Source organism: Paenilisteria riparia FSL S10-1204 (assembly GCF_000525995.1).
In the GTDB taxonomy this organism is placed as follows: Bacteria; Bacillota; Bacilli; order Lactobacillales; family Listeriaceae; genus Listeria_A; species Listeria_A riparia.
The window spans coordinates 115,343-173,013 of record NZ_AODL01000004.1 but is presented as its reverse complement, the minus strand read 5'-3'; the positions used below and the strand labels follow the sequence as shown (position 1 = coordinate 173,013).

Genomic DNA, 57,671 nt, shown 5'->3' with positions numbered 1-57,671 from the left:
CTTGCGATTTCTGGGGATGTATACGTACAACGCGGTACGTGATTGTAGTTGATTGCTGGTTGTGGGTTTCCACTAATGTGCTCTGCTGCGATAACGCCTTCTTCCATCGCAACATGCGCCAGTTGCAAGCCACCGATACAATCGCCTACAGCGTACATATGACTTTCTTTTGTTTGGAAGTTATCAGTTACTTGAATAACGCCTTTGTCTACAATGATGTCTGTATTTTCGAGACCGATATTTTCAACGTTTGCGCTTCTGCCGACGGATACGAGCATTTTTGAAGCTTTGAATGTTTGTTCTTCGCCTTTTACAAGGGCTTTTATTTCAACGCCGTCTTCCGTTTTTTTGTATGTGTCTGCTTGTACTTCAGCGCTTGTAACGATTTTGATTTTTTTTCTTTTTGTAAAGGCGGTTTAGTTCTTTGGAGATGTCTTTGTCTTCGGTTGGTAGGATACGATCGCTGTATTCGACAACAGTTACTTGTACGCCGAAATCATGCAACATGGATGCCCATTCCATACCGATAACACCGCCCCCGACGATAATGATAGATTCGGGCAAACTTTCTAATTGTAACGCGCCATCAGAAGAAAGAACGAACTCTTCGTCAAAAGCTAAACCGTTTAATGCTCTTGGTTTGGAGCCAGTCGCGATGATAAGATTTTTTTGGGATTAGCATTTCATTTTCTGTGCCGTCGTTAAATTCTACGGAAATCGTTCCTGCCGTTGGTGAGAAAATGGATGGGCCTAGAATCGTTCCACGGCCTTCATATAAATCAATTTTTCCTTTTTTGAATAGCTGTTGGATGCCGCTTTCTAATTGGTCAACAATACCTTGTTTGCGCTCTTGAGCTTTTATAAAACTAAACGTTGGTTCAGGAGCTTCGATGCCAAATTCGGCTGCTTTACGAACAGTTTGTAAAACTTCAGCGGAGCGAAGTAGCGCTTTACTTGGAATACAACCGCGGTGCAAACATGTGCCGCCGACTCTATCTTTTTCAACAACGGCTACTGTCAGCCCTTTTTGTGCGGCGCGAATGGCTGCGACATAACCGCCTGTTCCGCCACCTAATACTACAACGTCATACTCTTTTGCCATTTCTATTCCTCCCCAATATAAATTTGTGCCTCTTCTTGTTTTTGTAAAATTCGTTGAGCACCGTCGTTCAAAGCGGCCATTTCGTCTTCGCCTGGCTCGGTCATAATTGGTGCTATCCAATGAACGTACTGCGTGATTTCTTGAATAAATGCATCACTTCGGGCTAAACCACCAGTCAGGACAATCGCGTCAATCTGACCTTTTAACACGGCAGCATTGGCTCCGATTTCTTTTGCAACTTGGTATGCCATTGCTTCAAAAAGTGCTTTTGCTTCGGTATCCCCGTCTTTTATTTGGCGTTCGATGTCGCGCAGGTCATTAGTTCCTTTGTAAGAAACAAGACCGCCGCGCCCTACTAGTTCTGTATGTAATTGCTCTTTTGTTACGCCTTCGGAAAAAGCCCATGCTAGAAAACCAGCCATCGGTAAGGAACCGGAACGCTCAGGACTCATTGGACCGTCGCCATCAAGCGCATTGTTTACATCAATCACACGACCGCGACTATGCGAGCCAACAGAAATACCGCCGCCAAGATGGGCAACAATTAAATGCAGTTCTTCGTAGGCTCTTCCTAGTTTAGCTGCAACGTTTCGGGCCACTGCTTTCTGATTCAAGGCATGAAAAATGCTTTGGCGCTCGATATGGGCATTTCCAGAATATCTAGCGATTGGCGCCAGTTCATCAACGACAACGGGGTCAACGATAAAGGCTGGAATAGCGTAGTCATCCGCGATTTTTCGAGCTAGTAAACCGCCTAGATTCGACGCATGCTGCCCTGAAATACCAACTTCTAAGTCGCGTTGCATCGCATCATTGACTTCATAGGTACCGCCAGCCATTGGTCGAAGTAGACCACCGCGTCCGACAACTGCTGCTAAATGAGTGGTGTCCGTGCTTGCTAATGCTTCTTTTATGAGGTTATATCGAAATGAAAACTGCGCCATAATGGTTTCAAACGCTGCGATTTCTTCTCGCGAATGTGAGATTTCTTGCTTTAAAAGAACGATTTTCCCTTCGAATAAAGCGATTTTCGTAGATGTTGATCCTGGATTGATTGCCAAAACTTGAAATGCCACGTATTTCTCCTCCATGTGAATCAGATTTGCTGTTAAAATTCCTGTCAGATTGCTATCTCCTGCCTATTGTATCATGAGAGCATCACAAACTTAAAAAGCTTTGCACCCCAAGGCTTGAAATCGTTTTATTCAAAGTTTTGTATCATTTTCCGACCATTCCAACAGTTAATATTAATGAGGCAAGTTTGTTATCAACCGAATCGCTTCTGGATGCGATGATAACAGGAACTTTCACGCCTGCAATGAATCCACCAACTCGCGCACCTGCAAAAAACACAAGCGACTTATACAAAATATTTCCTGCTTCAATGGATGGCATGATTAGTATATCGGCGTCTCCCGCTACATTGTTATCGATGTTTTTATGTTGCGCGGCAGCTTTAGAAATCGCATTATCAAACGCTAACGGCCCTTCCACTTCAGCCTCATCACTTGCAAATGCTTTGAAATACGCCGCGACTTGTGCGGCTTGAACAGAAGAATGCATTTTTGGGCTTTCTTTTTCGACGGCGCTTAAAACAGCAACTTTTGGTTTGATGATGCCAAGTTTTTGCGCAGATGCAATGGCGTTTTGTGTAATTTGGATTTGTGTGTCTTCGTCCGGTGCAATATTCATGGCAACGTCAGACACGATTAGCGGCTTGTGATACGCTGGTATTTCGAAAACAGCGACATGCGATAGCAGTTCTTTATCGCGTAATTGGTATTCTTTTTTTAAGATCGTTTTGAGGATGAGAGCTGTTGGTAAATTGCCTTTCATCAAGATATCGGCTTGCTTCTTGGCTACAGCTTCTGTCGCTTTTTCCGCAGCTTCTTGGTCGGTTTTCGTAGCGATAACTTGTACATGTGGCGACTTAATCGTAATCAGTTCGGCACGTCCAAACAACAAGAAGTCGGCAAAATCATGTGCTAATGCTTGTTCCACCACTTCTAAAATGACAGCATCATCCGCACCAGCAATAGCAATTCGCGCTCGTTTCGCTATTTTTTTCAACTGGAAAATCGATTCTTCGGTCATACATAGGCCTCCTTATTTTCCGCATTTTTGCAGAAAAAAACCTACATCTCAAAAATTAGCACTTGTTTTTATGACCTGGTAATAAAAACTTACCTCATCATTGTAAGCAAATTTTGATAGAGATGCAAGCTATTTCATTCATTTTTAGTTTAGTTTTGTTTCGCTGATTTAATTTTGGTTGCTTGAGTTAGCATCTCGGTTGCATGTTGTTTCGTTACGTCTGTGACTTCGATTCCAGCAATCATTCGGCTAATTTCCTCCACTTTTTCATCACCAGACAGGGCGGTAACAGAGGTCATTGTGCGGTTGGCAGTCGTTGTTTTGGCAATGTAGAAATGATGATCGGCCATTGCGGCCACTTGTGGTAAATGGGAAATACATAGAACTTGAGAGCCGACAGCCACTGCGTAGATTTTTTCTGCGATAGCCTGGGCGACACGACCACTTACACCAGTGTCCACTTCGTCAAAAATAATCGACGTGATACCTTGATGACGCGAAAAGATGGTTTTTAGGGCTAACATCATCCGCGATAATTCACCACCAGATGCGATGCGTGACAAGGGTTTTAGTGGTTCGCCTGGGTTTGTACTCATGTAAAATGCGACTTTATCAATACCGTTTTCTGTGAATTCACTTTCTGGTATTGCAAAGTTTACTTGGAAAATCGCTTTTTCCATATACAGCTGATTTAATTCGTTTTTGATTTGTTTTTCAAGCTGTTTTGCGGCTTTTTGACGGATGGTTGTAAGCTTTTCGGCTAGTTTTTGCAATTCTTGTTTGGCGTTGTCTAGCTCTTTTTCTAGTTGACCAAGATGTGTTTCGCGATCAGATAGTTCTAAAATTTCTTGGTCGATTTCTTCATTGTAGTGAATGATAGCTTCAACCGTTTTGCCATATTTGCGTTTTAGCTGATTCAATTCATTGAGCCGGGATTCGATTGTGTCTAATTCGCCTGGTTGAAACTCCAATTTATCGAGTTCTTGGCGGATTTGCATAGCGCTTTCTTCTAATAAATAAAAACTAGAGGCCACAGATTCGCTCAATGTTTTAAATTCTGGCAGAATATCGCTAGCCGCACCGACGTAACGCATAGCCTCAGAAACAAACTCCAAGCCGCGCTCTTCCCCTTGTAATGCAGTATAGGCATTTTGTAAATTCTCATTGATTTTCTCAAAATTGGCTAACACATGTTTCTGCTCCATCAAGGATTCTTCTTCACCTAAACGTAAATCAGCATTCGTAATTTCATCTTGTTGAAAACGCAACATGTCTAAACGTTGTGCTAATTCTTGTTCGTTTTTTGTCCAGTTATGCCATTTCGCTTTCATTTCTTTGTACTCGGCGTATTTTGCTTTGTACTGTGATAATGTTGGCGCAATTTCTTTCCATGCAAAACGATCGAGCAACTGCAAATGGAATTCATCATTCATCAGTTCTTGATGTTCATGCTGGCTATGGATATCAATCAAACGAGAACCAATCTCACGAAGCACGCCCGTTGTTGCCAGTTTGCCGTTGATACGACATGTATTTTTGCCACTTTGGAAAAGCGTTCGTTCCAGGACAACCATGTGGTCACTTGCATCGATACCATTATTTTCTAACGCTTCCAAACAACCCTTATTCTGCGCATTAATCGTAAATAACCCTTGAATTTCTAATTTTTCTTCGCCATGCCTAATAAAATCAACAGAACCTCGGCCACCGACAAGAAGACCGAGCGCATCAATAATAATCGATTTTCCAGCGCCGGTCTCCCCCGTTAATACCGTCATACCTTCTTGAAAAGATAGATTTAAAGATTCGATGATAGCAAAATTTCTAATCGTTAATTCTTGTAACAAATCTATTCACCTCAAAACCTAGAGCATCTCAATAAAGCGCTCTGATAATACTTTCGCATCTTCTTCGCTACGACAAATAATTAAACACGTGTCGTCTCCGCACAAAGATCCAACTTTCTCATCCCAATTCAAATTATCGATGAGTGCACCTATCGCATTCGCATTTCCTGGCATTACTTTCAAAAGAACCATGAATTGCACCGTTTCCACACTGATGAAAGCATCTACGAGAGAGCGCTTTAACTTCTGATGTGGATTGAAGCGATTATCTGCTGGCAAGCTGTATTTATAGGTACCTGTTTGCGTTGGGACTTTGACTAAATGCAGTTCTTTAATATCACGTGAAATCGTGGCTTGAGTGACTTTGACATCTCTTTTTAGCAATAATTCAACAAGATCTTCTTGCGTTTCAATCTCATTTGATGTGACCAGTTCTCTAATAATAATATGACGATGACCTTTATTCATTATTTCTCACCTCACGAACTTTTTCTCTCTTACATCTTAGCCCAAAACGAGCATAAAGTCACGGATTTAACTTGAAAAAGTTTCACGGAAAGACTTATGCATGTGAAAATGACATATTAAGGCTTAGAAAAATGGCAAACTAGCTGAAAATACAAAAATACCGAGCCATCTAAATCAGACGACTCGGTATGCATAATTATTCTAATTTCGTATGAGCTTCCTGCACAAGTTCCGCCAATCGGGCTTCTGTGAGATGATTTTCGCTCTTATTATCCCATTTCAAATGAGCGATAAATTCGATGTTACCTTCTCCACCTGTAATCGGTGAAAAATCAATAGCTAGCACCGAATAGCCTTCTGCCAAAGCAAATGCCGTAATCTTTTCGATGACTTCTAAATGAACTTTAGCATCGCGAATAATGCCTTTTTTGCCAACTTGCTCTTTTCCAGCTTCGAATTGTGGTTTAATTAAGGTCATCACTTCTCCATCATGCACCAACACCGTTTTTAAAACAGGTAGAATCAGCTTTAAAGAAATAAACGATACATCAATGGTCGCAAAATCAGCCAAACCTTGATCGAAATCAGCTGGTGTCACATAGCGGAAATTCGTGCGTTCCATGACAGTCACACGAGGATCACTGCGTAATTTCCATGCCAGTTGGTTATAACCGACATCAAGGGCATACGAATGTTTCGCGCCATTTTGTAATGCGCAATCGGTGAACCCGCCAGTTGACGAGCCAATATCGAGCAATAATTTGTCTTTTACATCCAAATCGAATACTTGTAGTGCTTTTTCTAGTTTAAGGCCACCACGACTTACGTAAGGCATGACTTTTCCTTTCACTTGGAATTCTGATTCAACTGGGAACTTTTCACCAGGTTTATCGACGCGTTCTTCTTTCAAATAAACTAAACCTGCCATAACAGCGCGCTTTGCTTTTTCGCGTGTTTCGAATAAACCTTGTTCTACTAATAATACGTCTACACGTTCTTTTTTTATCGCCATTTTTACGCCCTTATCTGTTTTTCTGGTAATATTTTTTGGATAGTATTTAGAATACCTAGTGCTGAAATGCCGTGTTCCGCTAAAATCATGTCGACAGAACCATGGCTAATAAACTCATCTGGAAGACCGATGCGGCGAATAACCGCTTGATCGTAATCATTCTCTTCGGCAAATTCGAGTACCGCTGTACCAAATCCACCGGCTAGCAAGGATTCTTCCACCGTAATAATCGGAACGTTGCGTTTCATCAAATCGTGCAACATGGCTTCGTCTAATGGTTTGATAAAGCGAGCATTGATGACACCTGCTTGGATACCTTGTCGTTTCAGTTCCATTGCAGCTTCTATAGCCATCGGAATCGTCGTTCCAAATGTCAGAATCGCCACATCAACTGGCGTACTCAATGTTTCCCAAGAGCCAATTGGTATAGCTTTCATTTCATCGTCAATCTTGACACCAAGCCCGTTGCCACGCGGATAACGAATCGCAATCGGCCCATCATCGTAATCATGTCCTGTTTTCACTAAATGACGCGCCTCATTCTCATCTTTTGGCATCATAATCGTCATATTCGGAATCCCACGCAAAAAGCCAATATCAAAAATTCCTTGATGCGTTTCACCGTCTGCGCCAACAAGTCCAGCGCGATCAATCCCAATAAATACATTCAATTCTTGTCTACAAATATCATGTACAACTTGATCATACGCCCGTTGTAAAAAGGTCGAATAAATCGCCAAAAATGGTTTCATATCAAGCGCTGCTAGCCCAGCCGCCATCGTAGTCGCATGCTGTTCCGCAATACCAACATCAAAAAAGCGATCTGGAAACGCCGCTGCGAATTTCTCTAATTTAGAACCTACTGGCATCGCTGGGGTAATCGCCACAACGCGTTCATCCTTTTGTGCTAGCTCTAAAACGGCATCGCTAATCACTGCGCTCCACGCTGGAGGACCGCCAACTGGTTTGATGAAGTCGCCAGTTTCGATTTTGTATGGTCCTGTGCCATGCCAAGTACCAGTACGATCAGACTCGGCAGGTTGATAGCCCTTACCTTTTGTCGTGACAACGTGCATTAATACTGGGCCTTTCACTTTTTTTTGCAAATTCCATATTTGTAATTAAATCGTGATAATCATGGCCATTCACTGGGCCAAGATACGTGTAACCCATTTCTTCAAAGAATGTGCCCTGTACGAGTAAGTACTTGATGCTATCTTTAATTCGTTCCGCCGCGCCTGCAATTTTGTCACCAGCCGTCGGAATGCGTTTCATTGCTGCTTCAATATCTTTTTTTGCACGCTTAAATTTTCCTGATGTGCGTAATTTGCCGAGAACGTTATGCATCGCACCAACATTCGGAGCAATCGACATATTATTATCATTTAAAACTACAATTACATTTTTCTTCATATCGCCAATGTGGTTTAGCGCTTCTAATGCCATACCACCTGTTAGTGCGCCATCTCCAATAATCGGCAATACATGATATTTCTCGCGACGAATATCTCTTGCAATCGCCATCCCCGCTGCTGCTGATAACGAAGTAGAACTATGTCCTGTCTCCCAAACATCGTGCACTGATTCCTTCCGTTTTGGAAAACCGTCTAAGCCATCATGTTGCCGTAATGTATCAAATCTATTTGCTCTACCAGTTAAAATCTTGTGCACATAAGACTGATGCCCAACATCCCACAAAAACTTATCCTCCGGGCTATTAAAGCAATGGTGAAGTGCTACCGTAAGCTCAACAACACCAAGGTTTGGTCCGATGTGTCCACCTGTTTTGGACGTCGATTGAATTAGGAATTCGCGAATATCCGCACTGAGCGCTTCCATTTGCGCCACGTTCAAGTCTTTAACGAACGCAGGATCCTTAATTTCCAATAAATCCAAACAAAACAACTCACTTTCTAGGATTTCTCCATCAATATCGTGTGCAGTAGCTCACTTAACCGCTACTGTAATGTATTCATTGTTTCCATTATAAACTAGATGCGGGGAATTTACTATATAAAACTGTTCGTGCGCGTTTCCACAAAAAGAAATCCCGACTTTCAAAAAAGCCAGGATTTCCAACCTATTAAAATTCGCGAACAGCGATGAGTTCCGTTAGCCCCAGCAAATACGTTGCATCAATATCTAGGTTTGCCAAGGCTTGCTCTGCTTTTTCTGTATGCTCTGTGAGTGCTTTTTTAGCGCCTTCTAATGTGAGCAAGGCTGGGTATGTACTCTTGTGTAGGTCGATGTCCGAACCAGTCTTCTTGCCCATTTTTTCTGAGTCACCGATAACATCCAGAATATCATCACAAATCTGAAAAGCGATTCCGATATGATGGGAAAATTCCCGTAAAATGTCTTGTTCTTGTTCGGAAGCACCCGCAATTATTGCCCCACTAAGTACTGAAGCAGTTAACAATGCGCCCGTTTTCCGACGATGAATCGATTCTAGTTCTTCCAATGTCAGCTTCTGATTCTCGCCTAAAATATCAGCTTGCTGCCCGCCAACCATGCCATCCGCGCCAGCACTTGTTGCGAAAAGTTGGACCAATTCGACTTTCACCGTCGCGGCTAATTGGTCATCCATCACGATTAACTCAAAAGCCTTCGTCAACAACGCATCTCCTGCCAAAATCGCCGTTGCATCCCCGTACACCTTATGATTTGTCAGTTTGCCACGTCGATAATCGTCATTATCCATCGCAGGCAAATCATCATGAATCAGGCTGTATGTATGAATCATTTCCATCGCTGCCGCAGTCTGATAACCGAGCACAGGCTCACTTCCAAACGCAACTAATGTGGCTAAAACAAGTAATGGCCGAATTCGCTTGCCTCCAGCTTCTAACGAATAAATCATCGACTGCTCGAGTTTCTGCTCTGCTTCCGTGGCTACAATCGCTTGTGCCATACAATGTTCAATTTCCTGCTTATAATGTTCCATAAACTGTTCAAATGTCATCATGATTTACCTTCTTCTGCCTGAAATGGCACTTCTTCATCGGATTCCGTCACAACTTTAGCGAGCTTATCCTCAGCAGCTGCCAATTTCTCTTGGCATAGTTTCGTCAGCTCAATACCGCGCTGATACATTTCTAGCGAGTCTTCAAGCGACACATTGCCTTCTTCCAGCGCTTGCACAATACCCTCTAGCTCTTTCATTGCTTCCTCATAGCTTACTTTTTTTGTTGCCATCTTTATTTATCCTCCTTTTCTGTGATTTTTGCGTGTAGTTTGCCTTCTGCCATCGTTATTTGTACGGTATCCCCAACGGCTACTTTCGCGCTTGACGTGAGGATATCATCTTCTTTATAAACAACGCTATATCCACGGTTTAACAAGGCGAGTGGGCTTAAATGTTCTAATGCTTCCACCTTTTGTAAAAAATCGCGACGCAAGGTGGTGAGTTGTAGTTTCATTTGACGATGCAGTTGTCTTGTCACGCTCGTTAAATGTTCTTGATGCTTCACAATTTCACGGTCTAAACCCAGATGCGTCAGCCTAAAAGCCACTCGTTCAAAAGCATGTTGCTTCAAAATGAGATGTTGCTTGAGCCCACGTTCTAAACGCTCGATAAAATAATCCGTTCGTTCCTGGTATTGCTCCATTTGGCGCTTTGGACCGTGCATGATTAGGCGTTCCTGTTGTTGTAAAACGTGTTGTTTCGACACATCAATTCGTTGCCGCGTTGCTTGAATCAAGCGAAAACGTCTTTCTGCTACGCGCTCTAATAAATCACGATAATCCGGAACCGCCAATTCAGCTGCAGCAGTAGGTGTTGCTGCTCTAACATCCGCCGCATAATCTGTCAATGTTGTATCTGTTTCATGTCCAACCGCGGAAATAACCGGAATATCTGAATCCGCGACTGCCCGCACGACCATTTCTTCGTTAAACGCCCACAAATCCTCAATCGAACCACCGCCACGACCAACTATCAACACATCAATATCATTTCGAAAATTCGCACGTTCAATGTTTCGCACTATATTTGGTGCCGCCGTGTCCCCTTGCACAATCGTCGGGAAAAGCAAAATCTCTGTAGCTGGCATCCGTCTTTGAATTGTCGTAATCATATCACGAATGGCAGCACCAGTTTTAGATGTCACAATCCCCACTTTGACAGGAAAAGAAGGAAGCGCTCGTTTGCGATTTTGCGCAAAAAGCCCCTCCTTATCTAACTGATTCTTTAATTGTTCAAGCTTGATGTATAGGCTCCCGATACCATCTGGCTCCATCCACTCCACATAAAGCTGATAACGTCCACCTTTACTAAAAACGCTCACACGGCCAGTCAACAGGACCTGCATCCCGTCTTCTGGCTTAAATGCAAGCTTGGTTGCGGACTTCTGGAACATGACACAACGCAATTCTGCGCCCTCATCTTTTAATGTGAAGTACATATGGCCACTGACTGGCTGCTTGAAATTCGAAATTTCGCCTTTCACGTAAATATTTTTTAAATACGGATCGACTTCGAATTTCTTTTCAATATATTTCGTTAGTGCCTCGACACTGAGGTATTTATCTTGTTCCATCGTCACACAACCTTGTCTTTATTTCGTTTGTAGTTGTTTATCCCAAATACGTTTCGCCGCTTTTAGTGTGTTAGCGAGCAACATCGTAATCGTCATTGGGCCAACGCCACCAGGAACCGGCGTGATGTAACCCGCTGTATCTTTGACGTCATCAAAATCAACGTCACCACATAATTTATTATTTTCATCACGATCCATACCAACATCAATAACAACTGCTCCAGGCTTAATTGCATCTTTCTTAATGAATTTCGCAAGACCCGTCGCCACCACTAAAATATCGGCTTCTCGAGCTACTGCCGGCAAGTCTTTCGTACGACTATGCGCGATTGTCACGGTTGCATTTTCTTGTAAAAGTAACTGTGCAACTGGTTTACCAACGATATTACTACGGCCAATAACGACTGCGTGCTTGCCTTCTATCGCTGTTCCTGTAGATTTAATCAATTCAATAATCCCAGCAGGCGTACATGGTACAAATGCCTCTTTACCAACGTATAAATTACCAACATTGATTGGATGAAAACCGTCCACGTCTTTTTCTGGAATAATGGTGTCAATGACTTTATCTTCCGAAATATGCTTTGGAAGTGGTAATTGTACTAAAATGCCATGGATTGTAGCGTCATTATTCAAATCTTCTACTGTCTCTAATAATTTCGCTTCAGAAACGTCTTCTGGTAGCTCGATTAGAACAGACTTCATCCCTGCTTCTTCAGTGCGCTTTTGCTTATTTCTGACATATGTACGACTTGCCTGATTGTCGCCAACAAGTACAACCGCAAGACCTGGTTGCAGATTTTGTTTTGCGAGTTCGGCTACCTCATGTGTTACGTCTTCCTGAATTTTCTTCGCCAGCTGTTTACCATCAATAATTTGTCCCATCAAAAAAGCCCCCTTGAATTTTATCTGAAACCAGCTCAAAGCGCGAGGCTCTGAGCGGATAACATGACATTTGAAGTGAAACTGTTCTTGCACTAAACAAGAATTTGGAAATTAAAAATGACACTGCGTAAAAAAATGTTACGTAATTATTCGTCTTTAGCAATGTTAGCGAGTACACCATTGATGAACTTGCTAGACTTCTCGTCGCTAAAAATTTTCGCGATTTCTAATGATTCATTTAAACTAACTCGGTCTGGAATATCTTCACAATAAAGCATTTCAAAAACGCTGACACGTAATATCGCAAGGTCTACTTTATTTAGTCGATCCATGCTCCAGTTATCTAAATTTGCTTCGATTTGCGCGTCAATGTCTACTTTATTGGCAACGACACCTTCTACTAACTTCTGCAAGTAGGCATCGCTTTCTTCCTCCATTACATTGGCTATCGCTTGGTCCAAATGCATCTCGTTTAATTCCATTTGAAACAATATTTGGAGAGCTTTTTCACGGGCTTCTCGTCTTTTCATTAAGAGCTCTACTCCTTACTTACTGCAATGAGGAATTCCCCATTCGTTATTATATTTCTAATTCGTCAAATGATAAGGTTTCTTGGCGCTCGAATTGTACACCAACGATATGGATGTTAACTTCGATGACTTCAAGTCCAGTCATATTTAGAATTGTTTCGCGAATGCTATCTTGAATGTTTTGTGCTAACAGTGGAATCGTTGCACCAAATTGAATGTAACAGTATACATCGATAATAATACCATCTTCTGTTAAATCAATTTTCACACCTTTACGATGATTCACTGCACCGCCAAGACGTTCACGCATCTCATTTGTAAAACTGCCTTGCATTCCCGCCACGTTTTCTACTTCGGTTGCGGCAAGTCCAGCAATCACGCCAATAACTTCTGGTGCAATTTCAATTTTCCCTAGTGTTTCCTCGTTCTTATTTTTCGTTTGTGCCATGACCATCTCTCCTTACGATTGATTCATTACATCATACTTTTCAAGGAATTTCGTGTTAAAGTCTCCCGATTTGAAAACTTCGTGATCTAATACGCGTAAATGGAAAGGAATCGTTGTTGGTATCCCTTCAATAGCAAATTCACCAAGCGCGCGTTTCATTTTCGTAACAGCTTCTTCACGCGTTTCACCATAACAAATCACTTTTGCGACCATGGAATCATAGTATGGTGGGATTTTGTAGTTCGGGTAAGCCGCAGAATCAATGCGCACACCATTACCACCAGGTGGTAAGTAGAACTTGATTTCACCAGGTGCTGGCATGAAGTTCTTCTCTGGGTTCTCGGCATTAATACGACACTCAATCGCCCAGCCTGTTAGCTTCACATCGTCTTGTTTGATTGCTAAGGGCTCACCAGATGCAACGAGGATTTGTTGCTTCACAATATCAATGCCTGTAATCCACTCTGTCACGGGATGTTCCACTTGCACACGTGTGTTCATTTCCATAAAATAAAACGATTTCTCATGTGGCTCGTAAATGAATTCGATTGTTCCAGCGCCAGAATATTTCACGGCTTTTGCAGCTTTGACTGCAGCTTTCCCCATTTTTTGACGCATTTTTTCATCAAGTGCTGGAGATGGCGCTTCTTCAATTAATTTCTGCAAACGGCGTTGGATAGAGCAATCACGTTCACCTAGATGAATCGCATTACCATAGTTATCGGCTAAAACTTGGATTTCGACATGGCGGAAATCTTGAATAAACTTCTCGATATAAACACCAGGATCGCCAAATGCTGTTTCCGCTTCTTGTTGCGTGATTTGCAAGCCTGAAACTAGTTTTTCTTCGTCCTCTGCGACACGGATACCTTTACCACCACCACCAGCTGTTGCTTTAATGATGACTGGATAGCCGATTTTCTTAGCTAATTTCTTTGCTTCTTCTACATCTTTAATGATACCTGTAGAACCTGGAACAACTGGTACGCCAGCTTTTTTCATTGTTTCACGAGCGACGTCTTTTGTTCCCATTTGCGAAATCGCGTTCGCACTTGGCCCAATAAAAATAATATTGCAATCTTGACATAGCTCTGCAAAATCAGCGTTCTCCGCTAAGAAACCGTAACCTGGATGAATTGCGTCACAGTTTGTTAAAATCGCGACACTGATAATATTCGACATGTTTAAATAACTCTCTTTAGATGACGCGGGACCCACACAGTATGCTTCGTCTGCGAGTTGGATATGTAAGCTCTCAGCATCTGCTTCAGAATAAATTGCAACGGTTTCTATGTCCATCTCTTTTGCTGCACGGATAATACGAACGGCAATTTCTCCTCGATTCGCAATCAGTATTTTTTTTATCATGTTAATTACCCCTTATTTCTTTCTAACTTTAAATAACGGTTGGCCAAATTCGACTAATTCTCCATTAGAAGCAAGTACTTCGACGATTTCCCCGTTTACTTCTGCTTCTACTTCATTCAATAATTTCATTGCTTCGATGATACATACCGTTGTTTTCTCGTTTACGGAGGCTCCTGCTGACACAAAATCTGGGCTTTCTGGATTTGGCGCACTGTAGAATGTTCCAACCATTGGCGATGTAATCATGTGTAAATCTTCTGCTACTGGTGCTGGCGTTTCTACTTGTGCTTCTGTTGCTGGTTGTTGTGGCGCTGGAAGAACGGCTTGTACTGCAGGTGCTGTTGGAACGTTCGCTACGGCGTGTTCACCACCCTTTTTCATTTTGATTTTTCCTTTTTCTGTTTCATATTCGAACTCAGTCAATGAAGACTCATCCACTAATTTCACAAGTTGCTTAATTTCGCTAATTGAAAACATTATTATAAACACTCCTTAAAATTCATCTATCCATTATATATAAGTTCAAATGCATTCGCCACGCATCTTAATTATTGTATCATACTTTTAAAAGAAACTCGCCGTTTAAGCCCCTTTTTTTGCAAAAAAAATAGCCGTGTCAATTCCTGTTGTTATGCCTAGAATTGACAGACTATTTCTATTTATTGGGCACGTGACACGTAAGAAGATTCTGTTGTGTTAATTATCAATGTATCATCCACATTAACGAAGAAAGGAACATTGACAACTAAACCAGTTTCAAGAGTCGCTGGTTTAGAACCTCCAGAAGATGTATCGCCTTTAATTCCTGGATCCGTTGCTACTACTTTCAATTCTACTGTATTTGGAAGATCAACACCAATGGTTTCTCCTTGGTACATAACAATCTGCACTTCCATATTTTCACGCAAAAATTTCAATTCATACTCGATTTGTTTTTCTGGTAGTTCGATTTGCTCGTAAGATTCTGTGTCCATGAATACGTGTTGGTCACCGCTTGCATATAAATATTGCATTTTACGGTTATCAATTTGTGCTTTGGCTACTTTTTCACCGCCACGGAATGTTTTTTCTTGAATCGCGCCAGTACGTAAGTTACGTAGTTTTGAACGAACGAATGCCGCGCCTTTTCCTGGTTTTACATGTTGGAAATCTAGCACGCGCCAGATGCCGTTATCAACTTCAATCGTTAAGCCTGTTTTAAAATCGTTTACTGAAATCATCTTTGTTCCTCCTACTTTTAAGTTGGTTTCATCCTTACTTATTTAACCACAAAACGTATCATTATACAATTCTATAGGATAATTAGTTCTTTAGAAGAATGTGTTAAGACTTCATTGCCTGCTTCTGTAATTAAAATATCATCTTCAATCCGCACACCGCCAATGCCTGGCAAATAAATACCCGGCTCGTCCGTTACGACATTTCCTGGCACTAATACATTAGGACTCTTCATCGAAAGATTTGGTCCCTCATGGATTTCTAAACCAATGCCGTGACCAAGTGAGTGACCAAATGCCTCACCGTAGCCTTTAGAAGCGATATGATTACGAGCAATAGCATCTGCTTCAATGCCTGTTAAACCTGGTCTTAGCGCATCGATAACTTTTAATTGTGCTTCAAGTGTAATTGCGTAAATTTCTTTTAGCTTCTCACTCGGTTCACCAATCGCAATCGTACGCGTCATGTCAGAGCAATAACCGTTATAATAGCAACCGTAATCCATCGTTACAAAATCGCCCACTTCAATGATTTTGTCAGAAGCAACACCGTGTGGCAGTGCTGAACGTACGCCAGAAGCAACAATCGTGTCAAACGAAGAGCCAGAAGCGCCGTTTCTACGCATGAAAAATTCTAATTCATTCGAAACTTCAAGCTCTGTTAAACCAGGTTTAATGAACGTTAAAATATGCGTAAACGCTGCGTCTGCAATCTCACACGCCGTTTTAATTGCTGAAAGCTCTTCTGCCGTCTTCACTTTGCGCATATCTTCTAAGATGTCGCTAAACGGCTCCAGTGTCGCAGAAAAAGAACTTTGCATTAATTTATGCTCAGCAACAGTCACATAAGCTTCTTCGAAAAAGACTGTTTTCAGCTTTTGTTCCACAATAATTTCTTCTATCGTATCCAAAATCGGACCTTTATTTTGGCGTATTTCGTAGCCCACCGCTTGTTTTGCTGCTTGTTCCGTATAACGGAAATCCGTGATGAAGAACGCTTTATTTGGCGTAATTAAAGCCATACCAGTCGTTCCTGTAAAATCCGCCACGTAGCGACGATTGTAATCACTCGTCACTAGAATAGCATCCATTTTTTTATCCGTAAGTATTGCTTGAATTTTAGCTAGTTTTGTCATTTTTATTCCTCCTAAAAAAATCATTATGTATCATGATTTGCACTCGAATACTGCTATTCTATCATAAATGCGATAAAATAACTTTTTTTATGCGTTAAAAACTATACGAACGGATGAAATTAGCGTAGAATAACAGGTGTATATTAAATAAGGCTGGTGAACCATTTTGAGTGAACAGACAAAAGGAATATATGGAGGACAGGCAGTTGTCGAAGGTGTCATGTTTGGCGGTAGAAAAGAAACTGTGACAGCAATTAGACGAAAAGACGGCTCCATCGAATACTTCTATTTAACAAAAAATCCTCCTGCGTGGGTACAAACATTAAAACGTATCCCATTCATCCGCGGCATCGTTGCCCTAGTGGAATCAAGCGCTATCGGTTCCAAACATCTTACTTTCGCAACAGATCGTTATGATGAAGATCCGCAAGACGAAGTAGAGAATGTAAAAATCGAGAAAAAAGAATCGAAATTAGCTATGTGGCTTGGCGTCGCCGTTGTCGGTGTACTTTCCTTTATTTTCGCCAAATTTGTTATGACGCTAATTCCCGTTTTCATAGCCAACTTGTTCCGCCCGCTCGTTTCTGGCGATATGGGACAAATCATGTTGGAGACATTGTTTAAGTTAATTCTTTTGCTCGGCTATATCTTCGCCGTTTCGCAAACCCCAATTATAAAACGCGTTTTCCAATATCATGGCGCCGAACATAAAGTCATTAATTGCTATGAAGCGGACCTGGAACTAACGGTTGCCAACGTGCAAAGCAGATCCCGCTTACACTATCGTTGCGGCTCTAGCTTTATTCTATTTACAGTCATTGTCGGTATGTTCATTTATATGCTCGTCCCAACTGATCCCCTTTGGGTGCGCGTTGTGAATCGGATTTTACTTATTCCTGTCGTACTCGGCGTTGCCTTTGAAGTATTGCAACTAACGAACAAATGCCGTAACATTCCTATTTTGAAATACTTAGGCGTGCCAGGGCTATGGCTACAATTATTAACAACGAAAGAACCGCAAGATGATCAAGTAGAAGTTGCGATTGCTTCGTTCCAAGGATTACATCGCGTAGAACAAACAAGCAAAGAAGCTATACTTCCGGAAAATTTAGAATTACTTGAGTGAGGTGGCAAGATGCGTAAATTCCCGATTTGGGTGTACATTTTAGCAATTTTGGCGGTCATCGGTATTTTTACAGTTGGGTTTAAGAGCATTTTGAGTAGCGTTATCGTTTCTGTTATTGTGATTCTCCTCATCTGGCTTGTCTTTCGGTTTTTTAGCACTAAACCACGGAAGGACGATAAGTACCAAGCAGCCGTGAAACAATCGCAGAAATTGCGCGCCAAACAGCAACCAACTAGAAAAAAACGTAAAACTTCGCTGAAAGTCATTGATGGAAAGAAGAAATAAGTTATAATAGTAATTGGAAATAGATATTTGAAAGGGGTATATCAGCTTGAATATTGACTGGAGTTGGGTTTTAGCAATCGCGATTTTGCTTGTATTGCTAGGCTATGAATTGTATCAATTCATGATGAGAAGAAAAGCATTGACCATTTTAACAGAGGAAGAATTTAAGAAAGATTATCGGAAAGCGCAACTAATTGATGTTCGCGAACCAAACGAGTTCGATGCAGGACATATTTTAGGAGCACGCAACATCCCGATGTCTCAAATGAAAGCTCGTAAAGCAGAAATTCGCCAAGACTTACCCGTTTACTTATACTGTCAAAGCGCCCAACGAAGCAACCGCGCAGCTATCCTGCTTTATAAGAATGGCTACCGCAACTTGTTCCAACTAAAAGGCGGCTACAAGAAGTGGACAGGAAAAACGAAATCCAAATAATAATTAAAAAACCACTAGAGCAATGCGGCCTGGTGGTTTTTCTAAAGGAGAATGTATATGGCAAAGAAAATCCAACAACCGAAAATGCCACCACAACTAGCTACATTTGACCCAGACTGGCTATCTGAGGAAGTTTATTTACGTGAGGTTTTAATCGAAAACCAAGATTTCAACCCCGACCCAATGGAACGCATTGTTTTAGACCAAGTCATTATGCGCAATGTGCATTTTGTTACGAAGGAATTTCCGAACATCGAGTTGACAGATGTTATTTTTGAAAAGTGTGACCTTTCTAATGTTCTGTTCAATACGGCGGTCATTCATCGTTGCCAATTCATTGATTGTAAGTTGACTGGCGCTGATTTATCGGATTCGATTATCCATAATACAATTTTCCAGAACTGCTTAATGACCATGAGTTCCCTTGGGTTCACGAAATTCAAGCATGTTGAATGGACAGATTGTTCGCTTCGTAATGCAGATTTCTATGAATCAGAACTAAAAAATTCGGAAATCATCGGATGCGAATTGGATGAAGCCAATTTTTCAAATGTGGCGATGGAAAACATTGATTTAAGCGCCAATCATTTCGATAACATGATGGTGTCGCTAGATAAACTGCGTGGTTGTCGTGTAACTTCTGAACAAGCGCTTAGTTTTGCGAGAGCCCTTGGTTTAGCGATTGTGGAAGATGAATAAATAGAGACGCTGAGCATTCCCGAATGAGACAGGGAGACTCAGCGTCTTTTTTAGTTGGTTACTTCATCTTCTATTTTTTCTTGATAACGTAAAACTGGTTTTCTTGCAGCTCTCGTTTCATCTAAACGCTTCACATACGTATTGTATGGGGCTTCTTGTACGATTTCTGGGTTATCCTCTGCTTCTTTTGCAATCTTAAGCATAACGTCGATGAACTCGTCTAAGGTTTCTTTCGACTCGGTTTCTGTCGGTTCAATCATAATCGCCTCTTCCACAATGAGCGGGAAGTAGACTGTTGGTGGGTGGAAATTATGGTCTAACAGACGCTTCGCGATATCCAATGTTCTGACGCCCAGCTGTTTCTGACGCTTACCAGATAACACAAATTCATGTTTACAAATTTGATCAAATGGTAAATCATACGCCTGCTCTAAGCGTCGCATCATGTAATTCGCATTTAATACAGCATACTCCGTCACTTTCTTCAAACCATCAGGACCCATCGTACGGATATACGTATAAGCACGAACATTAATGCCGAAATTACCATAATATGGCTTAACGCGACCAATAGACTGCGGATAATTGTAATCAAACGTATATTTATCCTCTTTCTTTGTCAAAACTGGTGTCGGCAAGAACGGAATCAAGTCTTTCTTAACACCAATCGGGCCAGATCCAGGTCCACCACCACCATGAGGGCCAGTAAATGTTTTATGCAAATTCAAATGCACAGCATCAAAGCCCATATCTCCAGGACGTACTTTTGCCATAATAGCGTTTAAGTTCGCACCATCATAGTATAATTTCCCGCCAGCTGTATGAACAATATCCGCCATTTCAACGATTTCCGCTTCAAAAAGACCCAACGTATTCGGATTGGTTAACATAAGCGCTGCAGTGTCATCACCGACAACATTTTTCAAGTCATCAATGTCTACAAGACCTTTGTCATTTGATTTCACAGTGATGATGTCAAAACCAGCCACAGAAGCTGACGCAGGGTTCGTACCGTGCGCAGAATCTGGAATGATAACTTTTGTCCGATGATGATCGCCATTCGCTTCATGGAAAGCACGAATTAACATTAAGGCAGTCCACTCGCCATGTGCACCGGCAGCTGGTTGTAGTGTAACTTCATCCATTCCTGTAATCTCCACAAGACTTTCTTGCAAATCGTATAGTAATTCCATCGCACCTTGCACAGATTCTTCTGGTTGGTACGGGTGAACATTGGCGAATCCAGGGAAACGCGCTACTTTTTCATTAATTTTTGGATTGTATTTCATCGTACAAGAACCTAGTGGGTAGAATCCTGAATCTACGCCAAAATTATGGTTCGACAAGGTTGTATAGTGACGCATTAACTCTAATTCACTTAGTTCAGGCAAAGCTGGAGGTGTCTCTCTAACATACGCTGCGCCGAATAAATCGTTTAAATCCACTTCTGGTACATCGCGCTCAGGCAGGCTGTAACCAACACGACCAGGAACGGATCGCTCAAATACTAATGGCATTGTTTCGCTATTATTCATTTTGCACCCTCCAAACTTGTTACAAACGTTTCAATTTCTTCTTTTGTACGCATTTCTGTCACTGCAACGAGCATATGATTCGCATATTTTTCTTCGTAAATACCTAAATCATATCCCCCGATAATGCCCTGTTCCAGCAACTCCAAGTTTACCTCTTTCACTGGTTTCGATAATTTCACGACAAACTCATTGAAGAACGCATCGCCTAGAATTACTTCAAAACCTTTGTCTCGGAAAGCTTTCTTAGCAAAATGAGATTTATCAACGTTTTGTTGCGCCATTTCAGTGATTCCCTGTTTCCCAAGCGCACTCATAGCTACAGAAGAAGCTAACGCATTCAATGCTTGGTTAGAACAAATATTAGATGTTGCTTTATCACGACGAATATGTTGCTCACGAGCTTGCAATGTAAGTACATACCCGCGTTTTCCGTTTTCATCAACCGTTTCCCCCACAAGGCGTCCTGGTACTTTACGCGTTAATTTCGAATTCACTGCAAAATAGCCACAGTGAGGTCCACCAAACGCTTCGGAAATCCCGAATACTTGTGTATCACCGACAACGATATCTGCTCCAAATTTACCTGGTGGCGTCAAAGCTCCAAGCGCTAATGGATTGCTGGAAACAACAAACAGAGCTTTATTATCGTGAGCAAGTGGCGCAATTTCTTGTAATGCTTCAACTTGTCCATAAAAGTTCGGATACTGCACGATAACTGCAGCAACAGAATCATCCATTTGCGATTGTAAAACCGCTAAATCCGTCACGCCGTCCTTCTCATCAATTTCAATTACATCAATATGTTGGCCAGATGCGTAGGTTCTCACGACATTCCGGGATTCTGGGTGCACCGCTTTTGAAATCAAGATTTTTTTGCGTTTTGTGTGAGCACTTGCAAGCATTGCGGCTTCTGCTAGTGAAGTTCCGCCATCATACATGGAAGAGTTCGCCAAGTCCATGCCTGTAATTTCAGCAATCATCGTTTGAAATTCGAAAATCGCTTGCAACTCTCCTTGCGAAATTTCTGGCTGATAAGGCGTGTAAGCCGTGTAAAACTCAGACCGTGAAATAACACTATCCACAACGGTTGGTACATAATGATCGTAAACTCCTGCCCCTAAAAAGGAAGAATACGCCACTGAATCCGCATTTTTTGCAGCCATGCGAGCGAGCTCTTTTAGTAAGGCTGGCTCAGATTTTGCTGGTTTTAAGTTATACTCCCGATTAAAACGAATCGACTCCGGAATATCCGTAAAAAGTTCGTCAATAGAAGCCACTCCAATCGTGTCTAGCATGTCCTTTTCATCTTGCTCCGTCATTGGTAAAAAACGATGTTTCGCCATATCTATATCCTCCTCATTATTTCGCGCGTTTATAAAATGGGGTTGGAACTACTTTTGCTTGTAACTTCTTATTACGAACTTCCACTTCAACAAGACTTCCTAGCGCTGTGTAATCAATATCAATTAATGCTAAACCTAAATTTTTGCCAAGCGTTGGAGATTGGGTGCCGCTTGTCACAATACCGATTTCTTTATCCCCTGCAAAGACTTTGTAATCGTGTCTTGGAATACCGCGATCAATAAGCTCGATACCTACTGATTTACGAGTTAGACCAGCTTCTTTTTGAGCGATCAATGCTTTTTTACCTAGGAAATCGGCTTCTTTTTGAAGTTTTACCGCAAAGCCAACGCCTGCTTCCAGTGGTGAAATATCTTTGGAAAGCTCCTGACCGTAAAGTGCTAAATTCGCTTCAAAACGCAATGTATCACGCGCTCCAAGACCAATTGGAAGTGCATCCTCTTTCAGAATTGCCTCCCAAACCACTGGCGTATCTGCTGCTTTTGTATAAATTTCAAAACCATCCTCACCAGTATATCCTGACCTAGAAATCAAGGCTTGGACTCCTGCAACTTCTACATTATCCACAAAACCGAAGAACCCAAGTGCTCCTAAATCCGCGTCTGTTAACTTTGCTAAAACCGCTTCGGCATTAGGTCCTTGTAATGCCAATTGACCATATTCTAAAGATACATTCTGAACGTTTACATCATCCGTTGCATGTTCTGCTAGCCATTCATAGTCTTTATCTGTATTCGCCGCGTTAACAACTAATAAATAATCGTTCTCCGCAATCATGTACACTACTAAATCGTCTACAACACCACCAGTTTCATAACACATAACATTGTATTGCGCTTTACCGGGCTTCAATTTAGAAATGTCATTAGATAACATTTTCTGTAGGAAATCTAAGCTACCTGTCCCTTTCACAGTCACTTCACCCATATGAGACACATCAAATAACCCAGCATTTGTTCTCACAGCCTCATGCTCGGCTTTAATCCCTTGAAATTGCACTGGCAAATCCCAACCACCAAAGTCAATTGTCTTCGCGCCATACTTCTCATATAGCGAATAAATAGGCGTTTTCTTTAGCTCTGTTAGTTCAGTCATGTAAACTCCTCCTCTTTTTTACATACTAAAAGGACTTACTCGTTAAAATAAGTCTCTGTCGTACTCCAAAAAGAAGAAATGACTCCAGAGTTGCGTCCCATAAACATCCTTTTGCCTGAGAGTTTCACATTCATATGCTTTCCCCGTCGGCGCCGCAAAAATATGCAGTCTCTCTGTCTATTTTCATCCGCTCTTTTATGTAATGATTGCCTTTTCTACATGTTACCATGAGAAGTTATCGTTCGGCAAATAATATACTTCGAGTATTTGTATTCCCGCATTCGGATAATTAGTTCGGAATGAAAGGCTTTACCGACAAATTAAACAAAAATCGTACGTATGTGAAGAAATTATCAAATCATCAATTATATAAATAAATTTTTGGGATTGTTTCTGTGAAAAATGACTCCCTTTTCGGCTCAAAAATAGAAGTTTGTGAATTTTTCAAGCTCAAAAATCCCATTTTGTATTTTTAAGTGAAAGAGGAATTCTAATGGTTAATGTCGAATACGTTTAGCATAGACACAAAAAAGGAGTTGAATGTATGATTCAAAACTTAGCTGATAACTTGCTAGATCAAGCTTTATTCCTCGCAGTAAGTGACATCCACCTTATTCCGGTCGAGGATGACTACCGTATTCTTTTTCGAATCCACGGACAACTGCAAAACTTTACCGTGATGCCATTTGATGTTGGTGAACGTTTGCTCGCTCACTTGAAATATAGAGGCTTTATGGATATCAGCGAGACACGCAAACCCCAAAGTGGCGCCTTTCAAGCAGTACTCCAATCACAACTTGTTTCTGTACGATTAGCTACAATACCGAACTTTCGCTTTATAGAGAGTATGGTAATTCGTGTTTTTTCAGAGAATGATATGCAACCTTTCCAACAAAGTACAGTTTTTAAGCATATATCTTCTAGCATCCTATACCATGTCAAAAATAAGTCTGGACTCTTACTATTTTCTGGTTCAACAGGCAGCGGTAAAACATCAAGCATGTACAGCCTAGCTCACTCATTAAGCTTATGGTCGCCATTACAAATCATTACTATCGAAGACCCCGTAGAACGCCCCGTATCGACTTTTTTGCAAGTGCAAGTGAATGAAAAAGCTGGTTTAGACTATGCTGATATTATTCGCGCAACATTGCGTAATGATCCTGATATATTAATTGTCGGAGAAATAAGGGACAGTCATACTGCTAAAATGGTCATTCGAAGCGCGTTAACTGGACATCTGGTGCTGAGTACTGTACATGCTGATAGTACTTATGGCGTATTGGCGCGTTTGCTGGAGCTAGGTATCGATCGAGAAGAGATTAGACAATGCTTGTTAGGCGTTACCTATCAACAACTTGAGAGGCTCTACTGTCCATTCTGCGCCGATTACTGTCATGCTTTATGCAATCATTTCTCCAAAAAACGTACTGCTTTGTATGAATTTATAGACAAAGAGCACATTCATAGCTTTTTCAAGACCACGGAGGAAGCAAAACCATCAAATACAATTATCGAGCAACGAAAGAAAGGAGTTTTATATGGATTTTTTTCTCCGCAATAATTGGCGTACAGATGGTGAATTTTTAGTTCGCCTCGCTGATTTATTAAGTAAAGGCTTCACGATGGAAGAAGCTATCTCATTTCTTTCCATTACAACGCCGAAAGATTCTGAACGGAATGCCAAAATACTACAAGCGCTCCAAACAGGATCTCCGTTCAGTGAAGCCCTGCTACAAGCTAAATTTCCTAGTTTTGTATGTACGCAGTTACACTATGCGAGCCGACACGGTTTTTTCAATGAGACAGTTCAAGAAACAGGTAACCATCTAACTCGTAAAGCTGAGCAACAAAAAGCATTACGTAAAATTTTTCAATATCCACTTATTTTATTTATGACAGTCATTATCGTATTTTTTCTTTTACGCATTTTCTTATTGCCTAAATTTGATACTTTATTTCAACAGTTGAGCCACGGCGACAATCAGACAACAAACTTTACGTACTTCATTTTAGAAAAACTACCACTCATCTTTCTGGGATTCCTTGGCCTTGCTTTCGTACTCTGTATGTTCTTCTTGACAAAACAGCGAAATAAAAATTCCTATGAGCGCGCACACCTTTACTGTCAAATTCCTGTCGTAAAAAGATTCATGCGACTTCATTACTCACAGCTTTTCGCACGAGAATGCGGATATCTTTTAAAAAGCGGATTATCCATCAATGACATGGTGAAAGTGTTCGCATTGCCAGATTCCCCGCCTTTATTCCAATACATCAGTAAGTTAATCGGAAAATCATTCTCAGAAGGAAAAGCATTCACTAACGCATTAACCCAATTCACCATCTTCGAATCAGAAATGATTTATATCATTAAACATGGTGAAAAAAACGGCCAATTAGCAGAAGAACTATTGTTTTACTATACGCTTTGCCATCAGAAATCTGAAGAAAAGATAGAGAAGATATTCAGCTTCATTCAACCAGCTGTTTTCATGGTTATTGGCATTCTCATTGTTTCTATTTACCTGTCCATCCTATTCCCAATGTTTTCAATGGTCAACTCGATTTAAATCAACTAAAGGAGCGATTACAATGTTTAAAAAAATTAATTGGAAAGATGAATCTGGTTTTACCCTCGTAGAAATGTTAATAGTTCTGTTAGTCGTAAGTGTTCTTCTCCTACTTACTATTCCAAATATCGTGAAACAAAGTAAATCTATCAACGACAAAGGTTGCGACGCTTTCATAACCATGGTGCAAGGACAAGCTCAAGCATATCAATTAGAACACAATAAAGTTCCTACACTACAAGATCTGCTTACAGGTGGTTATTTATCTGGTGAACAAAAGAAATGTCCGAACGGAAAAGATGTTGTTATCGATAGTAACGGAAAAGTGACAGAAGCACCGTGAAGCAGAATGGATTTACACTAATAGAAATGCTTCTTGTCTTAGCAATTACCTTGATGATATGCAGTATAAGCTTCATTCCCGCAGGTTCACTTATCGTTCAAATATCAGAACGCCAAAACCTCGATCAATTGAAGATAGATATTATGCGACTCCAATCAATTGCAGTCTTAACAAACCAAGAAACAGTTCTAACTTTAGACGGTTCAAAAAAAATGTATTTCGGGACCACCGCAGATTCCATGCAACCTAAAATATCTAGCAAGTTCACTGAAACACTCCATTTTGCAGAGAAAAGCGAGCAGGTTTTTCGCTTTTCTCCCCCATATGGTAACATTAATAAATTTAAAACCATTGTCATAGAGGGATCGAAAAAAAAAATATGCCCTCATCTTTCAAATTGGAAAAGGGAGGTTTCGTATTGAAGAAATCTAACGGCTTCTCACTTTTAGAATCACTTTTCTCACTCAGCATGTTATCGCTTATCGTCTTATCTCTTCTTCCCATGACAATTCAAATGAAGCAACAGCTATATGAACAAAATCAAAAAACAATAGCCTATCAGCTTCTAGCCGAAGAAAGTAAATTTCATGTAGATTCATCAGCTTCTACAAATTATAAAACAACAATAAACAAGTATGGCTATCAAATAACCTATAGCAAGGAGGCGAATAAAGTCTGTGCTCTCTATGCAAAAGAAGATATATGCTTCTCAATCAAATAACCAAGGCTTTACTTTATTAGAGTCCCTATTTTCACTACTCATCGTCGTTATTATCGCATCATTCATTCCACTTATTTTTCAATCGTATCAATCCATCCTTAAAGCATCAGACATTAATAAAAATTATGAATGGCAAGTGTTCCTAAATCAAATAGGCAAAGAATTAAATATGTCTAAGCAACTCACCGTTTCAGAAAACAGCATCACGTTTCTTTCATCGGATAAAGTAATCACCTATGAAAAATATCAAAATATGCTGCGGCGCTCCGTAGATAAAAGAGGACACGAACCACTCCTAACAAACATAAAAAGAAGTACCTGGACAAAACTAAATGACCAGCAACTTTTATACACCGTCATCTTTGAAGATAATCAGGAATTAACTGCACGTTTTTCAATCAGCCAAGAAAGGAGCTAACCTTTTGAAACAAAATGGATTTACTTACGTTTTATGCTTATACATTACAGCACTGGGAATTACGACTATGCTTGGCACCACAAGCATCTTCCAGACAAAAATCCAAATGGAAAAACAGCTACAAAATCATTATCTCGCCTCCACTATTTTAAATCTATCTATTCCAAATAATATTTCTAAGATACAAAGTTCTCAAAAATCATTCACAGAGAAGCACAATAGCGCAATTTTATGGTATAATTGGGCAGAAAGTTCTGAAGATAGTATCACCTATGCTATAACAATTCAATTAAACAATGGTTACACATCGAAACAAACTATCTGCTGGAATATGAAAACCAAAAATCTACTCGTTGATACTAAGTAAATATAAGATTAGGAGGTTTGTATGGATCAAATCGTTTTAACTGGCTTTATGGGGGCTGGCAAATCAACCGTTGGCAAAATACTGGCGGATACCTTAGCCCTCCCTTTTATAGACATCGATGACGAGATACAAAAAGAACAACAAATGCCTATTACAGCAATTTTTGCTCAATTAGGTGAATCTAAGTTTCGCGAGCTCGAACATAAAATGCTACTACAAGCATTGCAAAAAAATGTCGTAATAGCAACCGGTGGCGGTATTATATTGTCCGAGACCAATCAATCAGCACTCAAAAATGCGAATCACGTAATATACTTGAAAACAAATCCGCAAACATTTTTAACAAGACTTTCAGGAGATACATCACGCCCTCTTATTCAAGAAAAGAGCCCGCAAGAGATTCAGGCAATATTCGATTCACGTACGCATTTATACGAAAATACGGCACACCTTATTGTTGAAACAGATAACTTAACGCCCCATCAAATCGTCGACAAAATTAAAAATTATTTTCAACGCGGAAAGGAGCAATCATGACACAACCAGTACTAGAAATCAGCCATTTAGTAAAAAAAGTAGGCGCTAAGACCATTATTAATGATATTTCATTCTCCGTTGAAGCTGGAGAAATCTTTGGACTCTTAGGACCAAATGGAGCCGGAAAAACAACCATTATCCGTAGCATTGTCAAGCTAATCAACAAAACAAACGGTGGTATCAAAATTCTCGGTCAAGACATCGACATAAATCACACAGAAGCAATAAAAAACGTTGGTGCCATTGTTGAAAATCCCGAATTTTATCCATATATGACAGGACTACAAAATCTAAAAACCTTTGCCTCCATGTCTCGAAAAAAAATAACGAATGAGCGAATGACAGAAATCGTGCAACTTGTACATTTAGAAAAAGCCATCAATAACAAGGTGAAAACATATTCGTTAGGTATGCGCCAAAGACTAGGTGTCGCCCAAGCGCTCATTCATGATCCTAGACTACTCATTTTTGATGAACCAACAAATGGGTTGGATCCAGAAGGAATGAAAGAGTTTCGGTTACAGATGAAAGATCTTGCTAAACAAGGCGTTAGTGTGCTTGTATCGTCTCACTTGTTAAATGAAATGGAGCTTCTATGTGACCGTTTTGCTATTATTGAGCAAGGAAAACTTATTCATATTGCTGATATGAAGCAAGAAACCGTAGCGAGCGAACCACAAGTCAAGACCTTTCATATGCATTTAGAACCGCTAGAAAAAGCCAAAGAGTTACTTTTTAATTGGAATATCAATTACATACTAGCCGAAGAGAGGACAGCTCACTTCTTCATAGAAATTGTGCCTTCTGACATCCCGAAATTAGTGAAAAATCTCGCTTTAGCCGATATTTCCATTTTCACAGTGGAAGCACAAACAAAATCATTGGAAGAGCGGTTTTTAGAGATAACGAATCATACTGGAGGTAGTATGCAATGATGGCATTAATAGCAAATGAAACAAGAAAAATATCACTTCGCTTCAGTACCTGGCTATATCCAATAATCATTATGATGGTTATACTTGCTCTAGCGACAATCTTTAAATCTATTTCACCCGATATTGATAACGTTCAATTCATGCTCTCCATTAGTGGCATTATCATGTTTCTAGTCGCACTCTTCTCTATTGTTATTGCCAGTTCTGTTGTTGCTTCAGAATTCAGTTTTGGGACAATTAAATTATTATTGATTCGACCATATAAAAGATGGGAAATCCTCTTGTCAAAATACATTGTTGTCATGCTTTATGCTATTGTGCTTGCTCTTTTTACATTACTAATAGCCTATCTAATTAGTGGTGTGCTTATCTCTTTTGGAAGCTTGACACAAGATGTAAGTAGCACAATACCAACGTATTCAGAGAATGGCGATGTCTTAAATAATGGGGTAACGGCAATTCATGCGCTAGGTACACAGCTAGGATTCTTTCTAGTGGAGTTAATCTTCTCGATGTCTATTGCATTTATGGTATCTTCCCTTCTGAGAAGTCAAGCGCTGGCGGTTGGAATTGGCTTGTTTTTGCTATTTATCAATAGTATCGCTGGTGGTATCACCTTAATGTTAGCGGAGAAATTTGATTGGTTTAAATATATCTTTGTGACACCTCTATATTATATCAATATGCATTCAAATGGAGTGGGTAATATGGAAATGAATAGTGGTCTATCGACAGGCCTAGCGATTGGAATTCTTGCCGTATATTACATCTTATTTATGGCTCTATCCTTTATTTTTTTTCCAAAAAAGAGATGTCTCTGTCTAATTCTATGCAAGAAAAACATGCCAGGTTAAAATGCTTGGCATGTTTTAATACATTTTATCTTGATGCTGTATCAGGTAAGTTATGTTTTTAGTTTTTAAATCAATAATTTGATCAAATAAATAACCATACAGACAATATCTACCATTCGGAGAAGTTAGAATCGGTTCGTTACTGACAAGCTCTAATATAGTCTTCTTCTTTTTTGCTTTAGGATCGACACTGACTAACTTAAATTCCCCGCCATAATCTTTTAATTTTTTACTTTCATATGGCTCGAATGTAAGGAAATTTTGCTGTTCTACATTTAAATCATAAAACGGAAAGAAAGTACCGAGTTCGTCATAAACCCTCGGTGCATGATAGCGGTAGTAAGACTGAAATCCTATTGTCCTAAAATTATAAGTCATCTCTTGCTTCGTGTCGCCGGGTTCCATTGTTAACAATGTGTTTGCCGAAACCACGAACTGATAAATATTGGCTGCAATCAAGCTTTTCATTTGCTTATTGCGCATATCCTCTAAATATAAATCGCCTTTATCATCTTTTGGCGAAATCTTCTGATTAAAAACAAATAGATTATCACTGTACCATGTTACAAATGGTGCATCTGTGTTCAACTTGGTCAAAGCACCAGATAAGATATCCCATTGAAAAACTTGATAATTCCAATCTGTATCAAATGTTGTTAAGAACATTTTGTCCTGATTATCTTGGTTCCAGCCAAATTCGATATTTTGCGGCTTTATAGTTTTTGTATACATTAGCGCGCCAGACATGGAAATCACCTCTAGGGAAGCTTCTTTTTTATTTGCCGCTGAATAAAGTAAAAAGCGGTCGCGATTTGGACTAATAAGAACTTCTGAGATAACATTTTTTGTTTCATAAATAGTTTTCCTTTTGTTTGTAAAGACATCTAGGCTTTCGAATGTCATCTTCTTATTTCCCTTTAGTTGCACTAATACATGATTGTCATCGATCCAGCCGACTACTCGTTGAAATTCTTTTGATTTAATGTTCGATGTTTTAATTGCGTCAGGCGTGTTTGTTTTGTTTTTTGGTCGGTGCTTTCTCACTTTCGCAACCATAGGAAAGAAATAAAAGACCCAGGATAGTAATTAGAAAAAATATGCGTTTTTTATTCATCTCTCTCCCCCCAATTGTTTGTATGTTTAATTACATTTTACCCTGACATTCCGACACTAAAACAAATTTCCAGCAAAATAAAATAAGTAAGCGATATTATTAGTCTAAATAGGTACTAATAATATCGCCAATCAATAGCTTTTATTCAGCTGGAAGTGCTAACCACGCTGCACCTAGAACTCCTGCATCGTTTCCTAGAGTTGCAATCGAAATTGATGTCGACTCTCGTACTGCTGGGAAAACCATACCTTCGAAATAAGCTTGAATTGGTTTTAGTAACGCGTCACCTGCCGCAGAAACACCACCGCCAATAATAATTTTTTCTGGATTTAGCATGTTACCAATATGGCTACACGCAAGGCCAAGATAGAAGCAAATATGATCAACTACTTTGGTCGCTAACTCATCATTCTCTGCTGCCAGTTCGAAAATAAGCTTCGATGTTATTTCTTCTGATGTTGTCTTCAATTTGGAACCTTTCTCATAGGTTCTAGCTAAATCTTTTGCAACTCGAACAATGCCTGTAGCAGATGCAATGGTTTCTAAACATCCTTTTTTGCCACAAGTACAGTCGTAGGCATGTTCACTTGTGTCTACAGTTATATGTCCAATCTCTCCTGCTGCACCTTTTGCTCCGTGAAGAATTTTTCCCTCAGCGAAAATACCACCACCGACACCTGTTCCTAATGTTACGAAGAATACGTTCGCAGAGCCTTCACCTGCGCCTTGCCATCTTTCTCCTACAGCTGCGATGTTAGCATCATTATCTAAATACACATCTAAGCCTGTAATCGCCTTTAAGTCTGCTGCTACATTCTGTGTTTTCGCCCAATTAAGGTTATAGGCGCCTTTTACAGTTCCTTTTTCATAATCAATCGTTCCTGGGGTACCCATTCCGATGCCATAGAAACCGCTGTTGTCTAATTGCAAATCGGTTAATTTCTGATTAATGCTGTCGCCGATATTGCGAACTATATGAGATCCTTCGTCTTCTATGTCTGTTGCGACAGACCACTTTTCTTCGATTTTTCCATCTGTTGTTAGAATCGCAATTTTTGCAGTAGTTCCACCTAGGTCAACACCAATTAATTTCTTTTCCATGTTCACATGTCTCCTAATCTACACTCTATTTTTTGCTTTCTCTTTATCCAGCTCCACTTTTAAAATCGATCGCGCACGAGCATATACTTCTCGATCAAGCAATTTATGTTTAAACAGTTCGGTAAGCTCGTACTCCATCATCTCAATGTCCCACTCCCTTTTCCCTAAGTAGACAAAGATGCCATATTTCTTAAGCAATTGAGCCACATCATAAACTGTTTTCATAACGATACCTTCTTATCTCATTTGGATTTTGCTTTCTAAATACTGCTTATACTGCATATATGTTTCGGAATTCTCCTGCTCTACAGCGATGCTTGCTTCTTTTAAAGCTTGTTTCAAATCGCCTTGCATCTCGTAACTCCTAGCTAATAAGAAATGGGCATGGGGGGTTAAAAGGCTGCATGCGGATTGCTTCCTTTGCGTAAATTGCGGCTTGTTTCTCGTTGTCTTTTAATGTTGCAATCACTGCCAAATTGGTGAATGTGGCGTCATCAGCGCTATTCGACACTTTTAGCCGATCTAATATAGTTTGTGCAGTATCCAAATCTTCATTTTGAATAAATGTTCCTGCAACTCCGTTTGCATTTTGTGGATCATATGGTTGCTGACCTTTACTAAAACCGAACCATAGGAAAAATGCGGTTAATACGACAACAGAAATACCATAAAGGACACGGCGCCAATGGAAATATTGGTTAGGCATGGATAAGGCACCTGCAATCAAGAATCCACCAACCAATCCCCCGACATGACCAGCTAAGTCAATTCCTTGCGAAAATAAATCAACCACTAAATTCACAACAACTAACCCAGCAATGCTGATTCCTAGTGAGCGCGCATAAATATGCGGTTTTAGTACGACTAAATAGAGCAAGGCCCCGAAAATACCGAAAATTGCTGTGCTAGCACCCGCTGAGACATTTACATTAAATACAAAGCTTGCAACGACACCGGTAATACCAGATATAAAATAAATAACTGCATAACGCCATTTTCCGTAAAGTTTTTCTGCCATTGGTCCGATGATATAGAGGACAACTGAATTCATGAGTAAATGTAGCAAGCCTATATGGATGAACATCGGTGTAATAAAGCGCCACCATTCGCCAGCATAAATAAGCGGGTTAAACTTAGCACCCCAACGAACTAGATTGTAAGTATTGTTACTTGTTCCACCGGTGAACGTCATGATTAAGAATACAACAATCTGAATAGCTAGTAAAGCATAGGTCACATAAGGCTTGTCCTTGCGAGCCTGTACTTGTTCTTCACTAACCTTTGTAGTAATGTAATTAATAACATGACTGCGTTCTTTTACTACAACCGCCTCATCAATGTCTTCTGGAACACGGAAAGTACCTGCCGGAATATTCAGCGATTCCTCTATGCCAGGTAATTGTGCGTTCGCTTCTTCTTTATCAATCAATATATTATTTAAATGTATTTTCTCGTTATCGGATTGTAGCGGCTTGTCGAACCATTCTGAAATGTCCCCAACCGGTGCAAAAGGTGTAATATAAATATTGACAAGTGGGAGTTTCAAGCGCCCCATTTGTTTACGTAAGTCTTCGCAAACACGCATTACTTGTTCAATATCACGCTCTACCACATTTGCCCAGCTAAGTTCCTTCATCTGAATTCGAATCACTGGCCGTTTCTTCTGGGCTGGATTGTCTAACCATAGTTCTTGTTTCTTTTCATGGAGATGAATTAAGCGATAGCCCTCTTCTACAAGAAAATAGTTCGTTAATCGCCAAAAGATATACTGTTCTTGGAAGCTCAAAAAATTCCCTGCTTTCTTTAAAATCCTATTTATAAGTAATACTATACGCAAAAAGGAGAGTCTTGTAAATCAATCTCTGCCATTTTTCTGCTATTATTTTTGATTTGCTTCGATCAGTAGTTTTTGAACAGGTAAGTCGTGGTTTTCTAGTGTGAAATTGGTAGTCATTTGGTCAGTATAGCAAAGCGAAATCGTATTGCCTTTATATCCTGCTAAATAGCGGTCATAGAAGCCTCCGCCAAAACCAATTCGATACCCATCTGAGCGGAAAACGACACCAGGAACGATAAGTAAATCTATTTCTTCTTCTGAAATAATTGGTGCATCTTTTGTAGGCTCGTACAAGCCGAGTGCTTTTTGTATTAGTGGATCATTTGGTTGGTAGCGACGAAAATGCATCGCTCTAGTTTTGTTATTCGTTTCAGGAATGGCCACTATTTTACCTTCTAGCCAAGCGCGACGAATGATTTCTTTTGTTGCGACTTCTGGAAAGCGAGCGATTGTGATACCAATAGTTGTCGCTTGATGCCATACTTCTTCATTATAAAGCTGTTTAGCAAGGCTTGCGGATCGGTTTTCATATGTAATTTCATCCATTTCGTTTAGCTTTGCCAATGTGTCATGCCGTAAAATCGCTTTTTCTTCCATTTTGAAAGCCCCCTTCACTCATAAAAAGCTAAAAAAAAGCAACAGGCGAAAATCCTGCTGCTTACTTAGTTTCGCGGTGCAAAGTCACACGGCGCAATCTTGGACAATATTTTTTTAATTCAATACGTTCCGGGTTTTCACGTTTGTTTTTAGTTGTAATGTAGTTGCGATCGCCGCACTCTGTACATTCTAAAGTAATATTAACACGCATTCTATTTCCCTCCAGACTCTTTCAAACGGATTATTTATCTATCAGACCTGTATTATAATATCATTTTTAAAGGCTTTGCGCAAGGATTCCTGAGCTTTTCTTTTTTATTTTCTTTACAATCTGTCTTTTTGACTATGTTTTTACTCCAAATTGTGCTATAAATAGAAGTAGAGTTTAGGAAAAGAGGTGTTATTCACACAATGACGGTATTAATCATAATTCTCCTTGCTTGTTCTGTTGTCCTATTCTTGCTTTCATTTATGCAAAAAGGAAATAGCAAACAATTGGAAAGCGAGCTTGAAGAGATTGCATCACAATTAATGCAAGAGAACTTCGAATTAAAAAAAACGCGTGTCTACCCTGGAAGATACAATGAAAATTGATGCTGATACTGTTACACCAGTCCGCACATCAAGTAAGAAACTGCGCGACCTGAGAAAGAAACAAATCATCAATTTGTATACTTCTGGTGTCACTATAGAGGAAATTATTGTTCAATCCGAGCTTTCTGAAGAACAAGTAAATGAAATAATCGCTGAATACGTTGCTCATTAATTAGGAGCTATTTAGGGGAGGAACTTACAAAATGAAACAATCACTTCGCATGTTGGCACTGGGTTTCTTAATCTCAGCCGTGCTCTTGCTTGTCTTTGACACTTTCTTTTCATCAAGTGCACAAGCAGAAAAATCAGCCAAGCCAGAAAAAACAACGACAACACAAGCCGATGACTCTTCTTACAAAAAGAAGTACGAGGATTTACTAGCCTCTCAAGAACTAGCTAAATCACAAGCGGAAGAAGCACAAAAAGCAGCCGCAGCTAAGAAAAAAGCGGAAGAAGAAAAAGCGAAACAAGTGAAGAAATTTACGCTTGTAATCAAAAAAGGCGATCCATCGTCTAAAGCAGGCAATGAACTTCAAGCTGCAGGAATCATCAAATCTGGTTCTGAATTTGATAAGTTCTTACGTGCAAATGGCTATGAGAAATATGTTCGTGATGGTGCCTATAACGTAAATAGTACAATGACAGCTGATCAAATCGCGAAAATCATTACGCATAAGAATTAATATTTAAAACAGGAAAGTGCTTTGAAACTCTCCTGTTTTTTTGTTGCCTTTTAACCTAGTAAAAGCGTTCTTGTCGTGTTATAATGAAACGGAATTCCCATTATGAAAGGATGATGAATGATGGATATTGTAATTTTTCTAAATACGAAGAGCAATCACATTTTGGGAGCGTTTGATTTGAATTAAAGCTCCCCTATTATAAAGGAGCGAAAACATTGAATAGTATTAATAATTATGGATTTACGGATTTTTTTGAGGCGCAAACATTTCAGGAAGGATTAGTTCCAGCACGTGTTACAGCTGTTTTTAAAGATTTTTTTTAAGGTGATATCCAAAGATGGTGAGCATTTGGCCAAACTGAAATATGTTGCGTTTATGGGCGCGGTGAATACAGAATTGCCGGCGGTTGGTGATTTTGTGGCATTGGAGAGTTATCCGCAAGATACGTCGTTGATTCATGGTGTATTAGATCGGAAGACAGTGTTTAAGCGCAGTGATCCTGCTGGTGGCGAACAATTGGTAGCGGCGAACTTTGACTACGTATTTATTGTTAGTTCGCTAAATCATGATTTTAGTATGAATCGGTTGGAACGCTATTTGACGATTGCTTGGTATAGCGGTTCGAAACCGGTAATTATTTTGACGAAAGCGGATTTAAGTGATGACGTGGCGCAAATCGTGACGGAAATTGAACTTGTTGCGTACGGTGTGCCAGTTTTTCCAGTGGATAATTTATCGAAACGTGGTTTTGAAGCGATTGAGGCGTTTTTGAAACCCAGTGAGACGGTTGTTCTGCTTGGATCTTCAGGTGTTGGGAAATCGTCATTTATTAATGCTTTGGCCGGGGAGCCGCTCATGAAAACAAGTAGTATTCGCGAGGATGACTCCAAAGGTAAGCATACGACGACGCATCGGGAACTGCATTTATTGCAGACTGGTTTGCTCGTTATTGATACACCGGGAATGCGCGAACTTGGTATTGGCCAAGCTAGTGACGGACTTAGTGAGACATTTCAAGATATTGAAGATTTGGCGGCACGCTGTAAATTCCGTAATTGCCAACATGGAACGGAGCCAGAATGCGCCGTACAAGCCGCTCTCGCAGACGGGACACTCCCAGAGGCTCATTATTCGAATTGGGTGAAATTGAAGCGAGAATTAGCCTATTTCGAGCGTAAAAACGACCCTGTTTTACAACGTGCGGAGAAGCAGAAGTGGAAGGCCGTTCACAAGGCATTAGAAACGCAATATAAATCCAATTTAAAAGCACGAAAGAAATAGTAATGCTAGCCTGTTATCCTTGTGATGGCAGGCTTTTTCGATGCAAAAAAACTCGCCAGACAGTATGCCTAGACGAGCGTTTTGGATAAATTTATTTTTTATCTTTGTTGTAGGGCTTTTTGTAGCCTTCTTTGCGTGGTGGACGGCTTGATTGTTCCGTGCTGCTGTCCCCTTCTTTTTTCTCGATTAACGCTTTGCGAGATACGTTTACGCGACCGTGGTCATCGATTTCTGTTACTTTTACTTTGACGATATCGCCCATTTTCAAGATGTCTTCTACTTTGCCAACGCGTTCATGCGCTAGTTCGGAAATGTGAATCAAGCCATCTTTTCCTTTGAACAATTCAACAAAAGCTCCAAATTTCTCGATGCGGCGTACTTTACCGTCGTAAATTTCGCCAACTTGTACTTCGCGCACGATTTCTTCAATCATGGCTTTTGCTTTTTCAATCATTGCATCGTCTTGGGATGCGATAAATACTGTACCATCTTGTTCGATGTCGATTTTAACGCTTGTTTCATCGATGATTTGGTTGATTTGTTTACCGCCAGGCCCGATAACGTCTTTGATTTTGTCTGGTTTGATTGTCATCGTAACGATTTTCGGTGCGTACTCAGACAGTGTTTCGCGTGGTGTATTAATCGTTGCTTCCAGATGTTCTAGAATGTGCAGACGGCCAGCTTTGGCTTGTGTCAATGCTTCTTCTAGGATTTGACGGCTAAGACCGTCGATTTTAATATCCATTTGTAAAGCTGTAATACCGTCACGTGTTCCAGCAACTTTGAAATCCATGTCGCCGAAGTGATCTTCCATTCCTTGAATATCAGAAAGAATTGTGTAGTCATCGCCAAGTTTTACAAGACCCATCGCAATACCTGCTACTGGCGCTTTGATTGGTACACCAGCATCCATCATTGCAAGCGTCGAACCACAAATACTTGCTTGTGAGCTAGAGCCGTTAGATTCCAAAACTTCGGATACAAGGCGAATCGTGTATGGGAAGTCTTCCTCACTCGGAATAACTTGTTGCAAGGCACGTTCGCCAAGTGCTCCATGTCCAATTTCACGACGACCTGGAGCGCGACGTGGGCCTGTTTCCCCAACACTGAATTGCGGGAAGTTATAATGATGCATGAAGCGTTTTGAGTCTTCAAGACCTAAACCATCAATGATTTGGTGTTCGCGTAAAGGCGCTAATGTACATACGCTAAGCGCTTGTGTTTGTCCACGTGTAAATAAACCTGAACCATGGACCCGCGGCAAAACGCCAACTTCTGATGATAGCGGACGGATTTCATCCACTTTACGACCATCAGGACGGATTTTATCTTGAGAAATAAGGCGGCGCATTTCATCTTTTTCAAGAATTTCAAGGATATGCCCTACTTCTGGTAAAATGTCAGCCGCGTTTTCGAGTTCTTTCGCTTCGTACTCCGCAATGACCGTTTCTTTTAGTACGGTGATATTTTCTTCACGCGCTAGTTTTTCTTCTGTTTGGATTGCTTTTTTCATGTCTGCTTCTGCGCGTTGTTTGATTTCTTCCACAAGGGCAGCGTCTGGAACGAATAATTCGACTTCCATCTTCTCTTTACCAACAGCAGCAACGATTTCTTCTTGGAAGGCAATTAAGCGTTTGATTTCTTCGTGACCGAACATAATTGCTTCAAGCATTGCTTCTTCAGGAACTTCTTTCGCGCCTGCTTCTACCATGTTGATTGCTTCTTTTGTTCCGGCAACAGTTAGGCTAATATCGCTTTGTTCTGCTTGATCCACGCTTGGGTTGATAATATATTCGCCATTAATGCGACCAACGTCAACGCCTGCGATTGGACCTTCAAACGGAATGTCTGAGATAGAAAGTGCGATAGATGAGCCAAGCATTGCAGCCATTTCTGGGGAACAATCTTGCTCTACGCTAAGCACAGTCGATGTGATTTGTACGTCATTGCGATATCCTTCAGCAAAAAGCGGACGGATGGGACGGTCGATGAGACGAGCTGTTAATGTTGCGCGGTCGCTTGGGCGTCCTTCACGTTTTAAGAAACCGCCTGGTACTTTACCAACGGCATACATTTTTTCTTCGTAGTTAACGGTTAATGGGAAAAAATCACCTGGTCTTGGTTTTCTTGAGCCTACCGCAGCTGTTAAAACAACCGTGTCACCATAACGGATAAGTGCTGCGCCATTGGCTTGTTTCGCCATTTGACCGACTTCGATTACTAAATCTTTTCCTGCCCATGTGGACTTGAATACTTGTTTTTCTGACATATTTTAGTCTCCTTTTACATAGGAGGAGCGCACCTTGCTAGAAACTTTACCATGCATAATAATTCTTCACGCACGCCTGAGGAACATGGATTTCTCAGACACACATGAATCCAAAAACCTACTACTATCCGTGTACTAGCACGTTTTTGGATTCATGCGATAAAGCCTCTTTCTTGCTAGGTTTTCGCTACCTCTGTTTTCATTTTTTCAAAAAAAAAACGGGACAAAAATATCCCGTTTTCCTTGTTTTTATCGACGTAAACCTAGACGTCCGATAAGTTCGCGGTAACGTGCAACATCTTTCTTACGTAGGTAAGTTAAAAGGTTACGACGGTGACCGACCATTTTCATCAAACCACGATAAGAGTGGTGGTCTTTCTTGTGAACGCGAACGTGTTCATTCAAACTGTTAATTTCTGCAGTAAGAACAGCGATTTGAACTTCTGGTGAACCAGTGTCCGTATCATGTACACGATATTCAGCGATAATTTCATTTTTACGCTCTTGTGTCAATGCCATTTCTTACACACCTCCTTCATTTCTAATCCCCACATACTGAGCAAAGCGTTGGTGACTCGCTAAATGCCAAGTAAGGGTTCTTTTTTCGTACAGAATTAAAGATACACTATTTTCTAGCAAAAAGCAAGCAATAGCCACACTTTTTATGAGAAAAATGCTCTTGTATCTTCTTCGTCTTTCTTCAATTGTTCGATTAGTCCTTCTATGCCGTTAAATTTCAATTCAGGGCGGAAATAATGGAACCATTCGATTTCGACTTCTTCGCCATAAATTTCTTGGTGGAAGTCTAAAATATACACTTCGATAGACATCGCTTGGTCGTCTTTAAATGTGATGTTATAGCCAATGCTCGCCATGCCAAGATGCGTTTTGTCGCCGACTTTGAATTTCACTGCGTACACGCCTAATTTTGGAATCAGGAATCCTTCGTCAACGGCAATATTAGCAGTTGGAAAACCAATTGTGCGGCCGCGCTTATCCCCGTGAATGACTGTTCCTGTGACGGTATACGGATAACCTAGAAGTTGGTTTGCTTCATCCAGCTGGCCTTCTTCAATGTATTTACGAATGTTGGTTGAGCTTACTTTATCATGCAAATCTTCTAGTTTCTCAACGATAGTGACATCAAATTGGTTATCGGCGTACTTCGTCAGTTCGGTCATTTTGCCAGCACCTTGACGTCCGTAAGAGTAATCAAAACCTGCCACGACATGTTTTGCATTTAAACCGATAAGGTAATTCGCGACAAAATCTTCTGGACTAAGGTTCGAAAATGCCGTTGTGAAGCGAACAATGTATAGAATATCGACGCCTAGTTCTGCCATGCGCTTTTTCTTTTCTTCTAGCGGAGTCAAGTATTTGACTTGTTTGCGCTTTTGGCTAAGGACGACCGATGGATGTGGATCGAAAGTTAGAACAGCGGTTTTGATGCCGCGTTTTTCAGCTTCTTTTTTAGCTGTGTTGATTACTTCTTGGTGCCCACGGTGTAATCCATCGAAAAAACCGAGTGCGATGACTTTCGGGTCGCGTTCTTTGGTTTCTGGTGGATGGTGTAAAAAATACATTTCCATGAAATCCCCTTCTCTAAATGTTTTACGCAACTGCTTTACGGGTATGTGAATAGTGCGCAATCAATATGGAGTTAATACGGAAGCTTGCCTGAAAAATCGGCAGGCTTCTTTTTGTTTGGTTAATTTAATTTGCCGGCTCGTAATTCGATAACTTTCTCTGGTTTCCAAAAATCGCGACGTTCGGGATGTTGTACGTAGATTGCGGTCAGCTTATTGTTGTGCATGAGCGCGACGCGGCCTTCACTGCGATCTTTAATGAACTGTTCTGGAAGTACGACGCCGTTTAAGACTTTTTCGTACACGAGGTCGGATATGTCTTGTTTTTTCATATCGGAAAGACCATCTTCTAGCGGATAAAGAAAACTGACTTCGTCTTCTTTCGCGCGCAAAGCTTCGATTTCGGCCAGCGTGAAGCACTGGGCATCTGTGAAAATACCGCTTTGCGTTCGTTTTAGTTCGGACATGTGGGCGGGGTATCCGAGTTTTTCACCAATCATAACGGCGAGTGTGCGAATATAGGTGCCTTTGCCGCAGTGAATGCGAATTCGGAAAGTGTTATTATCTGGACTTATTGGTGTGTAAGGTTTGAGCAAGTCTATTGCATAAATATTCACCGTACGAATAGGACGTTCCACCTCTATACCAGCCCTTGCATATTCATACAAACGACGGCCTTTTACTTTGACAGCGGAGTACATTGGTGGTGTTTGTTGAATCGTGCCGACGAAGGATTTGGCTGCTTTTTCTACATCAATTGGTAGGATGGTTTCGGTAATTGCTTTTTCAGCAATGATTTCTCCGCTAGCATCTTCGGTAGTCGTCGCAGTTCCAAGTGTGACGGTTGCTTCGTATACTTTACCTTCATCGGTAATATATTCGGCGAGTTTTGTTGCCCTTCCAATGCAAATTGGTAGTACGCCTTCGACATCTGGATCAAGCGTACCTGTGTGCCCAACTTTTTTTGTTTGTAAAATTTTTCGTAGTTTAAACACGCAGTCGTGACTGGTCATTCCTTTTTCTTTCCACAAAGGGATAATTCCGTCCATAGATTGCCCTCCTATTCCTACACAAAGAAGGATAGACGGCCGATGATACTGGCACCTATCCTTCAGTTGTTTATTATTCGTTATTATTTAAACCACGTAATAAGTCATCGATATGGTTGCCGTAAGCGACAGAATTATCAATTTCAAAAAATAGTTCTGGTACTTTGCGCAAGCGAATGCGACTTCCAATTTCAGAGCGAATAAAACCATGTGCTTTGTCTAGGGCAACAAGGGCATCTTTTTGCTCTTTTTCTTCACCTAAAACAGACACGAACACGGTTGCTTGTTGTAAATCTCCTGTTACGTCAACACCTGTGACAGTAATGAAACCTACGCGCGGATCCCTAATTTTACGGTTTAGGATGTCGCCAAGCTCCTTTTTTAATTGCTCTGCTACACGATTAGCTCGAACATTCATGTTTTCACCTCATTTTACAGACTTTCCATTGTTGTTTGCCCACGTTCCCATTCTGGAAATGCGTCTAAAAAAGCAAGCACGGTATCGGCTACTTTTTCAGCGTGAATGTGTGATTCCGAGACGACAGCAAAACCGATGAGGCTTCGCTGCCATTTGTCTTGAAATCCAATTTCGGCAATGGAGATATTAAATTTCTGACCGGCGCGTGTTAAGACACGCTTGATGATGGCCCGTTTTTCTTTCAACGTTTGTGGTGTCTGCATTACCCATTCGGATTCGACGTAACGGATCATTTACGTTCGATTTCCTCCATGATGTACGCTTCAATCACATCGTCTTCTTTAATGTCGTTGAATTTCTCGATTGTAATACCACATTCAAAGCCTTTAGCTACTTCTTTTGCATCGTCTTTGAAACGTTTGAGTGTCGCAATTTCTCCTTCGAAAACAACGATGCCGTCGCGGATAATACGTACGCCACTATCACGTGTGATTTTGCCATCTGTTACGTAGCAACCAGCAATTGTACCGATTTTAGATACGTTGATGGTTTGACGAACTTGCGCTTGACCGATAATTTTTTCTTGGAATTCTGGGTCAAGCATTCCTTTCATCGCTGCTTCGATTTCGTCGATTGCTTTATAAATAACGCGGTGTAGACGGATATCTACGCCTTCGTTTTCAGCACCTTCACGGGCTTGTGTTGTTGGGCGTACGTTGAAACCAATAACAATTGCATTAGATGCTGCAGCAAGTGTAATATCGGATTCGTTGATGGCACCAACAGATGTGTGAATGATTTTAACGTTTACGCCTTCGACTTCGATTTTGCGTAAAGAAGCAGCAAGTGCTTCGACAGAACCTTGAACGTCGGCTTTGATGATGACGTTAACTTCTTTCATTTCGCCAGCTTTCATGTGTTCGAATAAGTTTTCTAGGCTGACGCGGTTTGTTGCGGAACGTTGCTCTACAACAGCACGGCTAGCACGTGATTCACCGACGCTACGCGCCGTTTTTTCATCTTCGAAAACAACGAAACGGTCTCCGGCTTGTGGTACGTCGCTAAGTCCAGTGATTTCAACTGGTGTACTTGGTCCTACTTTTTTCACGCGGCGGCCAAGGTCATTGACCATCGCACGAACGCGACCAAAAGTATTTCCAACAACGATTGGATCGCCGACTTTTAGTGTACCGTCTTGTACTAATAGTGTCGCAACGGAACCACGACCTTTGTCTAGCTCTGCTTCGATAACACTACCGATAGCTAAACGGTCTGGGTTGGCTCTTAATTCTTCTACTTCAGATACAAGCAGAATCATTTCTAGTAGGTTATCTAGGCCTTCGCCAAATTTAGCGGAAATTGGTACGAAAATCGTGTCGCCGCCCCATGCTTCTGGAACTAATTCATATTCTGTTAGTTCTTGCATTACGCGATCTGGGTTGGCTTGTGGTTTATCAATTTTGTTAACAGCTACAATAATTGGAACGTCGGCTGCTTTCGCATGGTTAATCGCTTCAATGGTTTGTGGCATGACGCCATCGTCAGCTGCTACAACAAGAATCGTAATATCCGTAATTCTTGCGCCACGTGCACGCATCGTTGTAAAGGCTGCGTGACCTGGTGTATCAAGGAATGTGATTTTCTTATTGTGTACTTCTAATTGGTAGGCACCAATATGTTGCGTGATTCCACCTGCTTCGCCTAGTGTTACTTTCGTGTTACGCAAGGAATCAAGCAATGTTGTTTTACCGTGATCGACGTGACCCATAATGGTAACCACGGCTGGACGCTCAACTTCTTTGCCTTTATCTTCTTCGGTTGCTTCTTCAAAATACACATCTAAATCGGTGATATCTACTTTGATTTCTTCTTCTACTTCGACACCATACTCCCCGCAAATTAATTCAATGGCATCTTTGTCCAACACTTGGTTAATGGTTGCGACTACGCCTAGCATGAATAATTTCTTGATGATTTCAGATGGTTCGCGGTATAATTTACGCGCTAGCTCGCCAACTGTAAGTGATTCGGAGAAAACGATTTTTTCTGGAAGCTCTTTTGGTTTTGGCGGAGTTGGTGGTACTGTACTGTGATTACGTTTGCCTTTGTATTTCGTGTTGTTTTTGCGACCGCGGTTTTGGTTGTTGTTGCGATTGCCACCTTGGTTATTACGGTTGCCACCGCCGGCATTGTTTCCGCCTGGACGGTTCTGTGTGCCGCTATTGTTGTTTGGACGGTTAGCGCCGCCACCGCTTGATTTGTTAGCACTTGCTGCTGGTTTGTTTCCACCTTGAGACGGTTTACTATTATTATTTGGTTTCGATTGATTTGTTTTATCATTCATATTTGGTTTATTAGACCCCTTACTTTGACCTGCTTCGTTTGTTGCTTTAGGTTGGCTGCTTGGCGCGGCAGATTCTTTTTTCGGTCCAAGCAATGTTTTGTCAAGTTGTCGTAATGCGTTTTCGTTAATGGTAGACATGTGGTTAGCGACTTCAACGCCTAACCCTTGTAGTGTTTCAATGACTTTTTTACTAGGTAATTGGTGTTCTTTTGCGTATTCATATACACGAACTTTACTCATGTGACACACCTCCGTTAAGATTTCACCCGAGCAGATCCGCTAATTTTGTCGCAAATCCTTTATCCATTACTGCTATAATGGCCCTTGCATCTTTACCGATTGCACCGCCAAGTTGTTCACGGGTGCCGGCTTTCACAAGCGGGACATCGTAATACTGACATTTGTTACGGATTGTTTTCTCGGTTTTTTCTGAGATATCTTCTGAAATGATGACTAATCTTGCCTTTTGACGTCTCACTTCTTTTAAAACTAATTCTTCGCCAGTTACGAGCTTACGGGCGCGAAAAGCAATTCCAAGTAAGGAATAGACTTTAGTAAGATCCATGTTATGCTCCTTCGACTGTTTTTACGTATTCAATTAGTTGATCGTAAAATCCTTCTTGTTCTGGCATTTTTAGTTGTCCAAAAATACTGTTCTTCTTCTTGGCTTTCTGGGCAACGGCACTGTCGATTAGAATATAAAAACCGCGTCCTGGCGCTTTTCCGCTAGGGTCAATCGTAAGTACACCGTCTTTGGAGTAGGCAATACGTAAAAGTTCGCCTTTTGGTTTGCGTTCACCAGTTACAATACATTTTCTTAAGGGAATTTTCTTGTTACGCATCGTGAAAAGTTCACTCCTTTATTCTTCGTCTTGCTCCGCTTCATCCGCCGTATCAATGTCTACGCGTTCGATGACTGGACCATCTGGGCGTGGATAGATACCAGCTTCTGTGGCAACTGTTTCACTCTTAATATCAATTTTCCAACCCGTTAGTTTCGCAGCAAGACGGGCGTTTTGGCCACGTTTACCAATAGCTAAGGATAGTTGGTAGTCAGGTACGATAACGGTTGTCGCTTGTTCTTCTTCATTAACAATGACATCTAGCACTTTGGAAGGGCTAAGCGCATTAGCTACGAATGTGAACGGATCTGCAGACCATTCGACGATATCGATTTTTTCGCCTTTTAGTTCGTTGACGATTGCTTGTACACGTGCGCCTTTAGGTCCAACACATGAGCCAACTGGATCGATTTCTGGGTTTTCTGTGTAGACCGAGATTTTTGAACGGTCGCCAGCTTCACGAGCTACAGATTTAATCTCCACGAGACCTTCATAAATTTCAGGAACTTCCATTTCAAAAAGGCGTTTTAAAAGACCAGGATGTGTACGAGATACGTAAATTTGCGGACCTTTTGTTGTTTTTTCGACTTTTGTTAAGTAGACTTTGATACGGTCATGTGCGCGGTACGTTTCGTTTGGCATTTGCTCGTTTTGGGAGAGAATCGCTTCGATTTTACCAAGGTTGACGTAGATGAAACGAGAATCTTGACGTTCAACGATACCAGTCATGATATCATCTTCGCGATCGATAAATTCATCATAAATGATGCCACGTTCTGCTTCACGTACGCGTTGTGTTACGACTTGTTTTGCCGTTTGAGCTGCGATTCGACCGAAATCTTTCGGTGTTACTTCTAGTTCCACGACATCACCCACTTTAAACGCTGGATTGATTTTGTGGGCTTCTTCTACTGAAATTTCAAGTCTCGAGTCAAATACTTGATCAACAACATCTTTACGTGCCAGTACGTGCATCGAACCGTTATCTAAGTTCAAATCTACGCGTACGTTTTGCGCTTGGTTGAAGTTACGTTTATAAGCAGACACAAGTGCCGCCTCAATTGCCTCGATAATAACATCGCGGGAAATTCCTTTATCATGTTCTAAAACATGAAGAGCATCCAATAATTCTGTGCTCATTCTTTCTCAGCTCCTTTAATCTTTTACTGCTTCCTTTAAAATTTAATCGCTAGTCTTGCTTTGGCTACGCTTTTTCTAGGGATTTCGCAAACGATTTTACGCGTTTTATCGAGAATCTCAATCGTCAATGTTTCGCCGTCGTACTTCGTGAGTGTACCTTCCCACATTTTGCGGTCAGTAATTGGTTCATAGCTTGTCACATGCACCCACTTACCTACTGCTTCTTCAAAATCTTTTTCCTTTTTTAGTGGTCGTTCAGCGCCTGGTGATGATACTTCTAAAAAGTAATTCTGCGTAATTGGGTCATTTTTGTCTAAGATTTCACTTAGTTTTTCGCTAACCAAGGCGCATTCATCAATATCAATGCCACCCTCTTTATCTAAAAATACCCTTAAATACCAGTGCTTACCCTCTTTTTCAAACGCTAAATCGACCAGTTCTAGTTGAAGCTCGCTTGCGATTGGCAAAACGATTTCTTCTACTTGTTCAAGAACTTTACTCATTTTAGCCTCCTTATATTCTCGTGAATTATAAGCGTTGTTCAATATAACTAATGGTGTGGCTATACTATTAAACGCGGTATAAATTCATGTTTTACGATATATTAACCATGCAAAGTTGCAAAAGGAAAGAGTGGGCATTAGCCCACTCTTGGTTAGTTATCGTCATTTCGATATTAACTATAACACAAATTCCCGGTTCCTGCAACCGTTAAACCTTGCTTGAGCCTTTGTGTAAAGCCAATTTTAAAATAAGGATAGTTGGTTTTGATCTGGTAAGCCGTCCAAGCAACCTTGGTCATCCATGTATTGGATAATCGTTTTGGACACTTTCCCTCTTTGTTGCAGGTCTTCTTTAGAAAGAAACTCGCCGTCTTCACGCGCTTCTACGATAGCTTTAGCAACGTTTGTACCGAGACTCGGAATAGCATTAAATGGAGGAATCAATTGGTCGCCATCAATGATGAATTCGTCTGCACTAGATTTGTATAAATCTACTTTTTGGAAAGAGAACCCGCGTGCTAGCATTTCATTGGCGATTTCTAAAACGGTTAGCAAGTTCTTCTCTTTTGTCGAAGCTTCTAGCCCTTTAGCGTTGATTTCTTGCATTTTAGCTTTGGTTGCTTCTTTTCCGTTTACCATCGCGGTTAAGTCAAAGTCGTCGGCACGGACGGTGAAATATGTCGCGTAGAAGAACAGTGGATGATGGACTTTGAAATAAGCGATACGCACAGCCATTAATACGTAGGCCGCGGCATGGGCTTTCGGGAACATGTACTTGATTTTTTTACAAGAATCGATATACCAATTCGGTACTTTGTTTTCGATCATTGCTGCTTCCATGTCTTCTGTGAGGCCTTTCCCTTTACGAACAGACTCCATGATTTGGAAGGCGAGAGAACTGTCTAACCCTTGGTAAATAAGGAAAACCATGATGTCATCACGACAACCGATTACTTCGGCTAATGAGCAGATGTCATTTTTGATAAGTTCTTCGGCGTTTCCTAACCAGACGTCAGTTCCGTGTGATAATCCGGAAATTTGGACGAGCTCGGAGAACGTGGTTGGTTTGGTTTGTTCTAACATTTGACGAACGAATCGAGTTCCGAACTCTGGAATGCCTAGGGTACCTGTTTTGGAGTCAATGTCTGCTGGTTTTACGCCTAGTGATTCTGTGGAACCAAATAGTTTCATCACTTCTTTGTCGTCGGTTGGAATTGTTTTTGGGTCGATACCGCTTAGATCTTGAAGCATCCGAATTGCGGTCGGATCATCGTGTCCGAGTATATCGAGTTTCAGCACGTTATCGTGAATCGAGTGGAAGTCAAAATGGGTCGTTTTCCATTCGGAATCCGTGGCATCTGCTGGGAATTGGATTGGCGAGAAATCATATACATCCATGTAATCTGGGATAACAATAATCCCCCCTGGATGCTGTCCTGTCGTCCGTTTTACCCCAGTACAGCCTTGCACCAGACGGTCAATTTCAGCACCACGAATCGTCATATTCATATCGCGCTCGTAATTTCGCACATAACCAAACGCCGTCTTCTCGGCAACCGTACCAATGGTTCCAGCACGGTAAACATAGTCTTCACCAAAAAGTTCTTTCGTATATGCATGGGCCACTGGCTGGTATTCCCCAGAGAAGTTCAAATCGATATCGGGAACTTTATCCCCTTTAAAGCCTAGGAACGTTTCAAACGGAATATCCTGTCCTTCTTTCGTTAGCGCTGCGCCGCAATTTGGGCAATCTTTATCCGGCAAATCAAATCCAGAGCCGACCGAACCGTCATCGAAAAACTCGGAATGTTTACAGCTAGAGCAAATATAATGTGGCGGCAATGGGTTTACCTCGGTGATTTCCGTCATCGTCGCAACGAGCGAAGATCCAACCGATCCACGCGAACCTACGAGATAGCCCTCATTTAGCGATTTCTTCACGAGTTTATGCGAGATCAAGTAAATAACGGCAAAACCGTGACCGATGATGCTTTTCAGTTCTTTTTCCAGTCTTGCTTCGACAATTTCTGGCAATTCATCTCCGTAAATACTGCGCGCCATTGTGTAGCTCATGTTACGAACTTCGTCTTCTGCACCTTCGATTTTTGGCGTATATAGGTCATCTTTAATTGGTTTTAAGTCATCCATCCAATCAGCAACAAGGTTAGAGTTTGTCACTACGATTTCGCGCGCTTTCTCTTCTCCTAAAAAGGCAAATTCGGCGAGCATTTCATCTGTAGAACGGAAATGAACATCTGGCAAAGAGGCGCGATTTAGCGGATTAGCACCACCTTGTGAGTGAATGAGAATTTTGCGGTAAATTTTATCGTTTGGATTTAAATAATGTACATTTCCTGTTGCAACAACTGGTTTACCTGTTTTTTCACCGACTTTCACAAGATTGCGGATGATTTCTTCAAGCGCCGTCTCATCACGAACGAGCTCCCGTTCAATGAGTGGCTGGTAAACAGGTTTTGGTTGTACTTCGATAAAGTCGTAAAAATCGGCTATTCGTTCTGCTTCGGCCATCCCTTTTTGCATCATCGCTTCGAAAATTTCGCCTTGGTTGCAGGCAGAGCCAATGATGAGTCCTTCGCGTAGTTTTTTCAGTTTGCGATCTTGGGATGCGGGGTACACGGAAGAAGTAGTTGATTTGCGATAAAGAAACGAGTTTGAAAAGATTCTTCAGACCAACATCGGTTTGTGCATAAATCGTTGCGTGGAATGGACGAGCGCGTTTGTATGCGTCGCCTTCTCCCATGTAGTTGTTAAATTGATCATGGAAGTCAATGTCACGCATTTCTTTTGCGTCTTTAATGAGCTTCCAACCAAGATATGCCGTTGCTTCTGCATCAAAAATCGCCCGGTGATGCTGTTCTAACACGATATTAAATTTCTTCGTTAATGTGTTTAGGCGGTGATTTTTGAAATGCGGGTATAGAAAACGGGCAAGTTCAAGCGTATCAATAACGGAATTATCGGCTTTTGTAATGCCGACTTTTTCGTAGGCAGTGTTGATGAAGCCCATATCGAATGAGGCGTTGTGGGCTACTAAAATGGCGTCGCCTGACCAATCTTTGAAATTTTGCAAAACAACTTCGATTGGGTCAGAACCTTTAACCATGTCATCAGTGATACCCGTCAAGTTGATGGTCGTTGCAGAAAGCGGGTGCCCAGGATCGATGAAAGCCTCGAATTTATCAATAATCTCACCGTCTTTCATTTTAACGCCTGCAAGTTCGATAATGGTGTCGTACACTGCAGAAAGACCAGTCGTCTCGACATCAAAAACAACATACGTAGCATCTTTTAGCGCCGTGTGTGTTTCGTTATACGCGATTGGAACGCCGTCATCGATAAGGTTAGCTTCGATTCCGTAGAGAATTTTAACACCGTGTTTCTTTCCAGCACCGTATGCTTCTGGGAATGATTGGGCAACGGCATGATCAGTAATCGCGATGGCTTTGTGCCCCCATGCGCCTGCTTGTTGTACTAAATCATTCACGGAAGATGTCGCATCCATTTGGCTCATTGGTGTGTGTAAATGTAGTTCGACACGTTTTTCATCTGCTGTATCTAAGCGCTTCACACCAGCAATTTCATTCACATCTTGCGCCATCATAATTAAGTCACGAACGAAAGTATCCATTTGGACACTACCACGAACACGGACCCACATGCCTTTTTTCATATTTTTAAACATCGCGGCGTCTTCATTGTCACGCGAGAACATTTTTATAATGATTGAGCTTGTGTAGTCGGTGATTTTGAATTGTAACAGACTTCGGCCGCTGCGTAGCTCGCGAATTTCGGTCGCAAAAACATAGCCTTCCACCGTGATGCGGCGTTCTTCATCGTAAATATCGCCCAATTTTTTCCGTTCTTCGTCGTCTTTGATTTTGTAGCCGATTTGGAACGGTCCTGATGGGGCTGCTCCTCCGCCATCGCCACTTGCTTGTTGTTCTGCGCGTTTTTGCATGACTTGCACGGCTTCTAGCGCTTTCGCTTGGTCTTCTTTTTCTTTTGCTTCTACAAATGCTTTATATTTATCCGTTTCCGACTGATCGAGCAAACTTGTTCGCAACACCATATTTGGAAAACCTTTTTCGCGTAGGCTTTCGACAATGGCTTGTTGAAAGCGCTGGCCAATCGTCGTCTGCTCCATCTCATTATGTACACGAATTTCCATAAAATTAGGCGCACTAAACACCGGCGTCTGCTCTAAAAGCAACTGTCCAATCATTGGAGACTGCTTGGCAAACGGCGTAATCGTGTCATTCCAGTAGTCTGTCACGAGTCGTTCTGTCACTGTTTCATCGCGCACATGAATCCGCATCGTCGTCTGCGCAATTTGAGCAAATGCTTGGTTCATCCCTACCCGCATCATTTGAAACAATTCGAAAGGCAAAATTTGAGCCACATCTAAGTGAAATTCCCAGATTTTATTCGTTTTATCTACAACCAATTTCTCGATTTTCCCATCTTTCGTGAAATCTTGAAATACGGCATCATTTCCTAATCCAATTTGCTGCAACAAAATTTGGAATCGTTCTTGTTTTTCGGCATCTGTAATCGACAAATTTAACAACTCCTCTTGTTTGGCTTAACAAAAAAACGTCTTTACACTTCGAAAATACAACACCAGACTGTATTTTACTCGTAAGGACGGCTTATTTGTTAAAATAATTGAGTCTGGGACATGACCCCGATAAATCAGCTACAAGCGCTCGAATGGCTCGGCGATTTTGCTTTATCTTGAGTTTTGTCCCAACCTCAGATTTTATATTACGCGTTTTCGCCAAGAAGGATCGGTAAGGTGTTCATCAATTCTTCTTTACGAACTTCAATCATTTCGCCTGTTTTGCGAATTTTAACTTCAACAATGCCTTCAGCGGCTTTCTTACCAACTGTCACACGCATCGGTAAACCAATCAGGTCTGCATCAGCAAATTTCACGCCAGCACGCTCTGTGCGGTCATCAAGTAGAACCGAATAACCCATTTCTTGCAAGGAGGCGTACAATTCTTCCGCGAAAGCTACTTGCTCTTCGCTCTTCATATTAACAGGAATTAAGTGCAAGTCAAGTGGGCTAATATTGCGATCCCATACAAGACCCGATTCATCCGCTTGTTGCTCTGCAATCGCTGAAAGTAAGCGAGAAACACCGATTCCGTAGCAGCCCATAATAAATGGATTGCTGCGTCCGTTCTCATCCAAAAAGGTCGCTTTCATCGCTTCACTGTATTTCGTACCCAGTTTAAAAATATGACCAACTTCGATACCTTCTGCGAATTTAATAACGCCGTGTCCATCCGGAGACAAGTCGCCTTCTTGAATCAGGCGCAAATCGAAATACGTATGCACATTGAAATCTTGTTTTGGCTGCGTATTAATGATATGGAAATCTTCCTCATTCGCACCAACTACCGCATTCACAATATCTTGCACCGCATTATCCGCAAAAATACGAACATGTTCTGGTACACCAATTGGGCCAAGGGAACCGAAACCAGAGCCAAGTAATTCAATCGCTTGTTCATTTGTTGCTGGTTCCACCGTTGTTGCTGATAAAGCGTTTTTGATTTTAATATCGTTCACTTCGTGGTCACCACGGACAAGTACCATGATAATTTCTTCCTCATCTAGCACGAATAACATCGATTTCACCGTTTTTTCAATCGGTACTTCTAAAAATTCAACAATATCAGCAATCGTCCGTTGACCTGGTGTCGCTACTTTTTCAAGTGTGCCAGTTTCTTCGTGCGATTTCTTCTCCATGTACATTACTGGCGCCATTTCTACGTTTGCAGCGTAATCGGAAGAATCGCTATACGCAATCGTATCTTCGCCAATATCGGACAACACGATAAATTCTTTCGTTTCATTACCACCTATAGAACCAGAATCCGCAATAACTGCGCGGAAATCAAGACCACAACGAGTAAAAATATTAGAATACGCTTGGTACATCTTACTGTATGTCGCATCTAAGCTTTCTTCTGTCGCATGAAAAGAATAGGCATCTTTCATAATAAACTCACGGCCACGTAATAAACCAAAACGAGGACGCTTTTCATCACGGAACTTTGTTTGAATTTGGTACAGTGTTAATGGTAAACGTTTATATGATTTAATTTCATCTTGTAAAAGCGATGTGATGACTTCTTCATGCGTTGGTCCAAGCGCGAAGTCACGCAAATTTCGGTCTTTCAAACGCATTAATTCGGAACCATAATCTTCCCAGCGACCTGATTCTTGCCATAGCTCGGCTGGCTGTAATGCTGGCAGTAATAGTTCTACCGCATCTATGCGATTTAATTCTTCGCGAATAATAGTTTCGATTTTTTGTAATGTTAATTTTGCGAGTGGCAAGTAGCTATAAATCCCACTAGCTGTTTGTCTGATAAATCCTGCACGTAATAATAATTGGTGGCTTTTAACTTCTGCATCAGCAGGTACTTCTTTTAATGTTGGTATAAAACTCAATGTTTGACGCATATACTCACACCCCTATTTTTATCTTAGTTCACTATTTTACTCCCTAGAAAAAGGCTCGCTGGATATCATTCCATGTGACGAGAATCATTAGCACCATCAACAGCGCAAAGCCAATGAAATGCACCATGCCTTCTTTTTTTGGATCAAGTGGTTTGCCGCGAACAAGCTCATAGAGGAAGAACAACAATCGTCCACCATCCAGTGCTGGTAACGGTAGCAAATTAACGATTCCTAAGTTAATGCTTAGGACCGCGGTCCAGTTAAGCAATGTCAAGAAACCATAGCTGACCACTTCTTGTGTCGAGGTATAAATCCCGACTGGTCCATTTAACATGTTAAGCGAGAAATCACCCGTGACCATTTGGCCTAGTACATGGCCGATTTGTGTAACCCAGAACCACGTTTGCGTGAAACCGTACGTGATTTTCGTTATGAAAGAATCAGAACCTGGTTGTGCCACACCAATTTTGCCGACGCTTGTGCCATCTTGTGCTTTTTCCGCTTTTGGTGTTACGTCGATATCTTGTGTTTTTCCATCGCGATCGATTTTGAAATCAAGTTCTTTATTCGGATTTTTCTCAACTGTCGCGTAAATATCTTGCCATGAATCAACAGCTTTGCCATTGATAGAAATAACCTCGTCGCCTTGCTTCAAACCAGCTTCTTGCGCTGCACCATTATCCATGACTTGCCCAATTTCAGGCGCATTCGAAGGAACACTTCCTGAGACAAAGGCCAAAATCGTAAAAATAATAATCGCTAAAATAAAGTTGAACAACGGTCCTGCAAAGATTGTCATCGCGCGTTTTCCTAGCGATTTCGATTGGAAAACACGGTCGTACGGTGCAATAATCGTTTCTATTTTGCCATCTACAACAATTGCATCATTTGCTACTGGGTAACGAACAATTTTCTCATCATCGTACTCTTCGTAGCCTTCGATGAATAATTCTTTTTCCAAGTCACTTCCTGATACTTCAAGTGGCTGTACATCTTGGTATTGATCTTTGCCATTCACGATTATTTTCGTCACGACTTCATCATCATTTAAAATCAAGCCGACGCGATAACCTGGTTTAAGCTCTACTACTTCGCCATCTTCACCGGCCATACGCACGTAACCACCGATGGGGAGAAGCCGTAATGTGTACTGTGTTTCTTTCTTGCGGTAAGCAAATATTTTCGGACCAAAACCGATCGAAAAATCACGAACTAAAATACCAGACCTCTTTGCAAACAAGAAATGTCCTAGTTCATGGAAAAAGACGATTAGGCCAAAAACAAATATAAACGCAATAATGGTTGTCATTGTTTCACCTCTATAAAAGTGTCTTCACGTATGCACGTGTTTCCTGATCTACTTGGAAAATAGTCTCCAAATCAGGGTTTGCAATTGTCTCATGGCGATTCATTGCATTTTCAACGAGCGCTTCAATGTCTTGGAATGCGACTTGGCCATTTAGAAAACCTGCAACCGCAATTTCGTTAGCCGCATTTAAAACAGAAGGCATCGTACCACCTATTTTACCAGCAGTGTATGCTAATTTCAACGCTGGAAAACGATGGAAATCCATTTTATCAAAATGCAGGGCACCAAATTCCGTAATGTCAAATGGTTTACTAAATGAAATCGTAGCACGTTCTGGATGTGTCAACGCGTACTGAATCGGAACACGCATGTCCGGCAAACCAAGCTGTGCAATATGACTACCATCTTTAAAAGCGACCATCGAATGTACCACACTCTCGCGATGAACAACCACATCAATATCATCATAATCTAGGTCAAATAGCCAATGGGCTTCAATCACTTCCAGACCTTTGTTAAACATCGTTGCTGAGTCAATCGTAATTTTGTTTCCCATCGACCAATTCGGATGTGTTAAAGCTTCTGCTACTGTAACGTTGCGCAATTGCTCACGCGTGCGATCACGGAAGCTACCTCCAGATGCCGTCACAATCAATTTACTAATATTATCTGGATTTTCACCTTGCAAGCATTGATAAATTGCAGAATGTTCACTGTCAACCGGAACAATGCGTACGCCTTTTTCTTTCGCTGCTCGCATCACTAAATGCCCAGCTGTAACAAGCGTTTCTTTGTTCGCAATCGCAATTTCTTTTCCTGCCGCAATCGCATCGAGCGTCGGTTGTAGACCAACACTTCCCATCACCGCATTAATCAATATATCCCCATGCGCGTATGTCGCTACTTCCTGCAAGCCCATCGCGCCATAATACACTTTCAAGCTCGGGAACTCAAGCTTCAATTTTTCATAATCACGACGAAGCTCTACAGAAACAAGTTCCGGCTTAAATTCCTCAATAACCGCTGTTCCAAGTTTCATATTTCTTCCAAATGATAATGCGACGACTTGAAATAATTCTGGATGTTCCCTCACAATTTCAAGCGTTTGGCTCCCGACAGAACCCGTTGCGCCCAGCAAATTAATTTTTCTCATTAGTACACCTCTATTTTATAGAATTTGGAGTATATGTAGCAGTGGCAAAAGAAGCGGTAAAACAAATAACAAGTTATCAAACCGATCGAGCACCCCACCATGACCTGGTAGTAATTTTCCAGAGTCTTTTACACCGTAATAACGCTTCAGTGCAGATTCTACTAAATCGCCCAGTTGCCCAAAAATGGACAGCACGATAATAATTATAATAATAACTAAAATCTCTCCTGGCAAGTCCATGTAGAAATAATACCCACCAGCAATTAAGACTGCAAAAACAATCCCCCCGACAAAGCCTTCTATCGTCTTATTCGGGCTAACATTTGGCGCAAGCTTATGTTTTCCAAGCGAACGACCAACAAAATAAGCCATCGTGTCCGTCATCCAGACAATCAACAAGGCGAAAATAACATACTCCAAACCAGCATTTCGCGTCTCAGCCAGATAATGAAAGCCAATTCCCGTATAAAATGCTGCTAAAATTCCGATACCAACTTGATCAAAATGATATCTGTTTTTCGAAAATACTGTATATGACAACAACAAGGCCATACATACAAAGATAATCTCATTTTGGGTTATGCTGTAATCTTCTAGCCATTCCAGAAAACGACTCGGCGCAGCTACAGTAAGCGTCAGCACGAGCGTAATGACTCCGTTCACCGAAACCAGTTTTTGCTTTGTCATCACTAAAATTTCGTACAGTGCAATCGCCGCAAGCAACATGCTGAGCAGTTCAAACGGTAAACCACCATAAATGACAAACGGTAAAAACACCGCCAATGCAACAATCGCTGTAATAATTCTTGTTTTCACAATATATCCTCCCTATAGACCTCCGAAGCGTCTCGAACGATTCTGATACTCCACAATCGCCTGCTTAAAATCCTCTTCCGAAAAATCAGGCCAGTGTGTTTGTGTAAAATAAAACTCGCTATACGCAAGTTGCCATAGCATGAAATTACTAAGTCGCAATTCACCACTCGTACGGATTAGCAAATCAGGGTCGCTTAAATTAGCACTCATCAAATGTTTGGCTAACCGTTCTTCTGTTAAATCTTCTGGACTAAAGCCTTCTTCTAAGAGTTCTCGCATCGCAACTTGTGTCGCCGTCACAATTTCTGCCCGAGATCCATAATTAAGTGCAAAATTAAGCACAAGTCCCGTATTATTCTTCGTTGCTTCAATCGCACGCTCTACCGCGTCTAACGTATGTTTCGGTAATTCTTCTTTGTAGCCCATCACATTCACACGTACATTTTCTTCCATCAATTCCGGAATAAATGTATCGAAAAACTCACCTGGTAACTTCATCAAAAAATCGACTTCATCTTCCGGTCGCTTCCAGTTTTCCGTTGAAAAAGCGTATAACGTCAATATATTAATGCCTAGCGAATTGGCATAACGCGTCATCCGTTTCAC

Annotated in this window: 56 protein-coding genes, 5 pseudogenes and 1 riboswitch (2 of these 62 running past the window's edge); of the genes and pseudogenes, 18 read left to right on the top strand and 43 right to left on the bottom strand. The window is 41.1% G+C overall.

What is annotated here, in order from left to right; translation table 11 throughout:
- The 17 genes and pseudogenes from lpdA to PRIP_RS02805 all read right to left on the bottom strand — a co-directional run.
- Window positions 1–1,102 (bottom strand): annotated as a pseudogene (lpdA, locus tag PRIP_RS02885) (dihydrolipoyl dehydrogenase) (it extends 325 nt beyond the left edge of the window).
- A gap of 2 nt (window positions 1,103–1,104) precedes the next feature.
- Window positions 1,105–2,178 carry a butyrate kinase gene (gene buk / locus PRIP_RS02880; protein ID WP_173400766.1) on the bottom strand — a complete coding sequence of 358 codons (1,074 nt, stop codon included), beginning with the start codon at window positions 2,176–2,178 and terminating at the stop codon, window positions 1,105–1,107.
- Between the two features lie 142 nt (window positions 2,179–2,320).
- A complete protein-coding gene (locus tag PRIP_RS02875) occupies window positions 2,321–3,196 on the bottom strand; it encodes a phosphate acyltransferase (RefSeq protein ID WP_052008690.1) in 876 nt (291 codons plus the stop codon).
- Window positions 3,197–3,345: 149 nt separating this feature from the next.
- Window positions 3,346–5,043, bottom strand: a complete 1,698-nt coding sequence (recN, locus tag PRIP_RS02870) for a DNA repair protein RecN (RefSeq protein WP_036099349.1) — start codon at window positions 5,041–5,043, stop codon at window positions 3,346–3,348.
- 18 nt (window positions 5,044–5,061) lie between these two features.
- Window positions 5,062–5,511 carry a transcriptional regulator AhrC/ArgR gene (ahrC, locus tag PRIP_RS02865; protein WP_036085398.1) on the bottom strand — a complete coding sequence of 150 codons (450 nt, stop codon included), beginning with the start codon at window positions 5,509–5,511 and terminating at the stop codon, window positions 5,062–5,064.
- A gap of 196 nt (window positions 5,512–5,707) precedes the next feature.
- On the bottom strand, window positions 5,708–6,523 hold the full coding sequence (locus PRIP_RS02860) for a TlyA family RNA methyltransferase (RefSeq protein WP_036099347.1): 816 nt from the start codon (window positions 6,521–6,523) through the stop codon (window positions 5,708–5,710).
- A gap of 2 nt (window positions 6,524–6,525) precedes the next feature.
- Window positions 6,526–8,419, bottom strand: a pseudogene (dxs, locus tag PRIP_RS02855) (1-deoxy-D-xylulose-5-phosphate synthase).
- Window positions 8,420–8,606: 187 nt separating this feature from the next.
- Complete coding sequence (locus PRIP_RS02850; RefSeq protein ID WP_036099345.1) at window positions 8,607–9,488, bottom strand: polyprenyl synthetase family protein; 882 nt, start codon at window positions 9,486–9,488, stop codon at window positions 8,607–8,609.
- Window positions 9,485–9,718: an exodeoxyribonuclease VII small subunit gene (gene xseB, locus PRIP_RS02845; protein WP_036099343.1), complete on the bottom strand. Its 234-nt coding sequence runs from the start codon at window positions 9,716–9,718 to the stop codon at window positions 9,485–9,487. The genes PRIP_RS02850 and xseB overlap by 4 nt, the downstream gene beginning before the upstream one ends.
- A 2-nt stretch (window positions 9,719–9,720) precedes the next feature.
- Window positions 9,721–11,061 carry an exodeoxyribonuclease VII large subunit gene (xseA, locus tag PRIP_RS02840; protein ID WP_036099341.1) on the bottom strand — a complete coding sequence of 447 codons (1,341 nt, stop codon included), beginning with the start codon at window positions 11,059–11,061 and terminating at the stop codon, window positions 9,721–9,723.
- A gap of 18 nt (window positions 11,062–11,079) precedes the next feature.
- A complete protein-coding gene (gene folD / locus PRIP_RS02835; RefSeq protein WP_036099340.1) occupies window positions 11,080–11,946 on the bottom strand; it encodes a bifunctional methylenetetrahydrofolate dehydrogenase/methenyltetrahydrofolate cyclohydrolase FolD in 867 nt (288 codons plus the stop codon).
- Between the two features lie 146 nt (window positions 11,947–12,092).
- A complete protein-coding gene (gene nusB / locus PRIP_RS02830; protein WP_036099338.1) occupies window positions 12,093–12,476 on the bottom strand; it encodes a transcription antitermination factor NusB in 384 nt (127 codons plus the stop codon).
- A gap of 49 nt (window positions 12,477–12,525) precedes the next feature.
- The gene (locus PRIP_RS02825) at window positions 12,526–12,924 is read right to left on the bottom strand and encodes an Asp23/Gls24 family envelope stress response protein (RefSeq protein ID WP_036099336.1); all 399 of its coding nucleotides are present in this window, start codon (window positions 12,922–12,924) and stop codon (window positions 12,526–12,528) included.
- Window positions 12,925–12,936: 12 nt separating this feature from the next.
- On the bottom strand, window positions 12,937–14,292 hold the full coding sequence (accC, locus tag PRIP_RS02820) for an acetyl-CoA carboxylase biotin carboxylase subunit (RefSeq protein ID WP_036099334.1): 1,356 nt from the start codon (window positions 14,290–14,292) through the stop codon (window positions 12,937–12,939).
- A gap of 12 nt (window positions 14,293–14,304) precedes the next feature.
- Entirely contained in the window at window positions 14,305–14,769 is a 465-nt protein-coding gene (gene accB, locus PRIP_RS02815; protein WP_036099333.1) for an acetyl-CoA carboxylase biotin carboxyl carrier protein, read from the bottom strand.
- A 182-nt stretch (window positions 14,770–14,951) separates the two neighbouring features.
- Window positions 14,952–15,512 (bottom strand): elongation factor P, encoded by a 561-nt coding sequence (gene efp / locus PRIP_RS02810; protein WP_036099332.1) that lies wholly within the window; start codon window positions 15,510–15,512, stop codon window positions 14,952–14,954.
- Between the two features lie 71 nt (window positions 15,513–15,583).
- A complete protein-coding gene (locus tag PRIP_RS02805; protein WP_036099329.1) occupies window positions 15,584–16,645 on the bottom strand; it encodes a M24 family metallopeptidase in 1,062 nt (353 codons plus the stop codon).
- Window positions 16,646–16,865: 220 nt separating this feature from the next.
- Between PRIP_RS02805 and PRIP_RS02800 the strand changes: the two genes are divergently transcribed.
- The 4 genes from PRIP_RS02800 (at window position 16,866) to PRIP_RS02785 (ending at window position 19,191) form a co-directional block, all read left to right on the top strand.
- Window positions 16,866–17,771 carry a DUF1385 domain-containing protein gene (locus tag PRIP_RS02800; protein WP_077912890.1) on the top strand — a complete coding sequence of 302 codons (906 nt, stop codon included), beginning with the start codon at window positions 16,866–16,868 and terminating at the stop codon, window positions 17,769–17,771.
- Window positions 17,772–17,780: 9 nt separating this feature from the next.
- On the top strand, window positions 17,781–18,056 hold the full coding sequence (locus tag PRIP_RS02795; protein ID WP_036099326.1) for a hypothetical protein: 276 nt from the start codon (window positions 17,781–17,783) through the stop codon (window positions 18,054–18,056).
- Between the two features lie 121 nt (window positions 18,057–18,177).
- The gene (locus PRIP_RS02790) at window positions 18,178–18,492 is read left to right on the top strand and encodes a rhodanese-like domain-containing protein (protein ID WP_077912889.1); all 315 of its coding nucleotides are present in this window, start codon (window positions 18,178–18,180) and stop codon (window positions 18,490–18,492) included.
- 57 nt (window positions 18,493–18,549) lie between these two features.
- Window positions 18,550–19,191 carry a pentapeptide repeat-containing protein gene (locus tag PRIP_RS02785; RefSeq protein WP_036099325.1) on the top strand — a complete coding sequence of 214 codons (642 nt, stop codon included), beginning with the start codon at window positions 18,550–18,552 and terminating at the stop codon, window positions 19,189–19,191.
- A gap of 50 nt (window positions 19,192–19,241) precedes the next feature.
- Here the strand turns inward: PRIP_RS02785 and gcvPB are convergent, their stop codons facing one another.
- The 3 genes from gcvPB to gcvT are packed head-to-tail and all read right to left on the bottom strand — an operon-like array spanning window position 19,242 to window position 23,183.
- Window positions 19,242–20,726, bottom strand: a complete 1,485-nt coding sequence (gcvPB, locus tag PRIP_RS02780) for an aminomethyl-transferring glycine dehydrogenase subunit GcvPB (protein WP_036099324.1) — start codon at window positions 20,724–20,726, stop codon at window positions 19,242–19,244.
- Entirely contained in the window at window positions 20,723–22,069 is a 1,347-nt protein-coding gene (gene gcvPA, locus PRIP_RS02775; RefSeq protein WP_036099323.1) for an aminomethyl-transferring glycine dehydrogenase subunit GcvPA, read from the bottom strand. Before gcvPA ends, gcvPB begins: the two co-directional genes overlap by 4 nt.
- Before the next feature lie 16 nt (window positions 22,070–22,085).
- Complete coding sequence (gene gcvT / locus PRIP_RS02770) at window positions 22,086–23,183, bottom strand: glycine cleavage system aminomethyltransferase GcvT (protein WP_036099322.1); 1,098 nt, start codon at window positions 23,181–23,183, stop codon at window positions 22,086–22,088.
- A 93-nt stretch (window positions 23,184–23,276) separates the two neighbouring features.
- Window positions 23,277–23,370, bottom strand: a riboswitch (glycine riboswitch).
- A 357-nt stretch (window positions 23,371–23,727) separates the two neighbouring features.
- On the opposite strand from gcvT, the gene comGA reads away from it, so the two are divergent.
- Genes comGA through PRIP_RS02720 form a run of 10 tightly spaced genes read left to right on the top strand, consistent with a single transcriptional unit; the run spans window position 23,728 to window position 29,931 of the window.
- Window positions 23,728–24,747 carry a competence type IV pilus ATPase ComGA gene (comGA, locus tag PRIP_RS02765; RefSeq protein WP_036099321.1) on the top strand — a complete coding sequence of 340 codons (1,020 nt, stop codon included), beginning with the start codon at window positions 23,728–23,730 and terminating at the stop codon, window positions 24,745–24,747.
- Entirely contained in the window at window positions 24,725–25,756 is a 1,032-nt protein-coding gene (comGB, locus tag PRIP_RS02760) for a competence type IV pilus assembly protein ComGB (RefSeq protein WP_036099320.1), read from the top strand. Before comGA ends, comGB begins: the two co-directional genes overlap by 23 nt.
- A 22-nt stretch (window positions 25,757–25,778) precedes the next feature.
- Entirely contained in the window at window positions 25,779–26,099 is a 321-nt protein-coding gene (comGC, locus tag PRIP_RS02755; protein WP_036085422.1) for a competence type IV pilus major pilin ComGC, read from the top strand.
- Entirely contained in the window at window positions 26,096–26,521 is a 426-nt protein-coding gene (locus PRIP_RS02750; RefSeq protein WP_052008689.1) for a type II secretion system protein, read from the top strand. Before comGC ends, PRIP_RS02750 begins: the two co-directional genes overlap by 4 nt.
- Window positions 26,518–26,820 (top strand): competence type IV pilus minor pilin ComGE, encoded by a 303-nt coding sequence (gene comGE / locus PRIP_RS02745; RefSeq protein WP_036099319.1) that lies wholly within the window; start codon window positions 26,518–26,520, stop codon window positions 26,818–26,820. Before PRIP_RS02750 ends, comGE begins: the two co-directional genes overlap by 4 nt.
- Window positions 26,786–27,238, top strand: coding sequence for a competence type IV pilus minor pilin ComGF (comGF, locus tag PRIP_RS02740; RefSeq protein WP_036099318.1), 453 nt, complete (start codon window positions 26,786–26,788; stop codon window positions 27,236–27,238). Before comGE ends, comGF begins: the two co-directional genes overlap by 35 nt.
- Window positions 27,239–27,242: 4 nt before the next feature.
- On the top strand, window positions 27,243–27,605 hold the full coding sequence (locus tag PRIP_RS16095; protein ID WP_052008688.1) for a hypothetical protein: 363 nt from the start codon (window positions 27,243–27,245) through the stop codon (window positions 27,603–27,605).
- Window positions 27,606–27,626: 21 nt separating this feature from the next.
- A complete protein-coding gene (locus PRIP_RS02730; protein ID WP_077912884.1) occupies window positions 27,627–28,142 on the top strand; it encodes a shikimate kinase in 516 nt (171 codons plus the stop codon).
- The gene (locus tag PRIP_RS02725) at window positions 28,139–29,077 is read left to right on the top strand and encodes an ABC transporter ATP-binding protein (protein ID WP_036099317.1); all 939 of its coding nucleotides are present in this window, start codon (window positions 28,139–28,141) and stop codon (window positions 29,075–29,077) included. The genes PRIP_RS02730 and PRIP_RS02725 overlap by 4 nt, the downstream gene beginning before the upstream one ends.
- Window positions 29,074–29,931 carry an ABC transporter permease gene (locus tag PRIP_RS02720; protein WP_036099316.1) on the top strand — a complete coding sequence of 286 codons (858 nt, stop codon included), beginning with the start codon at window positions 29,074–29,076 and terminating at the stop codon, window positions 29,929–29,931. Before PRIP_RS02725 ends, PRIP_RS02720 begins: the two co-directional genes overlap by 4 nt.
- 15 nt (window positions 29,932–29,946) lie before the next feature.
- On the opposite strand, the gene PRIP_RS02715 is transcribed toward PRIP_RS02720, so the two are convergent.
- The 6 genes and pseudogenes from PRIP_RS02715 to rpmG form a co-directional block, all read right to left on the bottom strand.
- On the bottom strand, window positions 29,947–30,975 hold the full coding sequence (locus tag PRIP_RS02715; RefSeq protein WP_149023741.1) for a YqgU-like beta propeller domain-containing protein: 1,029 nt from the start codon (window positions 30,973–30,975) through the stop codon (window positions 29,947–29,949).
- Between the two features lie 211 nt (window positions 30,976–31,186).
- Complete coding sequence (locus tag PRIP_RS02710) at window positions 31,187–32,146, bottom strand: ROK family glucokinase (RefSeq protein ID WP_036099315.1); 960 nt, start codon at window positions 32,144–32,146, stop codon at window positions 31,187–31,189.
- A gap of 18 nt (window positions 32,147–32,164) precedes the next feature.
- Complete coding sequence (locus tag PRIP_RS02705; protein WP_036085431.1) at window positions 32,165–32,371, bottom strand: YqgQ family protein; 207 nt, start codon at window positions 32,369–32,371, stop codon at window positions 32,165–32,167.
- 12 nt (window positions 32,372–32,383) lie between these two features.
- Window positions 32,384–33,932: pseudogene (locus tag PRIP_RS02700) on the bottom strand (rhomboid family intramembrane serine protease).
- Window positions 33,933–34,025: 93 nt separating this feature from the next.
- Window positions 34,026–34,580, bottom strand: a complete 555-nt coding sequence (locus tag PRIP_RS02695; RefSeq protein ID WP_036099314.1) for a 5-formyltetrahydrofolate cyclo-ligase — start codon at window positions 34,578–34,580, stop codon at window positions 34,026–34,028.
- 61 nt (window positions 34,581–34,641) lie between these two features.
- Window positions 34,642–34,791: a 50S ribosomal protein L33 gene (gene rpmG, locus PRIP_RS02690; RefSeq protein ID WP_003719608.1), complete on the bottom strand. Its 150-nt coding sequence runs from the start codon at window positions 34,789–34,791 to the stop codon at window positions 34,642–34,644.
- A gap of 200 nt (window positions 34,792–34,991) precedes the next feature.
- On the opposite strand from rpmG, the gene PRIP_RS17520 reads away from it, so the two are divergent.
- The 4 genes and pseudogenes from PRIP_RS17520 (at window position 34,992) to rsgA (ending at window position 37,138) form a co-directional block, all read left to right on the top strand.
- The gene (locus PRIP_RS17520; protein ID WP_241434072.1) at window positions 34,992–35,174 is read left to right on the top strand and encodes a hypothetical protein; all 183 of its coding nucleotides are present in this window, start codon (window positions 34,992–34,994) and stop codon (window positions 35,172–35,174) included.
- On the top strand, window positions 35,164–35,346 hold the full coding sequence (locus PRIP_RS17515) for a hypothetical protein (RefSeq protein WP_241434071.1): 183 nt from the start codon (window positions 35,164–35,166) through the stop codon (window positions 35,344–35,346). Before PRIP_RS17520 ends, PRIP_RS17515 begins: the two co-directional genes overlap by 11 nt.
- Before the next feature lie 31 nt (window positions 35,347–35,377).
- The gene (locus PRIP_RS02680) at window positions 35,378–35,857 is read left to right on the top strand and encodes an MltG/YceG/YrrL family protein (protein ID WP_036099313.1); all 480 of its coding nucleotides are present in this window, start codon (window positions 35,378–35,380) and stop codon (window positions 35,855–35,857) included.
- Between the two features lie 215 nt (window positions 35,858–36,072).
- Window positions 36,073–37,138, top strand: a pseudogene (gene rsgA, locus PRIP_RS02675) (ribosome small subunit-dependent GTPase A).
- Window positions 37,139–37,229: 91 nt separating this feature from the next.
- On the opposite strand, the gene pnp reads toward rsgA, so the two are convergent.
- The 17 genes and pseudogenes from pnp to PRIP_RS02590 all read right to left on the bottom strand — a co-directional run.
- On the bottom strand, window positions 37,230–39,407 hold the full coding sequence (gene pnp, locus PRIP_RS02670) for a polyribonucleotide nucleotidyltransferase (RefSeq protein ID WP_036099312.1): 2,178 nt from the start codon (window positions 39,405–39,407) through the stop codon (window positions 37,230–37,232).
- 249 nt (window positions 39,408–39,656) lie between these two features.
- The gene (gene rpsO, locus PRIP_RS02665; RefSeq protein ID WP_036085439.1) at window positions 39,657–39,926 is read right to left on the bottom strand and encodes a 30S ribosomal protein S15; all 270 of its coding nucleotides are present in this window, start codon (window positions 39,924–39,926) and stop codon (window positions 39,657–39,659) included.
- 143 nt (window positions 39,927–40,069) lie between these two features.
- Window positions 40,070–40,996 (bottom strand): bifunctional riboflavin kinase/FAD synthetase, encoded by a 927-nt coding sequence (locus PRIP_RS02660; RefSeq protein ID WP_036099310.1) that lies wholly within the window; start codon window positions 40,994–40,996, stop codon window positions 40,070–40,072.
- Window positions 40,997–41,115: 119 nt separating this feature from the next.
- Window positions 41,116–42,042 (bottom strand): tRNA pseudouridine(55) synthase TruB, encoded by a 927-nt coding sequence (gene truB / locus PRIP_RS02655; protein ID WP_036099308.1) that lies wholly within the window; start codon window positions 42,040–42,042, stop codon window positions 41,116–41,118.
- A 73-nt stretch (window positions 42,043–42,115) separates the two neighbouring features.
- On the bottom strand, window positions 42,116–42,460 hold the full coding sequence (rbfA, locus tag PRIP_RS02650; RefSeq protein ID WP_036099306.1) for a 30S ribosome-binding factor RbfA: 345 nt from the start codon (window positions 42,458–42,460) through the stop codon (window positions 42,116–42,118).
- A gap of 14 nt (window positions 42,461–42,474) precedes the next feature.
- On the bottom strand, window positions 42,475–42,753 hold the full coding sequence (locus tag PRIP_RS02645; protein ID WP_036085446.1) for a DUF503 domain-containing protein: 279 nt from the start codon (window positions 42,751–42,753) through the stop codon (window positions 42,475–42,477).
- Window positions 42,750–45,044 carry a translation initiation factor IF-2 gene (infB, locus tag PRIP_RS02640; protein WP_036099304.1) on the bottom strand — a complete coding sequence of 765 codons (2,295 nt, stop codon included), beginning with the start codon at window positions 45,042–45,044 and terminating at the stop codon, window positions 42,750–42,752. The genes PRIP_RS02645 and infB overlap by 4 nt, the downstream gene beginning before the upstream one ends.
- Before the next feature lie 22 nt (window positions 45,045–45,066).
- The gene (locus PRIP_RS02635; protein WP_036085450.1) at window positions 45,067–45,369 is read right to left on the bottom strand and encodes a YlxQ family RNA-binding protein; all 303 of its coding nucleotides are present in this window, start codon (window positions 45,367–45,369) and stop codon (window positions 45,067–45,069) included.
- Between the two features lies 1 nt (window position 45,370).
- Complete coding sequence (gene rnpM / locus PRIP_RS02630; protein WP_036085452.1) at window positions 45,371–45,646, bottom strand: RNase P modulator RnpM; 276 nt, start codon at window positions 45,644–45,646, stop codon at window positions 45,371–45,373.
- Window positions 45,647–45,664: 18 nt separating this feature from the next.
- Window positions 45,665–46,786, bottom strand: coding sequence for a transcription termination factor NusA (nusA, locus tag PRIP_RS02625; RefSeq protein WP_036099302.1), 1,122 nt, complete (start codon window positions 46,784–46,786; stop codon window positions 45,665–45,667).
- 35 nt (window positions 46,787–46,821) lie between these two features.
- Entirely contained in the window at window positions 46,822–47,289 is a 468-nt protein-coding gene (gene rimP, locus PRIP_RS02620) for a ribosome maturation factor RimP (RefSeq protein ID WP_036099300.1), read from the bottom strand.
- Window positions 47,290–47,532: 243 nt separating this feature from the next.
- Window positions 47,533–51,868, bottom strand: a pseudogene (locus PRIP_RS02615) (PolC-type DNA polymerase III).
- Between the two features lie 206 nt (window positions 51,869–52,074).
- A complete protein-coding gene (locus tag PRIP_RS02610; protein WP_036099298.1) occupies window positions 52,075–53,787 on the bottom strand; it encodes a proline--tRNA ligase in 1,713 nt (570 codons plus the stop codon).
- A gap of 43 nt (window positions 53,788–53,830) precedes the next feature.
- Window positions 53,831–55,096 carry an RIP metalloprotease RseP gene (rseP, locus tag PRIP_RS02605; protein WP_036099297.1) on the bottom strand — a complete coding sequence of 422 codons (1,266 nt, stop codon included), beginning with the start codon at window positions 55,094–55,096 and terminating at the stop codon, window positions 53,831–53,833.
- A 10-nt stretch (window positions 55,097–55,106) separates the two neighbouring features.
- A complete protein-coding gene (locus tag PRIP_RS02600) occupies window positions 55,107–56,249 on the bottom strand; it encodes a 1-deoxy-D-xylulose-5-phosphate reductoisomerase (protein ID WP_036099294.1) in 1,143 nt (380 codons plus the stop codon).
- A gap of 15 nt (window positions 56,250–56,264) precedes the next feature.
- A complete protein-coding gene (locus PRIP_RS02595; RefSeq protein ID WP_036099292.1) occupies window positions 56,265–57,065 on the bottom strand; it encodes a phosphatidate cytidylyltransferase in 801 nt (266 codons plus the stop codon).
- Window positions 57,066–57,077: 12 nt separating this feature from the next.
- A protein-coding gene (locus PRIP_RS02590) for an isoprenyl transferase (protein WP_036099290.1) crosses the window boundary here: on the bottom strand, window positions 57,078–57,671 show its 3' portion. The gene runs 165 nt beyond the window's last position; the window shows 594 of its 759 coding nt (coding positions 166–759); the start codon falls outside the window, past its right edge; the stop codon is at window positions 57,078–57,080.

Coding starts and splice junctions, on each gene's coding strand:
- PRIP_RS02875 (WP_052008690.1), bottom strand. CDS start 3,196: ATGACCGAAGAATCGATTTTCCAGTTGAAAAAAATAGCGAAACGAGCG.
- ahrC (WP_036085398.1), bottom strand. CDS start 5,511: ATGAATAAAGGTCATCGTCATATTATTATTAGAGAACTGGTCACATCA.
- PRIP_RS02860 (WP_036099347.1), bottom strand. CDS start 6,523: ATGGCGATAAAAAAAGAACGTGTAGACGTATTATTAGTAGAACAAGGT.
- PRIP_RS02850 (WP_036099345.1), bottom strand. CDS start 9,488: ATGATGACATTTGAACAGTTTATGGAACATTATAAGCAGGAAATTGAA.
- xseB (WP_036099343.1), bottom strand. CDS start 9,718: ATGGCAACAAAAAAAGTAAGCTATGAGGAAGCAATGAAAGAGCTAGAG.
- xseA (WP_036099341.1), bottom strand. CDS start 11,061: ATGGAACAAGATAAATACCTCAGTGTCGAGGCACTAACGAAATATATT.
- folD (WP_036099340.1), bottom strand. CDS start 11,946: ATGGGACAAATTATTGATGGTAAACAGCTGGCGAAGAAAATTCAGGAA.
- nusB (WP_036099338.1), bottom strand. CDS start 12,476: ATGAAAAGACGAGAAGCCCGTGAAAAAGCTCTCCAAATATTGTTTCAA.
- PRIP_RS02825 (WP_036099336.1), bottom strand. CDS start 12,924: ATGGCACAAACGAAAAATAAGAACGAGGAAACACTAGGGAAAATTGAA.
- accC (WP_036099334.1), bottom strand. CDS start 14,292: ATGATAAAAAAAATACTGATTGCGAATCGAGGAGAAATTGCCGTTCGT.
- accB (WP_036099333.1), bottom strand. CDS start 14,769: ATGTTTTCAATTAGCGAAATTAAGCAACTTGTGAAATTAGTGGATGAG.
- efp (WP_036099332.1), bottom strand. CDS start 15,512: ATGATTTCAGTAAACGATTTTAAAACAGGCTTAACGATTGAAGTTGAT.
- PRIP_RS02805 (WP_036099329.1), bottom strand. CDS start 16,645: ATGACAAAACTAGCTAAAATTCAAGCAATACTTACGGATAAAAAAATG.
- PRIP_RS02800 (WP_077912890.1), top strand. CDS start 16,866: ATGTTTGGCGGTAGAAAAGAAACTGTGACAGCAATTAGACGAAAAGAC.
- PRIP_RS02795 (WP_036099326.1), top strand. CDS start 17,781: ATGCGTAAATTCCCGATTTGGGTGTACATTTTAGCAATTTTGGCGGTC.
- PRIP_RS02790 (WP_077912889.1), top strand. CDS start 18,178: ATGATGAGAAGAAAAGCATTGACCATTTTAACAGAGGAAGAATTTAAG.
- PRIP_RS02785 (WP_036099325.1), top strand. CDS start 18,550: ATGGCAAAGAAAATCCAACAACCGAAAATGCCACCACAACTAGCTACA.
- gcvPB (WP_036099324.1), bottom strand. CDS start 20,726: ATGAATAATAGCGAAACAATGCCATTAGTATTTGAGCGATCCGTTCCT.
- gcvPA (WP_036099323.1), bottom strand. CDS start 22,069: ATGGCGAAACATCGTTTTTTACCAATGACGGAGCAAGATGAAAAGGAC.
- gcvT (WP_036099322.1), bottom strand. CDS start 23,183: ATGACTGAACTAACAGAGCTAAAGAAAACGCCTATTTATTCGCTATAT.
- comGA (WP_036099321.1), top strand. CDS start 23,728: ATGATTCAAAACTTAGCTGATAACTTGCTAGATCAAGCTTTATTCCTC.
- comGB (WP_036099320.1), top strand. CDS start 24,725: ATGGATTTTTTTCTCCGCAATAATTGGCGTACAGATGGTGAATTTTTA.
- comGC (WP_036085422.1), top strand. CDS start 25,779: ATGTTTAAAAAAATTAATTGGAAAGATGAATCTGGTTTTACCCTCGTA.
- comGF (WP_036099318.1), top strand. CDS start 26,786: ATGCAAAAGAAGATATATGCTTCTCAATCAAATAACCAAGGCTTTACT.
- PRIP_RS02730 (WP_077912884.1), top strand. CDS start 27,627: ATGGATCAAATCGTTTTAACTGGCTTTATGGGGGCTGGCAAATCAACC.
- PRIP_RS02725 (WP_036099317.1), top strand. CDS start 28,139: ATGACACAACCAGTACTAGAAATCAGCCATTTAGTAAAAAAAGTAGGC.
- PRIP_RS02720 (WP_036099316.1), top strand. CDS start 29,074: ATGATGGCATTAATAGCAAATGAAACAAGAAAAATATCACTTCGCTTC.
- PRIP_RS02710 (WP_036099315.1), bottom strand. CDS start 32,146: ATGGAAAAGAAATTAATTGGTGTTGACCTAGGTGGAACTACTGCAAAA.
- PRIP_RS02705 (WP_036085431.1), bottom strand. CDS start 32,371: ATGAAAACAGTTTATGATGTGGCTCAATTGCTTAAGAAATATGGCATC.
- PRIP_RS02695 (WP_036099314.1), bottom strand. CDS start 34,580: ATGGAAGAAAAAGCGATTTTACGGCATGACACATTGGCAAAGCTAAAC.
- rpmG (WP_003719608.1), bottom strand. CDS start 34,791: ATGCGTGTTAATATTACTTTAGAATGTACAGAGTGCGGCGATCGCAAC.
- PRIP_RS17520 (WP_241434072.1), top strand. CDS start 34,992: ATGACGGTATTAATCATAATTCTCCTTGCTTGTTCTGTTGTCCTATTC.
- PRIP_RS17515 (WP_241434071.1), top strand. CDS start 35,164: ATGAAAATTGATGCTGATACTGTTACACCAGTCCGCACATCAAGTAAG.
- PRIP_RS02680 (WP_036099313.1), top strand. CDS start 35,378: ATGAAACAATCACTTCGCATGTTGGCACTGGGTTTCTTAATCTCAGCC.
- pnp (WP_036099312.1), bottom strand. CDS start 39,407: ATGTCAGAAAAACAAGTATTCAAGTCCACATGGGCAGGAAAAGATTTA.
- rpsO (WP_036085439.1), bottom strand. CDS start 39,926: ATGGCATTGACACAAGAGCGTAAAAATGAAATTATCGCTGAATATCGT.
- PRIP_RS02660 (WP_036099310.1), bottom strand. CDS start 40,996: ATGGAAATGTATTTTTTACACCATCCACCAGAAACCAAAGAACGCGAC.
- truB (WP_036099308.1), bottom strand. CDS start 42,042: ATGGACGGAATTATCCCTTTGTGGAAAGAAAAAGGAATGACCAGTCAC.
- rbfA (WP_036099306.1), bottom strand. CDS start 42,460: ATGAATGTTCGAGCTAATCGTGTAGCAGAGCAATTAAAAAAGGAGCTT.
- PRIP_RS02645 (WP_036085446.1), bottom strand. CDS start 42,753: ATGATCCGTTACGTCGAATCCGAATGGGTAATGCAGACACCACAAACG.
- infB (WP_036099304.1), bottom strand. CDS start 45,044: ATGAGTAAAGTTCGTGTATATGAATACGCAAAAGAACACCAATTACCT.
- PRIP_RS02635 (WP_036085450.1), bottom strand. CDS start 45,369: ATGGATCTTACTAAAGTCTATTCCTTACTTGGAATTGCTTTTCGCGCC.
- rnpM (WP_036085452.1), bottom strand. CDS start 45,646: ATGCGTAACAAGAAAATTCCCTTAAGAAAATGTATTGTAACTGGTGAA.
- nusA (WP_036099302.1), bottom strand. CDS start 46,786: ATGAGCACAGAATTATTGGATGCTCTTCATGTTTTAGAACATGATAAA.
- rimP (WP_036099300.1), bottom strand. CDS start 47,289: ATGAGTAAAGTTCTTGAACAAGTAGAAGAAATCGTTTTGCCAATCGCA.
- PRIP_RS02610 (WP_036099298.1), bottom strand. CDS start 53,787: ATGCGTCAAACATTGAGTTTTATACCAACATTAAAAGAAGTACCTGCT.
- rseP (WP_036099297.1), bottom strand. CDS start 55,096: ATGACAACCATTATTGCGTTTATATTTGTTTTTGGCCTAATCGTCTTT.
- PRIP_RS02600 (WP_036099294.1), bottom strand. CDS start 56,249: ATGAGAAAAATTAATTTGCTGGGCGCAACGGGTTCTGTCGGGAGCCAA.